The following is a 56,250-nucleotide window of genomic DNA, read 5'->3' on the forward strand; positions in this document are numbered from 1 at the left end:
GAGCCCGTTCCTCATCTCATCGACGCACCCGCGCCAAGAACCTCATGACCCACAACACCTAGGGTCAGCGGCGGATGAGGATCTTCTCCCCGGGGTAGATGAGGTCCGGATCCTCGATGACGTCGCGATTGTCCTCCCAGAGCTGCTGCCAGCCACCTTCGACGTCGTAGCGCTCGGCGATCTCGCTGAGGGTGTCACCGGAGACGATGACGTACTCATGGCCGGTCGGGGTCGGGAGGTCAGCGGGGTCGGCGAGGTTGTTGAACAGGCTCGGAACGAACGAGGACGGCGCGCTCGGCTGCGCGGGGACCGTCGCGGTGGCAGCGGGTGCCGGGTCGACGGGCTGAGCGGCAGGTGCCGGAGCGGCAGCCGGTGCGCTCTGCGGCATCACCTGCGTTGCCGGTGCCGGAGCGGCGGTTGCCGTCGGAGCGGCAACGGGGGCCGGGGTGGCGGCAGGTGCCGGTGCCGCGCCCGTTGCCGGAGCGGGGGCGGGAGCCGGTGCCGGCTGCGCGGCAACCGGCTGAGGCGCCGCTGCCGGTGCCGGGGCGGCAACGGGCGCGGGAGCGGCGGGCTGCTCGACTGCCGGCTGGGGTGCCGGTGCCGGAGAGGTGTCGACCGGCACGGAGGGCTGGGGAAGGGCCGGTGCCGGTTCAGCGGCGGGAACCTCGGGCTGTGCCGGCGGCGCGGTCGGCGTGGGTGCCGGCTGCTCCGCCGGGGCTTCCGGTTCCGGGGTGGGCGCGGGTGCCGGCTCCTCGGCGGGGGCTTCCGTTTCCGGTGCCGGCTGCTCGGCAGGGGTCTCGGGCTCGGCGGGCGTCTCCGGTTCCGGGGCGGGCTCGGGTGCCGGCTCCTTGGCGGGGGCTTCCGGCTCTTCGGTGCCGGGGTCGATCTGGCCGCCGTCGATCGGGTCGGAAGGGCCCGTCGTGGTGCCGGGATCGATCGGCAGGTCGATGGACTCGTCAGCGGTAGCGGGTGCGATCGTGGCGAGGCCGATGACGGGGGTGATCGTCAGGGCGGTCAGGACGGTGCGGATACGGGTGTTCATTTCTGGTCTCCTTCTGCGGTGGTGATGGTGGTGAGGATGAGCTGCTGGGATCCGAGCCGGATGATCTCGGATGGCTGCGCGGGAGAGGCCCGGGCGGCAGGCTGCGGAAGTCTGATCGGCTGCATGGTCACTGGTCCATTCAGTCGGAGGAATCCGGGGCGAACGCGGCCAGAGCGCCGCGATGATCGACGACGATGTCGCCGGGGTCTGCGAGGCCGAGGAGGTCTTCGGCGGAGGACGGTGCGGCAGTGGTGCTGCCGTCCGGGGAGATCAGCACCGAGGTTCCGTCGGTCTGTGTGGCGATCCAGCCGCCGGGGACCGCGATGATGGCGCGGTTGCTGGTGGAGAGGTTCCCGACGGGGGAGCCGATCTGAGCCATGTCGAGGTCGATCGGTGTGGTGCCGGCCAGCAGCTGCTGGCCGTCGGAGGAGGGCACGACCTGCATGCTGGAGCTGCTGCTCGTGAGGTCGTGGGTCTCGACGACCTGGCCGGACTCGGCATCGTGGATGGCGATGACGCCGGTAGAGCCCTCGGACCAGATCACGGCTGCGTGCTCGTTGGTGGCGCCGAGCCACTGCGAGATCGTGGCGTCATCGGAGGGGCCGATCAGCCGGGTCGTGGAGATCTCCTTGCCGCTGGCCTCGGCATGGATGAGGGAGCCGCCCTCAGCGCTGGACGCCCAGAGGTACCCGGCGTTGTGCGCGGGGCCGATCGGCGATGCCGACGACGACGGGGAGGTGTACTTCTTGAGCCCGTCGGTGGTCACGACCTGGATCTCGTCGGGACGGACGTCGTCGCGCTGGGGGACGGTGAACGCGGTGCCGCCGCGAACGATGAGCCGGTCGTCGTCGCTGATCTTGCTGTCGACGAGACCGTGGTCCTGGGACCAGGTCATCACGCGCCCCTCGGCGAGCAGCAGCAGCCCGCCCTGCGCGCCGTCGCGCAGTGGCCGGGGGGTGGAGTCCAGGGCAGCCGGGAGGGTGAGGGAATCGGTGATCTCCCCGTCCTCGGCGGCGACGATGTCGAGGGCCCGGTTCGAGATCGCGCCGATGTGCTCACCGTCCCAGGTCAGTCCGGAGCTCTGATCTGTCGCACCAACGACTTCCCACGTCGGGGTGCCAGAGAACCCGGCAGGGGCAATCGCCTGGTTCTGGATCGGGGCAGGCGTCGCCGGATCCTCCGTGCCCGCCTCCTCGGGGGCCTGCGTCTCAGGTGCGGGAGCGGCTGCCGGTTCGTCGTTCGTGAGCATGGCGTGGGTGCCGAGTCCGAGGCCGGCGAGCACGAGAACGGCTGCCGCGCTGCTGCCGAGAACGAGTCGCCGGCGCTTCTTGGTCTTGGCCTGGGCGGCGACGTCGTTGTCGTCAGAGAGGTCGTCCATGAGGTCGTCGTCATCAGCAGCGACGTCGTCGACCTCCTGCTGCGCGGTGATCTCGTCAGTCGGTGAGGGATCGATCGTCTCGGCAGCGTCCAGGTCGGTGCCGATGGTCTGGAGAACGATCTCGACCGCCCCGGCCCTGGCTGCTTCCTCGGCCTGGGCATGAGCGACAGCCAGGGTCGAGACCTCCCGGTGGTCGGGGCCGTTGTCCAGCGGGACGGCCATCGTCCACGGGGACAGCAGGAGCCGGAAGTCCGGTGCTTCGAGGGACTCGTGGTCGAGCAGCGCTTTGGACCCGTCGGGGCGCAGCTCCCAGACGCGCAGCGTTTCGGAGCCGTCCATCACGGCGATCGTCGCGGGCCGGTCGGTGGCCCGGGTGTGCTGCGCGATCGAGGACCAGACATCCTCGACGCGTTGCTGCGGCATCCGCCGGTCACCCACGCTGAGGGTCAGCGTGGGCGTGAGCGTGATGGTGGTCGGCACAGGATCCCCCCTGAAGCGAATGAGCGAGGACGTCTGCGCCCTCCCCATCCCATCGCTGGCAGGTGTGCGTCTGTAGTGCGCAGCTGTGATGGCGGGTTTCCGGAAGGGGGATGAGGCGGACTGCTTCGTTCAGTGCGGCGGCGTCAACCCCGACGTAGATCTGTGTGGTCGCGACCGAGGCATGGCCGAGCAGTTCCTGCACGGCGCGGAGATCGCGAGTGCTGTTGTAGGCGGCAGTCGCGAAGTGATGACGCAACGTGTGGCCCGTCCATCCGGGTCCGAGGAGGCGGGAGAGTCGCTTGCCGATGTAGTCGGGGTGGCAGTGGCCGCCGAACCGGCCGGGGAAAGCCCATCCGCCTCGTGCTCGCAGGCGATCGAGGAAGGGGGCAAGTACAGGATGGATTGGGAGGAAGCGCTGCCGCCCCCCTTTGCCAACTACGAAAAGGAGGTCGGCTTGGAGGTCGTCGGCATGCACGGCGGCGATTTCGGAACGCCGGAGCCCGCCGAAGGAAGCGAGCAGAAGCATAAGGCGTTCCCGGTCGTTTTCTGCCCGCTCAAGGGCTGCGTAGAGGACCATGGTGGGTGTGGGGCGTGGCCGGGCTGGAGGGATGCGGATTGTCAGCAGTAGGGCGGCAGGATCGTCAGGCCGACGTTGGGTGGCATGCGCCCATTGGTAGAACCGGCGGATCGTTGCACGGGCAGACTTGCGAGTGTTCGGTGACCAAGCTGGGTTTGAGATCCATTCTTGAAGCTCTTCAGGAGTGACTGCCCATGGGCTTCGCGGCGAGGTCTGCTCCGCAAGCTTGTTCAGTCCCCAGCGGCGTAGGCGTAGGGTTCCGGCGGACTGTCCGCCGGCGCGCAACCAGCTAGTGAAGTCGTCGATCGCGGTGGCCCATTCGAGTGCTGTATCAGACATGACAGCAGTCTTGCGGTCCCAGCGGCGGTTGCTGGCTTAATGGCATATGATCAACTAGCTCGCATGCAGTGGTGTACCGATTATCAAGGAGGCGCTATGTCTGAACAGAATCGAATTGGTAAAATTGAAGGGACTCCCGGGTGGGTTATCGGACTAGACCCTGAGGGAGGAAGGCTGGAGCTGATCGTGACGGTTGATGATCGCGCGGTAGTCTCAACGCCGATGAGGCGTCAGGATGCGATTGATCTCTCGGCCATGCTGAGCGAAGCAGTGTCTCGGTTTGACGCGGGGACGTTGCAGCCTTGGGAGGGCCAGCCGGAGTGAGCCGAGGCCCGGGCTAAAGCGAATGCTGCGATAAGTAGCCATCGACTGGTGCGCTGGTCAGCGCGCCGAAGACGGAGCCAATAATCGAAGGGTTACTGGTTCGAGTCCAGTCGGGGGAGCTTCTCAGACCCTGTGGCGACCCCGTCGCCGCGGGGTCTTCCGCATGCCCCGAGCACGGTCTCCCCAGACGCGGCGGGACGGGCGGGGACGGGACGGCGGATAGGGTCGAGGCAGAGACGGAGGAGACGGGGGCGGCGGACCACCAGGAGGCAACGATGACTGCAGCTGACCGGCAGCCGAGGATCGCCAGGCGCACCCTGCTGGGCGGGCTGGGGCTGGCCCCGCTCGCGCTGGCGGGGTGCTCGACGCCCGGCGGCACCGGACCGTCGGCCTCGGCGGCGGAGGACGTGCTGAGGGCCCGCGGCCTCGACGGCCTCGAGGGACGGGAGATCGTCGACAGGCTCGAGCGGCTCCCCCTGGCGGAGCGGCCTGCGGATCTCATGGCCATGGTCCATCCCGCAGAGCTGGTGCTGACCGGCTCGGACGAGCGGGAGGTCACCCGGCCTCTTCCGGAGGATCGGTTCTACCTCTCGGTCGCGCCCTTCATGGAGACGACGCACGAGTGCCACTTCCACAGCCTGACCACCTGCCTGGGCGAGCTGCGCGATCGGGACGTGACGATCCGTCTCACCGAGCAGGGGAGCGCAGAGCCCCTGAAGGACGAGACCGTCACGACCCAGCCGAACGGCTTCCTGGGTCTGTGGCTGCCCCGGGGCCCGGAGTACCGCCTGATCTGCCAGGTGGACGGCGCCCGGGGAGAGGCGATCATCGCGACTGCCGACGAGCAGGATCCGACCTGCCTCACCACCGTGCAGCTGACCTGATCCGGGCCGGACGGCAGGGGGGGGACGATCGGCCGTCGGCCCGCCCGGAGCCGACGGGAATGATCATGCAACCTGTGGTGCCCCTCACGGGGTGCCGATACCGTGGGGGGTCGACGCAGGCGGGCTGCGCGCCGAGGAGGAGTGCCCCACTATGAACGCACGACGGATCGGCATCACGGGAGCGACCGGGCACATCGGCGGGGGCGTCTCCCGCCAGCTCGAGGAGGAGGGTGTCGCCCACCGGCTCCTGGTGCGCTCCGCGTTCAAGGTCTCCGACCGCGTGCGGGGGGCCGGTCGTCTGCTCGGGGCCGCGCCGTGCGACTTCGCCCGGGTCGACGAGGCCGTCGAGGCGCTGCGGGAACTGGACACCGTGCTGTTCGTCTCGGCCCACGAGACCGAGGACCGCGCGCAGATCCAGGAGGGCTTCGTCGAGGCGCTGCAGCGCGCCGGCGTCCGCCACGTCGTCTACCTCTCCTTCATGGCCGCATCCCCCGAGGCCGCGTTCACCTACGCGCGCACCCACTGGAAGACGGAGCAGGCCATCCGCGACTCCGGCATGGACTTCACGTTCCTGCGGGACTGCTTCTACCTCGATGTCCTCGCACAGTTCACGGGGGAGTCGAACACCCTCCAGGGGCCCGCCGGCGACGGGAGGGTCGCCGGCGTCGCACGCGCCGACGTCGTCGACGCGGCCGTGCCGGTGCTGCTCGACCCGGACCGCCACCGCGGCGAGACCTACACGCTGACCGGCCCCGAGGCCCTGTCCTTGCACGACGTCGCCCGGATCCTCACGGAGACCACGGGCCGCACGCACACCTACGAGCCGGAGACGATCGAGCAGGCCCGCGCCTCCCGCGCCTCCTACGGCGCACCCGAGTGGATGCTCGAGGGGTGGATCTCGACGTACACCGCGATCGCCTCGGGGGAGCTGGCGGAGGTCACCGACGACGTCGCCCGCCTGACCGGGCACCCGCCGCGCTCGCTGGCCGACATCGCACGCTCGCTGTGAGCGCCGCGACCCGGCCGAGCCGCCGCTGCAGCCGCCTCATCGTCTGCCCGTTCCCCGTCCGCCCGGTGAGTCCATGGGCTTCCTGAGCGCTCCGAGCCTGCGCGGCCCCCTGGGATCCCTGGTGCCCCTGTCCCCGGACCATGCGCAGGAGCTGGCCGAGGCCTCGGCGGACGGCGACCTGCACCGGCTCTGGTACGCGAACGTGCCCGCACCGGAGGCCATGGACCAGGAGATCTCCTCCCGCCTGCGGCGGCGCGACGACGGGCAGCTCGTGCCCTGGACGATCCAGGACGCCCGGGGCCGTGCCGTGGGGATGACGACCTTCCTGCACCCGGTCCCCGAGCACCGCCGCGTGGAGATCGGCTCGACCTGGATCGCCGCGAGCGCGCAGGGGACCGGGCTCAACCCGCAGATCAAGCTGCTCCAGCTGCGCCACGCGTTCGAGACGCTGGAATGCATCGCCGTGGAGCTGCGCACGCACTGGCACAACCGGCAGTCCCGGGCCGCGATCGCCTCACTGGGGGCCAAGCAGGACGGCGTGCTGCGCAGCCACCAGATCATGCCCGACGGCTCCCTGCGGGACACCGTGGTCTTCTCGATCACCGCCGCCGAATGGCCGGCGGTGCGCCGTTCCCTGGCGGAGCGGCTGCGCTCGCGGTGGGGCGTGGACGATCCCTTCCGCGCCTGAGGGGGCAGAGCCGGGTAGTCAGGACCATCGCCCCAGGCCAGAGGCTTCATTTACTTCTCATCTGCCTCGTGTTCAATCCCACGCCATGTTCCGACGCCTCGTCCTCCTCGCCCTCATCGTGGCGGTCCCGGTGCTCACCGCGATCTCCACGCAGCGCCTCGCGGGCAGCATCGAGCCGCCGACGCTGCCCGCGGAGCCCGTCTCGGTCGCTGTCCAGGAGGGCGGCGAGCACCAGGGCCCGGCACCCGATCAGGAGCCCGAGGGCGGGGAGGCCGACTCGCCGGTCGAATCGCTGGACACGGATCTGGACGGCGCGCAGGACGACGGGCCCGAGTCGGGGAGCGTGTCGCGGTGAGCGCACCGCACAGCGCCTCGAGCGGGTCGGGCGCACCGGACCAGCAGGAGCGGGGCTCGCGGGTCTCGGCCCGATGGCGGATCGTCGGCTGGATCGTGCTGACCACGGCCATCGCGCTGATGGCCGTGATCGTGACCATGCGCTCGCTGCTGCTCGGGCAGGTCGCCCAGGGGGCCAACGACGGGATCGTCCAGGAGGTCGACGAGTTCCGGACCTTCGTCAGCGAGGGCGTGGACCCGCAGACCGCCGAGCCGTTCGTCTCGGAGTCGGCGCTCATGCAGCGCTACCTCTCCCGGCAGACCCCGGCCACGCACGAGGCGTTCGTGGCCGTCGCCGGGGACGAGGTCCTGTTCCTGGACAACGCGGCCGACGACGCGGGGGAGCGGCTGGCCGGCGACGCGCAGCAGCTGGAGGCCCTGCTGCAGGCCCCGGAGGCCTCGGGCGAGACGGAGACGGAGTACGGCACCGTGCGCTGGGGCCGGGTGGACACGACCGGCGGCTCGTCGTTCCTGGTCCTGCAGTTCACCGACCCCTCTCGCGCGGAGGTGGACCAGAACGTGCTCCTGCTCTTCGCCGTGGCCGGCGGCGGCGTGGCGCTCACCGCGCTGATCGCCTGGTTCGCGGCCGGGCAGATCCTCCAGCCCGTGCGCCGGATCGGCTCCGTGGCGGCCTCCGTGACCGGGCACGGGATCACCGAGCGCATCCCCATCGAGGGCCGCGACGACATCTCCCAGGCGGCCCAGTCGGTCAACGACATGCTGGATCGCCTCGAAGCCGCCTCGGATCGCCAGCACCACGTGGTGATCGAGGCGGGGCGGCATCTCACGCGGTCGATGGGCACCCTCCGGCGGGAGCTGGACGCGCTCGATCCGTCGGCGGCCAGGCCCCTGCGTCCGGCGCTGCGGGACATGCAGCGCACGGTCGAGGACGTCGAGCTGATCGGCGCGCACTCGAGCGGCCGGCTGGACATCGAGCGGGCCTCCGCGGCCCAGCTGCTCGTCCAGGTGCGCCAGAGCGCGGCACGCAGGGCCCCGGACCGGCAGTGGGTGCTCGACGACGTCCCCGGGGACGCGGCTCCCATGGACGTCGCGGCCGTGCGAGCCGCTCTGCTGCAGCTGGCCCGCAATGCGGTCGACCACACCTCGGCCGGCGACGAGATCCGCATCGTCAGCGCCGTCCTCGGCCGAGGCGGCGCGCAGCCGGGGCCCCTGCCGGATCCGGAGCAGGCGCCTTCGTCCCTGAGCGGCTCCGTGCTGCGCCTCGGGGTCTCCAACCCCGGGCGCCCGCTGAGCCCGGAGCAGGTCCGCGCCATGGTCGAGGAATACCGCTCGGCCGCCGCGCCCCTCCACGAGCGGGCGACCGCGGGGGACGAAGCCGGCGCCGCTCCGGAGGCCGGCCCGGAAACCGAGGGCATGGGCCTCGGGCTGGCCGTGGTGCGCGGCGTGGCCGATGCGCACGGCGGCAGCCTGTGGGTCGAGTCGGACGCCCAGGGCCGCACGACCGTGGGGCTCGACCTTCCGCTGGAGGACGTCTCCGACGACGAGCAGCTGCAGGACCGCATCGTGCGCGCCATGCGGGAGGACCGATGAGCCCGACGCAGCGCGCCGCCGAGCCGGCCGGCGCGGACCGCCCGACCCGCTGGGCCTCGACGCCGCCCCAGCCCGCGCTCAGGCCGCAGCGCGCCCGGCCCCGGCCCAGGACCGCCGCGCTCATCGCGGGGCTGGTCCTGGCCGTCCTGTCGGTCCTGGTGATCCGCGCGTCCGTGACGGGGGACAGCCTGCCGGCCGACGGCGCGCTGACCCTCGTGGTCTTCGCGATCGCCGTCTGGCTGTGGATCTTCTCCCCGCTGGATGACACCTACGTGGCCCTGGGAGCGGCCCTCGTGCTCGTGGCCACGGGCGTGGTCGCCGACGACGAGCTGTTCGCGTCCCTCGGCGAGGACACGATCTGGCTGCTGCTCACGGCCTTCGTCATCGCGGCGGGCGTCACCGCCTCCGGCCTGGCCACCCGGGTGGCGGGCTTCGTGGTGACCGGGGCGGGCTCCCTGCGCCAGGTCTTCCACCTGAGCACCGGCGTCCTGGTGGCCACCGCCTTCGCCATCCCCTCGACATCGGGCCGAGCCGCCCTGGCGCTGCCCGTCTTCGTGGCCCTGGCCGGGGTCCTGCGCGATCGGCGGCGCGCCGTGCTGGCGCTGTCGCTGCTGTTCCCCTCCGTCATCCTGCTCTCCGCGGTGGCCTCCTACCTGGGCGCCGGCGCCCATCTGATCACCGCGCAGATCCTGGATGCCGCGGGCCACCGCAGCTTCGGGGTGGGCAGCTGGCTGATCCTGGGCCTGCCGCTGGCCCTGCTGTCCTCGCACGTGTGCGCCGAGCTGATCCTGCGGCTGTTCACGCAGCGGGAGGACCGACGGGAGCCGCTGACGATCTCGCTGCAGGACCTGCAGGCTCGGACGTCGTCGCCCATCACGGGTCCGCTGACCGTGGCCCAGTCCCGCTCGGCGCTGCTGATCACGGGCGTCGTCGTGCTGTGGTGCTCGGAGCCGCTGCACGGGCTCCACCCGGCGATCGTGGGCCTGTTCGGCGCGCTGCTGGCGGCCAGTCCGCGCTGGGGCTCGGTCAAGCTGGGCACGGCGCTGAAGTCCGTGCCCTGGTCGCTGCTCGTGTTCATGGCCGCCACGCTGGCCCTGGGCACCGGGCTCGTCGACTCGGGCGCCGCCCAGTGGCTGGCCGACCAGGCGCTGCGTCCGGTGAGCACGGCGGGTGCGGCGGCCCCGGTGGTCTTCATCGTCCTGGTGGTCGTCGGCTCGACCGCGGCGCACCTGGTGATCCAGTCCCGCTCGGCCCGCTCCGCGGTGCTGATCCCGATCGTGGTCGCGCTGGCGCCGGGGCTGGGAGTCGATCCCACCGCCGCGGCCTTCGCCTCGACCGCCGCCGCGGGCTTCTGCCACACGCTCACCAGCTCGGCCAAGCCCGTGACGCTGTTCTCGGACGTGGAGGGGATCGAGACCTACCGCCCGGAGCACCTGCTGCGGCTGTCGGCCTGGCTCGCACCCATCAGCGCCGCCCTGGTGCTGCTCTTCTCCTTCCTCGTGTGGCCCCTGATGGGCATGCCCCTGTTCCTGTGAGCCGCCTCGGCTCCCGTCCCCCCGATCGGAGATCATCATGAGCACCGTCAGCTCGACCGCCTTCGTCCGCCGGGTCCTCGTGGCCCCCTCGGGCTTCAAGGAGTCCCTCGACGCCGAGCAGGTGGCCCGCGCGATCAGCGCGGGAGTCCGCCGGGCCGTGCCCGGCGTGCGCGTGCGCACCGTCCCGATCGCCGACGGCGGCGAGGGCACTGCCCGCACCCTGGCCTCCGCCACGGGCGGCACCGTGGTTCCCCGGACCGTGACGGGCCCGGTGGGGGAACCGGTCGAGTCGCACTGGGCGCGACTGGGCGGCGAGTCCGAGGGCACGGCCGTGGTCGAGATGGCGGCCGCAGCGGGCCTGCGGCTCGTGCCCCGGGACCGGCGGGATCCCACCCGCACGACCACCCGCGGGGTCGGGGAGCTGATCGCGGCGGCGCTGGACGACGGCGCGGAGACGGTGGTGGTCGGCTGCGGCGACTCCGGGACCTCCGACGGCGGTCTCGGGGCGATGCAGGCGCTCGGGGTGCGGGCCCTGGACGCCCAGGGCGAGGAGGTCGGACAGGGCGGGGCCGAGCTGGGCCGGGTCGAGCAGCTGGACCTCTCCGGGCTGCATCGCGGCCTGGCCCGCCGCGACGCCCAGCTCGTGCTGGCCCTCAACCCGCACAACGTGCTCACCGGCTCCCGCGGCGTGGCCCGGGTCTTCGGGCCCCAGAAGGGAGCGACGCCGGAGCAGGTGGCCCAGCTCGAGGCCGGCTTCGAGTCCTGGGCGCGGGTCCTGGCCCGGGACGGGCTGGAGACCGCCCGCGACACGGACTTCGCCGCCGGCCCCGGCACCGGCGCCTCGGGGGGCCTCGGCGCCGGGATGGCCGCCGTGGGCGCCCGGCTCGTCCCGCGGTTCGAGGCGCTCCTGGACTCGGGCCTGGCAGGCATCGACCTGGATCGGTCGATCCGCGGCGCGGACCTGGTCATCACGGCCGAGGGCGCGATCGACTTCCAGACCCCGCGCGGCAAGGTCCCGGCCGAGGTCGCCCGGCGCGCGGCCGATCAGGGCGTTCCGGTCATCGGCCTGGCGGGGACCCTGGGCCAGGGAGCGGATGCCGTCCACGGGATCGGGATCGACGCCGTGGCCTCGATCCTGCCGGTGCCCATGAGCCTCACGGACGCCGTGCGCGACGGGGAGGAGCTGCTGATCGCCGCGACCGAGCGGTTCATGCGCACGCTCATGCTCGGCGCGGCGATCGCCGAGGCCCGTCTGGTGGGCGACGACTGGTGAGGGCCGGTCCCTCCGGGGGCCGCCTCGGGGCCGCGGGAGTCAGCGCCCCATGCCGTCGGCGACGCGCCGGATGAGCCCCCGGATGTTGGCGAGGGTCCGCTCCGAGCGCTCCTGCTCCGAGAGCGTCTCCTCCATCTGGCGGACGCCGTCGGGCTTGCGACGTCCCAGCGTGTAGTCGGTGCACGCCAGATCGGAGCACAGGTGGGTCCCGATGCTGCTGTAGCGGTCCTTGGCGGACCGGGAGCAGCGGATCGACATCATCGACACGCCGCTGCCGGGATGGAGGGTCAGGCAGATCTGGCACATCCGGGCCCCGCCCCGTCCGGGCGTCGTCGACTTCTCCATGACGAGGCCGCGCAGGCCCTCGTCGGTCTCGGCCACGACGTACCCGACGCGCGGCGCCTTGGCGTCGATCCACCCCAGGAAGATCTCCCGCTCCCACTCGGGATGGAGGACCTCCTGGGGGATCGCGATGCGCTGGGCCGCGCCCTTGGAGCAGTTGAGGAAGCTCTTGCGGATCTCGGACTCGGTGCGGGGCTGCATGGTGAAGCCCTCAGGCCCGGTGGCCGGGGCCGAACTTCCGCTGGCCCGCGAGCTCGCGGAAGACCTCGGCGGCGCGCAGCGAGTCCACATTGCCGGTGACGGGGTTCGGCTGGTGGCTCTGCCGTGCCGCGTAGAGGGAGACGAGGTTCATGGTCACTGCTCGGCGGTTGCGCCCGCCCATGAGCTTCATGATGTGGATGCCCAGCCATGCGAACCAGCCGGCGGTGCCGGTGATCCTGACCCCGCCGGGGGCGATCACGATCGCGGCGCGACGCCCGATCGTGGCCGCCTCGCCGAGATCGCGGTAGCGGAACGGACTGCGCGGTCGTCCCTCGAGCTCGGCGCGGATCATCCGGGCCGCGTGGACGCCGGTCTGGATCGCGGGCTGGGCGAGCTGGGGCAGGGGGTCGTCGTGCCCGGCGATGTCGCCGGCCGCGTAGACGCCCGGCATCCCCTTGACCTGGAGGGTCTCGTCGACGGCGATCGCCCCGCGCTCGGTGAGCGGCAGCCCCCATGCGGAGACGCGCTCGTCGGGGGAGGTGCCCGCCGCCCAGATGGTGATGTCGGACTCGAGGACGGTGTCGTCGGCCAGCACGACGAAGTCGTAGCCGACATCCTTGACCCCCTGGCCGAGCACCAGCTGCACGCCGCGGTCCCGCAGCTCGTCGGCCGCGTAGTCGCGCAGCTGCTGATCGTCGATCTGCTTGAGGATGTCCTTGCCGCGCTGGAGGATGCGGATCTGCAGCACCCGCTCGTCGAGCTCGGGGTACATGACGCTCAGCTCGTCCCTGCGGAAGTCCGCCAGCGCTCCCGCGATCTCCACGCCGGTCGCACCGCCGCCGACGATCGAGACATGCAGGAAGTCGTCCGGATCGGAGCGGGTCGAGCGCTCCAGCTCGGCGAAGATCCGGTCGCGCACGGCCGTGGCGTCCTGCCGCCCGTACATGGGCATGGCGTGGGCCTCGGCGCCGGGCGTGCCGAAGTAGTTGGTCGTGATGCCGTTGGCCGCGATCAGGTGATCGAAGGCGATCTCCTGGGGCGCGCCGCCCTCTTCGACCGTGACGGTGCGCCGCTGCGGATCGATGCCCACGACATCGCCTTGGCGCACGCGGAGGTTGGGCGCGTGGCGCGACAGACCGCGCAGGACCATGGTCACGTCGCCCGGATTCAGCCCGCCGGTGGCGACCTGGTACAGCAGCGGCTGGAACGTCTTGTAGATGTTCCGGTCGATCAGCGTGACGCGCACGCGCGCGTCCTTGAGCTCGAGGGCCGCGTTGGCGCCGGCGAACCCTCCGCCGATGATGACCACATGGGGCCAGGACATCCCGTCGGGGGCGGGCACACGCGGGCGGGCGGCGAACAGGCGGGGCATGGCGCTCCTCCGGGAGGGGATGTGGTCGCTGCGCTCAGACGAAGACGCTGCAGGTGGCGGTCTGGGTGGAGTCGGTGCCGCGCTTCTCGATGACGGGCTCGCCGTCGAGCTTGATGGCGCAGGTCAGCTCGAGGTCGTCGGCCTCGGTGTCGCCGGTCACGACGAGGCGGGGCCAGCTGCCGGAGGGCACCTCGATCTCCTTCGTCCAGCTGTCCTGGAACTGCTCGGACTCGATCGTGCCGTCGATCTCCCACTCGACCTCGCCGCCCTCCGAGGAGGTGACCTCCAGGGTCACCGGCTGCATGGACTCGTCCGGCAGCTCCGTCTCCTCGGCGCCGGCCGCGGCGCCCGCTCCGCCGGCGGCCGCCGCGGTGGTGCTCGTGTCCTCCTGGTCCTGCGAGGCCGTGTTCACGGTGAAGGCGACCGGGATCATGATGGCCGCGACCACCAGCCCGATCGCGAGGGCGAAGCCGAGCGCCCAGCCGAGCGCTGCAGCGCTGCGCCGGGCCCAGGGGAGGCGAGGCTGCTCGTCGGCGGATCCGGCGGCGGAGTCTTGGGGCTGAGGCACAGTGATGGTTCCTGCGGGTCTAGGGGGCGCTGCGGCTGACCCGGACAGAATACGTCCCCGAGGGCCTCAGCGGGTCAGCCGCGGGGTGTCCGCAGGGCCTTCCGGGCAGGAATATCCGCTCCGACGCAGGACGCTGCGTCTGCTGGTGCGCGCAGCGCCGCGTCGGATGCGATGCCGACGGGCCGGCGCCCGCGACGAGGAGGAAGGTGCGCATGACCCGTTGGATCGTGCTGGTGGCGGCCGTGTGCTGCGAGGTGGCCGGGTCGCTGTCCCTGCGAGCGGCGATCGAGGACCCCCGGTGGTTCGCCCTGGTGGCGGTGGCCTACGTGGCCGCGTTCACCCTGCTGCGCGAGGCCATGCGGCGGGGGATGCCCCTGGGCGTGGCCTACGGGGTGTGGGGCGCGCTGGGCGTGGCCCTGACGGCGCTGATGTCCGCGGCCGTGTTCGGCGAGCAGCTGACCCCGATGATGCTGCTCGGCATGCTGCTCGTGATCGGCGGCGTGCTGTGCATCGAGCTGGGCTCGCACACGGCCCGGAGGGGTCGGCCGGATGAGGCGGGTCGTCGGCCCGGAGGGGAGGTGACGGCATGATCGCGTGGCTGTATCTCGCCGGCGCCATCGTGACCGAGGTCGCCGCGACCACCGCGCTGCGGATGTCCCTGGATCGCAGCCGGCTGTGGCTGCTGGGCGTCGCCGTCGGCTACCTGGTCTCGTTCGGCCTGCTGGCGCTCACCCTGGCGGAGGGCATGGGTCTCGGCGTCGCCTACGGCATCTGGTCCGCCCTGGGCGTGGTCGCGACCGCCGTGATCGGCAGGGTCGTCTTCGGCGATCCCCTCACGCCGCTGATGTCGGGGGGCATCGCGCTCGTGATGGGCGGCGTGCTGCTCATCGAGCTCGGGGCCGCCCACTGATCCCGGGCGGCCGGCGCCGCCGCGGGGGAGCGCCGACACGGCAGGGGCCGGATCCGCGGTGCGGATCCGGCCCCTGCCGTGGTGAGTCCGAGGGCTCGGGCGCCGATCGGCTCAGAGATAGGTGTAGAAGCCGTCGACCTTCATGGCGTCGACCGGGTGCACGAGCGTGCCCTGGTCCGGGTTCAGCGCCGAGATCATCAGGCCGTCGCCCAGGTAGATGCCGACGTGCGAGCCGTTGTTCTGGGACACGAGATCGCCGACCTGCGGGGTCGACGTCTTCTGCGCGGCGCCGAACTGCTGCCAGGTCACGCGGGGGATCGAGATGCCGTTCTGGGCGTAGACCCACTGCGTGAAGCCGGAGCAGTCCCAGTTCTTGAAGTCGGTGCCGCCCCAGACGTAGTTGCCGCCGAGGCCGCGCATGGAGGTCTCCACGATGGCCTTGCCGTCGGCCGTCGCGGCGCCGTCGGCCACGGACTGGACGTCGATGCCCATCGTGTCGGCCGAGCTCGCGGCCTGCTGCTGGGCCTGCGGCGAGGTGCTGTAGCCGGAGGCGGACCCCGGAGCCGAGCCGACGGAGGCGCCGGGGCCGGCCGTCGTGGAGGCCTGCGTCCCCCAGGGGGTCCTGTCGGTGTCGTCGGCGACCACGTCGGCGCCGACCGCGGCATTGAGGACGGAGACCGCCTCGGCGCGGGTGATGCCGTCGCCGACGCCGAGCCAGCCATCGACGTCGGGCAGCACGTCCTCCCGGTGCAGCCAGTCGATCTCGTCGTAGCCGGCCTCGGAGGAGGCCACGTCGCGGAACGGGCTGACGCTCGGCGCGGTGTGCGCCGGCTCCCCCGCGGAGCGATGCAGGATCACGGCCAGCGCGGTCGAGTCCAGGGCCTCGTCCGGGCGCAGGGTGCCGTCGGACCAGCCGTCGATCAGGCCCTCCTCGACGGCCCATGCCAGGGCGCGCTCCTGGTGGTGGCCTGCGCCGTCCGAGTACTCGTCGAGGACGCCGAGATCGGCCTCGGGCTGACCGGCGAGGCGATGGAGCATGGTCAGGAAGTCGGCGCGGGTCACGTCGGCCTCGGGGCGGTAGGTGCCGTCGTCGTGGCCCGTGATGACGCCGCTGGACGAGGCCCAGTCGACGTCGGCGGCAGCCCAGTAGGACGCGGTGACATCCCGGAAGTCGACGGGCCCGGTCGGACGGGGGCCGATGGACTGCGTGCTCACCGGGGCAGAGGTCGAGCCGGCTGCCGGCGACGGGCCCGCGGCCGCGGGATCTGCGGCCGACGATGCGCCGGCGGACGGGCCGGCGGCCATCGGGTTCGGGGCGGGCTCGGCGGCGCTGGAGAGCCCGAGGCGCGCGGAGCAGGCGGGCCAGGCGCCCCAGCCCTGCTCGGCGAGCACGTTCTCGGCCACCGCGATCTGCTGCTCGCGGGTGGCCTCGTGCGCCGCACCCTCGCCGCCGAAGGCCGCCCAGGTGGAGGGAGTGAACTGCAGGCCGCCGGAGAACCCGTTGCCCGTGTCGATGGCCCAGTTGCCGCTCGACTCGCACATGGCCAGCGCGTCCCAGTCGGATTCCGGAGCGGCCTGCGCGGGCACGGCGCCCAGGGTGACGACGGTGCCGCCGCTGACGGCGACGGTGGCGGCGACGCTGAGGACACGGGGGGATCTCATGGCGATGCTGTGACTTCCTGGACGGGGACGAGGAGCGATGTCGGGCGAGGCCCGCGATGACGCGGTCCGGCAGGACCTGGGGAAGCGGCTGCCGCAGCCCACCTCCCAGCCGGGGCCGAGCGATGAAGCCGCACGTCACAGCGTCCGCTGATCGGCCTCATGATCACGGTTGCGTAACGTCAGTCGACTCTAGGGCCCCGGTCAGGGGGCGGCAAGGCTCCGCGGTGGCCGTCACATGAACTCGGAGTGATCTCCACGGGGCTCGGGCGATGTATCGACTGGTCACCAGCTTATATCAAAATACATGTACCCACATGTGTGGGGTTCCGTCCGGAACGGGCGGCGCGCCGGATCCCGCCGCGCGGCGCGCCGGGCGAGTCGGTCAGCAGTGATACTTTGACCCGTGCACTGCGGTGTCCGCATGGTCACTGCCCAGAAACTTCGAAACCCCCACGGAGGCGGGAATGTCCCACGCGGCGGGCTCTGATCAGGGCCGTTCGGCCGAGACCGGTTCGGCACCCATCCAGGATGTCGTCAAGGTCTTCGGAAAGCTTCTCCCACGTCAGCTCCAGGACGAGCTGGCACTTCTCAAGCTCGAGCTCAAGGACAAGGGCATCAGCGTCGGCAAGGGCGCGGCCCTGCTGGCGGCGGCGCTGGTGTTCCTCCTGCTGCTCGTCATCGCCCTGGTGTGCGCGGCCATCGCCGGCCTCGGCACCGTCATGCCGCTGTGGCTCTCGGCGCTGATCGTGTCCGCGTTCTTCCTGCTGGTGCTGGCGATCCTGGCTCTGATCGGCTTCCTGCAGATCAAGAAGGCCATGCCGCTCACCCCGATCCAGTCCGTGCGCGGCCTCAAGTACGACCTCGGCGTCGTCAAGGAGGGCTCGGCCTACACCGAGGCCCGCGTCCGCCGCGAGGAGGCGGAGGCCAAGGAGCGCAAGGCCGAGGAGAAGCGCAAGAAGGCCGACGAGGCCGCCACCGCGCCCCCGGCCCCCACCGAGGCCCAGCTGCGTCAGCGCCTCAAGGTCCGTCGCGACCGGCTCAAGGAGCTGCGCGACGACGTCGAGGTCCGCAAGAACAAGGTGCAGTCCTCCACGCAGGGCTTCGTGGGCCGCACCAAGGCCAGCGCCTCGAGCGTCGACCTCAAGAAGGCCGCGACCGACGAGACCATCGTCCACCGCGTCGCGCCGCTGAGCGTCGCCGCCGCCGCCGGCACCGCGTTCCTGGTCTTCCTGGCCAAGCTCATCCGCCGCTGACATCGGCCGCGTCGTCCCGCTGCGGACGGCCCCGCCGAGGCCCGGCTCCCGAGAGGGGGCCGGGCCTCTTCCATGCCCGGGGAGGTCGTCGGCCGCCGCAGGAACCCGTGCATCCCCTGTGAGGCTTCTCATGCGTCCGTGAGTGCCCGGTGCGGATGCCGGACGCGGCTCGTCGCCCTCCTACACTGACGAGACCGAGCCGCCCTGGCCGTCATGGAGGGGCGGTGCCGGCCGGGCGGACCCGGCTGCTGCATGCATCCGTGGAGACGAAGGACGGAGGTCCCGCATGGTCTGGTGCGCCCTGGGCCTCGCCGTCCTCTCGGCGATCTTCATGGCCGTGGGAACGCACCTGCAGTCCATCGCGGTCGTCGCCGGGACGGACGGGCGGCTCACGGCCGCGGCCATGCTGCGGCTGCTGCGCTCGCCCCGCTGGGCCGGCGGCCTGGCCCTGCTGGGGGTCGGCACGGCGCTGAACGTCACGGCGCTGAGCCTGGCCCCGGTCAGCGTCATCCAGCCGGTCGGCGTGCTGGCCCTGGCGATCATCACCGTGCTGCACTGCCGGCACGTCGGCCTGCGGATCAACGCGCAGACCTGGCGGGCGCTGCTGCTGTGCGCGGGCGGCGCGGCGATGTTCGTGCTCACCGCGGTGCGCTACACAGATCCCGCGCTGCGGATCACCGAGCGCTCGGCCACGGTCGTGACGATGATCCTCGTCGCGGTCCTGACGGCCGTCGTGCTGGGCCTGGCGACCCTGCGGGGCCACGCGCGGGAGCTGCTCCTGCTCGTCTCGGCCGGTGCGCTGTACGGCTTCGTGGCGCTCGAGATGAAGATCATCACCGCGCAGGTCCAGATGATCGAGGGAGCCTGGTGGCACGGCATCGGCATCCTCAACGTCATCGGGCTCCTCCTGGCGGCGGCAGTGGGCGGGTGGCTGGTGCAGTCGGCCTATGCCTCCGGACCCCCGGAGCTCGTGATGGCCGGGCTGACCGTCGTCGACCCGATGATCGGCGTGATCATCGGCCTGTCCGTGCTGGGGGAGGCCGGACCGGACTTCGGCCTCGGGCCGGCGCTGCTGCTGATCCTGTGCGCGGCCGTCTCGGTCAGCGGGGTCCGCGTGATGGCGCGGCACCACCCCGAGGTCCTGGCCCGGCAGCCCGTCGCCGAGGCGCCGGATCAGCACCGGGCCGACCCGACCTGCCCCGATGCGACCCGCCCCGATCCGACCCGACCCGATCCCACCCGACGGAGGACCGAGACGCAGTGACCCCCTCCCAGCGCGAACCCCAGGACCCCGACGACCCCCGCGGGGTCCTCCGCGACGACTACCTGCTCCCCGAGCCCGCGCCCGAGGACAGGCCCGTCCGGGACCGCGATCGGCTGCGGATCCTGGTGGTCGCCGAGACCTACCCCCCGGACGTCAACGGGTCCTCGCAGTTCTCGCACCGCCTCGCCCAGGCCGTGGCTCGGCGCGGCCACGACGTGCACATCGCCGCCCCTCGTCCCGGGCGGGGCCCCACCGTCCGGCGCATGGACGGGCTGGTCACCGAGCACCGCTTCCGCTCGCACACCGCCTTCACCTACGACACCTTCAACTTCTGCTTCCCGTGGGAGATCCGCGGCGAGGTCGCGCGCCTGATGGACGAGCTGCAGCCGGATGTCGTGCACATCGAGTGCCACTACATCCTCGGGCGGTACTTCGCCAAGGAAGCGCAGTCGCGGGGCATCCGGCTGATCGGGACGAACCACTTCATCCCGGAGAACATCGAGCAGTACCTGCCGCTGCCGAACCCGATCCGCCGCCTCTACCGCCGGATCTCATGGCGGGACATGGCCGCCGTGTTCCGCCGCTGCGACGTCGTCACGGCACCCACGCCGCTGGCCGTCGAGTCCATGCGAGAGCACGGCTTCGACTTCCCGATGCACCCGCTGTCCAACGGCATCGACGCCGCGCAGTACGAGCCGCGGCCGGGGGAGGAGCTGCCCCGCAGGCAGCGGCCCACGGTCCTGTTCACCGGGCGGCTGGATCCGGAGAAGCACATCGACGTCCTCCTCCGTGCGGTCGCGAGCATCGCGGATCGCAGCGACGTCGGCGTCGAGGTCGTCGGGCAGGGCGGCGAGTTCGACCGGCTGCACGATCTGTCCCAGGAGCTGGGGATCGGCGAGCGCGTGGAGTTCCGCGGCTACATCACCGACGAGCAGCTGCGCGTGGCCTACCTGCGGGCGGACGTGTTCTGCCAGCCGGGCACGGCCGAGCTGCAGTCGCTCGTGACGCTCGAGGCGATGTCCGCCTCCACGCCCGTCCTGCTGGCCGATGCCCGCGCGCTTCCCCACCTGGTCGAGGAGGGCGTCAACGGGTGGCTGTTCCCCCCGGGGGACCACGCGGAGCTGGGGCGGCTGCTGCTGCGCATGCTCGAGCTGCCGGAGCAGCAGCGGCGGGCGATGGGAGCGGCCAGCCGGCGGATGGTCGAGCGCCACAGCTTCGCGGCCACGATCGACGCGTTCGAGCAGATGTACCTCGGAGCGGACCCCCGGCAGCTGCTGGCCGAGTGGCCGCGGCGGCCGCAGACCCCGCTCGAGTAGACTGCTGATCCGTCGTCGGGCCCGGTCCGGGCCGCGACGGCCCGGGGCGGTAGCTCAGCCGGTCAGAGCAGAGGACTCATAATCCTTGGGTCGTGGGTTCAAGCCCCACCCGCCCTACCGCGGATGTCCCAGGGCATCCGCAGCGCCCCGCGCCCTCCGGTCCGGGGCGCTCGTCGTTCCCCGGGGCGCATCCGGCGGCTGCGCCCCGCGCGGGCGGGGCGAACGAGGTCGTCACTCGGGGACGGGCAGCAGCACGGAGGGGCGCTGGGCGCCGACGAACGGCAGCGGGTGGACGTAGTCGTCGCCCAGGCGCACGCCCCAGTGCACGCAGGCCCGCACCGCGGCCAGGCAGTGGGTGCCCTCCGAGACCACCCCGATGACCTGGCCCTTGCGCACGCGGTCGCCCTTCTTCAGGTCGGAGGCGACCGGCTCGAAGCTCGAGCGCAGCCCGTCTCCGTGGTCGATCGTGATCGTGGCCCGGTCCACGACGGTGCCGACATGGCTGACCCGGCCGTCCTCGGGAGCCCGGACCTCGCCCGACAGGCCCACCGTGAGATCGACGCCGCGGTGCCCCGACTGCCAGCGCTCGGCGGGAGGGTCGAAGTCCTCGACCACCCGAGGAGCCGGCGCGACCGGCCAGCGCCACGTCCCGTGCTCCGCCGCCAGCAGCGCCTGCGCATCCGCGGGCAGGGAGCCGGCGGCGGGCAGCGGCAGGGCGGTGGTCAGCTCGACGGCCGCAGCCGGCGCCGCCGGCGAGGGCGATGTCCCGGCAGGGCCCGGCGCGAACAGGGCCGTCACCGCGAGACCGGTGAGAGCGAGAGCGCGCACCAGGCGGGGGCGCCGCATGGCGGCCGCGCCCGGAGCGGCGGACGGGTCTGCCGATGGCGCACGGCCGGCGGCGGGTGCATGGGAGGTCGCAGCGCGGTCCGCGGGGGTCTCGGGGTCGGTGCTCATGGTCCGAGACTGAGCCGAGCGGGGCCGCGCGTCCGGTCCGAGCGGGCACCGGGGGAGGGCCGAGCATGTCGAGGAGATCCCGGTGCGGCTGTGGAGCCGGATCCCCGCGGCCTCGGCGTTCGCGGCCTCGATCTGTAGTATCCTCGACTCCGCAGTGTCTGCAGCTGCGCCGTTCGCCTGCCCGCAGGGGCCGGGCGCGGCGCGCGGCACTGACTTCGCGCACATCGTCGTCGGGACCCGGGATCGCACCCGCAGGCCCGACTCGCCCGCCACGGTCCTCCGGCAGCACGGCCGCAGGCGGCGGGCGGAGGCTCGCATCGGCTCGGCCGATGCTCGACCCACGCGGTGTGCCAGGGACGATCCGCCGACCCGGGGGATCCGTCGACGAACCGCAGACCGCGCTCCGCATGCCCGGACCAGGGGTGCGCGAGCGCAGAACGAAGGAGCACGACATGTCTGTCGTCACCATGCGCCAGCTGCTCGACAACGGCGTCCACTTCGGCCACCAGACCCGCCGGTGGAACCCGAAGATGAAGCGCTTCATCCTCACCGAGCGCAACGGCATCTACATCATCGACCTCCAGGGCTCGCTGGCCTACATCGACCGCGCCTACGAGGCCGTCAAGTCCACCGTGGCCCACGGCGGCACGATCCTCTTCGTCGGCACCAAGAAGCAGGCGCAGGAGACCATCGCCGAGCAGGCGACCCGGGTGAACATGCCCTACGTGAACCACCGCTGGCTCGGCGGCATGCTCACCAACTTCGCCACGGTCTCCAAGCGGATCGACCGCATGAAGGAGCTCGAGCAGATCGACTTCGACGACGTCGCCGGCTCGCAGTACACCAAGAAGGAGCTGCTGCTCATGCGCCGCGAGCAGGACAAGCTCGAGCGCACCCTGGGCGGCATCCGGAACCTGTCCAAGACCCCGTCGATGGTCTGGGTCGTGGACACCAAGAAGGAGCACCTCGCGATCGACGAGGCGCAGAAGCTCGGCATCCCGGTCGTCGCGATCCTGGACACCAACTGCGATCCCGATGAGGTCACGTTCCCGATCCCGGGCAACGACGACGCGATCCGCTCCGTGAACCTGCTCACCCGCGTCGTCGCCGACGCCGTCGCCGAGGGCCTGCTGGCCCGCGGCGGCGCCAAGGGCGGCTCGGAGGCTCCCGAGGAGCCCATGGCCGAGTGGGAGCGCGAGCTGCTCGAGCAGCACAACGCCGCCGCCGAGGCCGAGAAGTCCTCCGAGTCGGCCGCCGAGGCCGCCAAGGTCGCGGCTGCGGCCGGCGAGCCGGCCGAGGCCCAGACGGCCGAGGCCCAGACCGCCGCGGCGCAGACCTCGGAGGCCCCGGCCTCCGACTCGGCCCAGAACTGATCCGAATCCCTCTCCCGGCCCGCCCGGCGGGCGCCGGGGGAGGGCCGGCGGGCGGGCCGCGCGCCCACCTGCCGTTCACCTGACATTCGCTCCGCTCCCGCATGATCGGGGACGGAGCACGCCCGGCGGGCCGCCGCTCGGACCCGAGCGGACCGCCCCGGGCGATGATCGATCAAGGAGCTCACATGGCGAACTACACCGCCAAGGACATCAAGGAACTGCGCGAGCGCACCGGCGCCGGCATGCTCGACGTCAAGAAGGCCCTCGACGAGGCCGACGGCGATCAGCAGAAGGCCCAGGAGATCATCCGCGTGAAGGGCCTCAAGGGCGTCTCCAAGCGCGAGGGCCGCGCGACCGCCGAGGGCATCGTCGTCGGCCGCGTCGAGGGCTCCAAGGGCTACCTCGTCGAGGTCAACTCCGAGACCGACTTCGTGGCCAAGGCCGAGCCCTTCGTGGCCTTCGGCGAGAAGGTCATGGACGCCGCCGTGGCCGCGGACGCCGCGGATCTGGACACGCTGCTGGCCGCCGAGGTCGACGGCCAGAAGGTGACCGACCTCGTGACCGAGACCGGCGCGCTGCTCGGCGAGAAGGTCGTCGTGCGCCGCATCGCCCGCGTCGAGGCCCCGATCGTCGAGCTGTACCTGCACCGCACCTCCAAGGACCTCCCGGCCCAGGTCGGCGTGCTGCTGGCCGTCGAGGGCCAGGGCGCCGAGGTCGAGACGGCCGCTCACGACGTCGCCGTGCACATCGCCGCGATGTCGCCGAGCTTCCTCACCCGCGAGGACGTCCCCTCGGAGACGGCCGACAACGAGCGCCGCGTCGCCGAGGAGACCGCCAAGGCCGAGGGCAAGCCGGAGAAGATCCTGCCGAAGATCGTCGAGGGCCGCCTCAACGGCTTCTACAAGGAGAACGTCCTGGTCGACCAGGACTTCGCCAAGGACGCCAAGCAGTCCGTGGGCGCGGTCCTGGAGTCCGCCGGCGCCTCGCCGAAGGCCTTCGTGCGCTTCCGCGTCGGCGCCTGATCACGGCTGACGCTCCCAGCGGCCCAGCGGCCCAGCGGCCCAGCGCCCCGTCGCCTCCCTCGAGGAGCCGGCGGGGCGCTGTGCTGTCCGCACGCCGGCGGCTCGACGGACCGCGCACCGCGCGTCGACCGGAGGATCCCCGCGGCGGGCGCGGCAGGGGCTCGGCGGCACCCGGAGGCCGGGGCGCGGACCGCTATGCTGGTCCGTGCCCTGTGCCGGGATCCGGCGCGGGGACCCGTGGCCTGCCCCGTCGCCGCGGTGCACGCGCAGAACCCGCCAGGAGGCACCATGCCGACCACCAGCCCCTCCGAGATCCGCGACGGCGCTCTGCGCGCAGGCCGCGGCGCCGAGCGATCGGAGCAGGGACCGGGCGAGCGCAGCGATCGCCGCCGCATCCTGCTGAAGCTCTCCGGCGAGGTCTTCGGCGGGGGACGGGTGGGGGTCGATACCGGCGTGGTCCGGAACATCGCCGAGCAGATCGCGGCGACGGTCGGGCAGGTCGAGACCTCGATCGTCGTCGGCGGCGGCAACTTCTTCCGCGGCGCGGAGCTCTCCCAGGCCGGGATGGACCGCTCCCGGGCCGACTACATGGGCATGCTCGGAACCGTGATGAACTGCCTGGCGCTGCAGGACTTCCTGGAGCAGTGCGGAGTCGACACCCGGGTCCAGTCGGCGATCTCCATGGAGCAGGTCGCCGAGGCCTACATCCCGCGGCGCGCGATCCGGCACATGGAGAAGGACCGCGTCGTGATCTTCGGCGCCGGCGCCGGGCTGCCGTACTTCTCGACGGACACCGTGGCGGCCCAGCGCGCGCTCGAGATCGAGGCCGACGAGGTCCTCATGGGCAAGAACGGCGTCGACGGGGTCTACACGGCCGATCCGAACGTCGATCCGGAGGCGGTGCGCCTCGAGTCGCTGACCTACGACGAGGCCATCACCCGCGACATCCGCGTGATGGACCAGACCGCCTTCGCCCTGTGCCGCGACAACAACGTGTCCATGCGCGTGTTCGGGATGCAGGGCGACGGCAGCGTCACCCGCGCCATCCTGGGCGAGGACATGGGCACGGTCATCACCGTCTGATCCCGCGCGGGACGAGGGCGCCGGCAGCCGTCGCTAGACTGGACGCCAGCTGCCCGACCCGCGCTTCCCACCGATCGGCCCGATCCTGCGCCGATCCCGCAGACCCCGCAAGGAGCTTGAAGTGATCGACGAGATCCAGACCGAAGCCAAGACCGGCATGGAGAAGGCCGTGGCGCACGCCATCGACGAGTTCGCCTCCATCCGCACCGGCCGCGCCAACCCGTCGCTGTTCTCGAACCTGCTGGTCGAGTACTACGGCACCCCGACGCCGCTGAACCAGCTCGCCTCGTTCCAGAACCCCGAGGCCCGCATGCTGCTCATCACGCCCTACGACCGCTCGGCCCTCGGCGACATCGAGAAGGCCCTGCGCAACTCCGACGTCGGGGCCAACCCGGCCAACGACGGCAATGTGATCCGCGTCGTCATGCCGGAGCTGACCGAGGAGCGCCGCAGGGACTACGTCAAGATCGTGCACTCGAAGGCCGAGGACGGCCGCATCTCGATCCGCAGCATCCGCCGCACGGCCAAGGAGGCGATCGAGAAGCTCGTCAAGGACGGCGAGATCGGCGAGGACGAGGGCAAGCGCGCCGAGAAGGACCTCGACGCGCAGACCAAGAAGGCCACCGACCAGGTCGACGCCGCCGCGAAGAACAAGGAAGCAGAGCTGCTGCAGGTCTGATGCCCACCGTCGTCGATGAGCCGTCGCCGGCTCCCGCCCAGAAGAGCTCCCGAGCGGGCCGGGACCTCCCGGCCGCCATCGGGGTGGGCGCGGGGCTCATCCTCGTGCTCCTCGTCGGGCTGTTCGCAGCCCCTCCGCTCGTGGCGCTGCTGGCGGCCGCGGCGGCGGGGCTCGGCGTCTGGGAGATCTGCGGATCCCTGGCCCACGGCGGCATCGAGGTGCCGCGCCTGCCCGCCGCCGTCGGCGCGGGCCTGCTGCCCCTGGCCACGTTCGTCGGCGGGTCCGAGGCCCTGATCATCTCGCTGGTCCTGGTGTGCACGGTCGTGATCCTGTGCCGCGTCTTCGGCCGCCCCGAGGGCATGGTCCTGTCCGTCATGTCCGCGCTGTTCGCGGTCACGTGGGCGGGTCTGCTCATGTCGCTCGCGGTGCTGCTCTTCCACACGCCCCAGGGCCCAGCGAAGGTGCTGCTGGTGATCCTCATGGCCGTCGGCAACGACACCTTCGGCTACATCACCGGCGTGCTGTGGGGCAAGCACCCCATGGCGCCCCGGATCAGCCCCAAGAAGACCTGGGAGGGCTTCGCCGGCTCCATGATCGGGTCGATGCTGCTGGGCTCCGCGCTCGGTGCGGCGCTGCTGGACTCGCCGTGGTGGCACAGCACGGTCCTGGCGGTGTTCCTGGTGATCGTCTCCGCCCTGGGGGACTTCGCCGAGTCCATGGTCAAGCGCGAGCTCGGCGTCAAGGACATGGGAAACCTCCTGCCCGGCCACGGCGGGGTCATGGACCGGATCGACTCCATCCTCTTCGCGATCCCCGTCGGCTACGTCGTCTTCGGCCTCCTCGAGGCGGCCGCCCGGATCGGCGCAGGAGCCTGATCGCCATGCCCCGCACCACCCCCGCCCCCCGCCCCGGTCCGCAGGGCGCCTCGACCCCCGGCGCCGAGCTGGGTCTCGGGCGCGTGGCCCCCCGCGAGTGGGGCTACAGCACCTCCGAGGTCGACGCCCTGCTCGGGCAGCACCTCGGAGCCGACGCCCGCGCCGCCGGCGAGGGCGCCGAGCAGGACGACCTGCCCGATCCCCGGCAGCTGCGCCGGGCCGTCTTCCGCCGGCAGCGCGGGGGCTACGCCCCGGCCGACGTCGATGCGGCGATCGACCGGCTCGAGGACGAGGCCGCGCAGGCCCGCACCCGCGGCTTCATCCGCGACCACGGCGAGCAGGCCTGGCACGATCGCGTCGACGAGCAGCTGGAGGTCGTCCTGGGCCGTCTGGTCCGCCCCGCCGGGCACCGCTTCCGCGCGCCGTCCTCGGCCGCCGCCCGCGGCTACAGCGCCGAGGAGGTCGACGAGCTGTGCGACCGCCTCCACGGGCAGCTGCTCGGCCACGATGCGCCCCGAGCCGCGGAGGTCCGCGCCGCGGTCTTCGCGCCGGCCTGGGGCGAGGCGGTCTACGAGGAGCACCAGGTCGACGCCTTCCTGGACGCCGTCGTGGACCTGCTGCACTGCCTCGACTGAGCCCAGCCCGACCCGCCGTCCCGACACGACGACCGGTTGCACGGCGAAGTGGTGAACCTTGGGGAAACCTGGATATGGTGTGGATCACTCCTATGAGTGAGACATCTCACATGCCAGCCCTCCGAGAGGACTCCCGTGACCGACCAGCCCCGCATCGCGGAGCCGACGGCAGAGGACTTCATGGCGGCTCAGGCCTCCCCTGAGTTCCAGTCCCTGCGCAGCACGCACCGCCGGTTCGTCTTCCCCATGACCGTGTTCTTCCTCGCGTGGTTCATGCTCTACGTCCTGCTGTCCATCTACGCCCCCTCCCTCATGGCTCGCGAGGTGATCGGCAACGTCAACCTCGGCGTGATCCTCGGACTGCTGCAGTTCGTGACCACCTTCGGCATCACGGCCCTGTACGTGCTCTTCGCCAACAAGAACCTCGACCGCCAGGCGCAGGCCATCCGCGCCGATCTCGAAGCCGGCGACTACGCGGCCCTCAGCCGCGGCGCAGGACAGGAGGGCTGAGCCCATGAACGTGCAGATCCCCCTGGCCGAGACCTCCGGAAGCACCGTCGGGTCGCCCTGGATCAACATGTCGATCTTCCTGGCGTTCGTGGCGGTCACGCTGGTCGTGGTCATCCGCGCCTCGAACTCCACGCAGAGCGCTGCGGACTACTTCGCCGGCGGACGCTCCTTCACCGGGACCCAGAACGGCCTGGCCATCGCGGGCGACTACCTCTCCGCGGCGTCGTTCCTGGGCATCGTGGGTGCGATCGCCGTGCAGGGCTACGACGGCTTCCTGTACTCGATCGGCTTCTTCGTCGCGTGGCTGGTGGCCCTGCTGCTGATCGCCGAGCCGCTGCGCAACACCGGCAAGTTCACGATGGCGGACGTGCTCTCCTTCCGCCTGCGCCAGACGCCGGTGCGGATGGCCGCCTCGGTCTCGACGCTGAGCGTGACGTTCTTCTACCTGCTGGCCCAGATGGCCGGCGCCGGCGCCCTGGTCTCGCTGCTGCTGGGCGTGACGTCGAGCACCGGGCAGTCGCTCGTCATCTTCGCGGTGGGTGCGCTGATGATCCTCTACGTGCTGATCGGCGGCATGAAGGGCACCACCTGGGTCCAGATCATCAAGGCGTGCCTGCTGGTCGCAGGCGTGGCCGTCATGACCGTGTGGGCCCTGGCCCTGTTCGGCTTCAGCTTCTCCGGGCTGCTCGGCGGCGCCGTGGAGACCTCGGGCGATCACGCCATCCTGGAGCCCGGGCTGCGCTACGGGCTCAGCGAGGTCACCAAGCTCGACTTCGTCTCCCTGGGCATGGCCCTGGTCCTCGGCGCGGCCGGCCTGCCGCACGTGCTGATGCGCTTCTACACGGTCCCCACGGCCAAGGAGGCCCGGAAGTCCGTGGTCTGGGCCATCGTCCTGATCGGGACCTTCTACCTCTTCACGCTCGTGCTCGGCTACGCCGCGGCGGCCCTGATCGGAGCCGACCGCATCGCCGAGGCCCCGGGCGGCGTGAACTCGGCGGCGCCGCTGCTGGCCTACGAGCTCGGCGGATCGCTGCTGCTCGGGTTCATCGCCGCCGTCGCCTTCGCCACGATCCTGGCCGTGGTGGCCGGCCTGGCGATCACCGCCTCTGCCTCGTTCGCCCACGACGTCTACGGCAACGTCATCAAGAAGGGCAAGGCCACGGGCATGGAGGAGCTGCGCGTCGGCAAGATCACGGTGGTCGTCATCGGCATCGTGGCGATCCTGGGCGGCATCGGCGCCCAGGGCCAGAACGTCGCGTTCCTGGTGGCCCTGGCCTTCGCCGTCGCGGCCTCGGCGAACCTGCCCACGATCCTCTTCTCGCTCTACTGGAAGCGCTTCACGACCCGCGGCGCCGTGTGGTCGATGTACGGCGGCCTGCTCAGCGCCGTCGTGCTGATCATCTTCTCCCCGGTCATGTCCGGGGCGGAGACCTCCATGATCGCCGGCGCGGACTTCGCCTGGTTCCCGCTGACCAACCCGGGCATCGTCTCGATCCCCGTGGGCTTCCTGCTCGGCGTCATCGGCTCGCTCACGGAGCGCCGCCGCGAGAACCGGGAGAAGCAGGCGGAGATGGAGGTCCGCTCCATGACGGGCGTCGGCGCGGAGCCCCCGGTCGAGCACTGAGCCCCGCAGCATGCAGATCGACGTGAGAGCGGAGTGAGAGCCATGTGAGCAACGCCGCACGCCCAGGCGCGCCGAATCGATGCGCGCGACAGCATCTGAGATACCCTCCCTGCAGGTGCTCAGCAGACTGAGCACGTCCCCCAGCACTGGGCCTCCGCGCGGACGGCCCGAATCAGGAGAAACACCATGCTCTGGACCATCATCGCCTGGATCATCCTCGGCATCATCGCCGGCGCCATCGCAAAGCTCATCATGCCCGGCAAGCAGGGCGGCGGCATCGTCATGACCATGATCCTCGGCATCATCGGCGCCTTCGTCGGCGGCCTGATCGCCATGGTCATCCCCGGTCTGCACGAGGCCAGCAGCCCCCTGTCCATCGGCTCGATCGTGCTCGCCATCATCGGCGCGCTCGTCGTGCTGTTCATCTACGGCGCCCTGACCAAGGGCAGCCGCGGCGGCGCCGCCCGCGGCGGCCGCGTCGAGCGCTGATCCGGCCCCCACGCCGAACCGCAGCGCCCCGTCCCTCGTCCGAGGGGCGGGGCGCTGTCGTGTGCGGCGCGGCCGATGCCCGATGGGCATACTGGAGCCCATGTCCGACACCTCCTCCGCCCGCCGCCCCGCCCCCGACGCCCCGCTGTGGTCCCGGCCCCAGCGCAGGATCTCGATCCTCGGCTCGACCGGGTCGATCGGCACCCAGGCCCTCGACGTCGTGCGCAGCGCCGCCGCGGCGGCCCGCGGCGACGAGGCGCCCTTCCGCGTCGTCGCCCTGGCCGCCGGGCACTCGAACCTCGAGCTGCTCTCCGAGCAGGCCGTCGAGACCCGGGCCGGGCTCGTGGCCACGAGCGGGGACGTCGACGACGGCGATCTCCTCGCCCGGCTGATCGCCTCGCGCATGGAGACCCTCGACGGCGAGTACGCGCCCCTGATCCGCACCGGCCCCGATGCCGCGGCGGAGGCCGCGCGGGCCGAGGAGGCCGACCTGGTCCTCAACGGCATCACCGGCTCGATCGGTCTGGCGCCCACCCTGGCGGCGCTCGAGGCGGGCAAGCTGCTCGCACTGGCCAACAAGGAGTCCCTGATCGCCGGAGGCGAGCTCGTGCGCCGCGCGGCAGCTGCATCCCCGCACGAGGACCCGCTCATCCCGGTGGACTCGGAGCACTCTGCCCTCGCCCAGGCGCTGCGCTCGGGGGCCGGCGACGAGGTGGAGCGGCTGATCCTCACGGCCTCGGGCGGCCCGTTCCGCGGCCGGAGCCGGGAGGAGCTGCGCGGCGTCCGCCCGCAGGACGCGCTGGCCCACCCCACGTGGGACATGGGTCTGATGGTCACCACCAACTCCTCGACCATGGTCAACAAGGCGCTCGAGGTCCTCGAGGCGCACCTGCTCTTCGACATCCCGCTGGATCGCATCGACGTGGTGGTGCACCCGCAGTCGGTCGTGCACTCGATGGTGCAGTTCGTCGACGGCTCCACGCTGGCCCAGGCCTCGCCGCCGGACATGCGCCTGCCGATCGCCCTGGGGCTGGGCTGGCCGGACCGGGTGCCCGGGGCCGCCTCGGCCTGCGACTGGACCCGGGCCGCGTCGTGGACCTTCGAGCCCCTCGACGAGGACGCGTTCCCGGCCGTGCGCCTGCTCAAGGAGGCCGCCGCGGCAGGTCCCACCGGTCCCGCCGTCTTCAATGCCGCGAACGAGCAGGCCGTCCTGGCCTTCCACGCCGGGCGGGTCGGCTTCCTGGACATCGTCGAGACCGTGGCTCGGGTGGTGGACGAGCACGAGCCGGCGGGGGAGGCCGAGCTCACCGTCGGATCGGTGCTGGCCGCCGAGGACTGGGCCCGCGCGCGGGCCGACGAGCTGGTCTCCTCCCGCCGCCGCTGAACGACCCGCGGAAGGCCCGTCCGAGATCCCGGACGGGCGGGTCGGCGGCGTTCGCCGACGGCGGGGACCGATGCTAGGCTCTGCGGCCAGGATGACGAGATCCGGCGCGAAGCTCTGGCTGGCCGGACGGCAACCCTCTCACCGTGGTGGGGTGCCCCAGATGACCATCCGGCTCCGGTCCCGCACCGCGGCAAGCACGGGAAGTCGACGGCACAGCATCGCTGGGCACGCCTGATCTCACGCGCCGCCGGTCACCCCGATGGGACCGGGCGGCTCGCTGAACGAAAGGCAATCCCTCCCATGCGCGCATACCGTCTCCCGGCCGTGGCACTGACCACCGTCCTCGGCCTCACCCTCGCCGGCTGCGGCGGCTCCGGCTCCGGCGGCTCCGGCGATGCCCCGTACGACGACGGCGTGATCCAGATCGGCGTCGTCGGCACCACTCCCGTGAACGAGGCCCTCGTGGAGAAGGCCGAGGAGGAGGGCATCACCGTCGAGCTGGTCGAGCTCTCCGAGTACAGCCAGGTCAACCCGGCCACCAAGTCCGGCGACGTGGACATGAACTGGTTCCAGCACGCGGCCTACCTCGCGGACTACAACAACAGCTCCGGCGACTCGATCACCCCGATCGCCTCGACCTCGATCTACCCGCTGGGCCTGTACTCGAACAGCTACGACTCGCTCGAGGAGATCCAGGACGGCGACGAGATCGCCATCCCGAACGACTCGATCAACCAGTCGCGCGCTCTGCTGCTGCTCGAGGCCAACGGCCTGGTGGAGTTCACCTCGGAGACCACCGCGCCGACCGAGAGCGACGTCGACACCGAGAGCTCGAAGGTCACCGTGACCCCGGTCTCCGCCGAGCAGACCGTCCTGTCCCTGGACTCGGTCGCCGGCTCCGTGATCAACAACGACTTCCTGGCCCGCGGCGACATCGACCCGGACTCCGCCCTGGCCACCGACGGCGCCGAGAACGAGAACGCCCGCCCGTACGTCAACCTGTTCGCCACGACCGAGGCCAACAAGGACGACGAGACCCTGCATCAGGTGGCCGACCTGTTCCACACCCCGGAGGTCGAGGAGGCCGAGAAGGAGGACTCCAAGGGCACCGCCGTGACCATGGACCTCTCGCAGGAGGAGCTCGAGCAGATCCTCAGCGACTACCAGCAGGATCTCCAGCAGTGACCTCGACCGAGGAGTTCCACCCGCACAGCGAGCCCGTGGCCGACGCCGCCGAGACCGGGCGGCGTCGGCCCGGCGCCGAGGTCGAGCCCATCGTGCGCTTCGAGGGCGTCTCCAAGACGTTCGTCACCGGCAAGGGCCGGCAGCAGCGCGAGGTCACCGCGGTCGACGACGTCACCCTGGAGATCCGCCGCGGCGAGATCTTCGGCGTGATCGGCTACTCGGGTGCCGGCAAGTCCACGCTCGTGCGGCTGATCAACGGCCTCGAGCCCGTGACATCGGGCGTCGTCGAGGTCGACGGCCGGCGCGTCGACGGGCGCACCGAGGCCCAGCTGGCTCCGATCCGCCATGACATCGGCATGATCTTCCAGCAGTTCAACCTCTTCACGTCGCGCTCGGTCGCGGGCAACGTCGAGTACCCGCTCAAGCAGGCGGGATGGCCCGCGGACCGGCGCCGGGAGCGCGTGAAGGAGCTGCTGGCCTTCGTCGGGCTCAGCGAGCGCGCGGGCAACTACCCGGAGCAGCTCTCGGGCGGGCAGAAGCAGCGCGTCGGCATCGCTCGCGCACTGGCGGCCAACCCCAAGATCCTGCTGGCCGACGAGTCGACGTCGGCGCTGGACCCCGAGACCACGCAGGAGGTGCTCGCGCTGCTGCGCCGGGCCAACCGCGAGTTCGGGATCACGGTCGTGCTCATCACCCACGAGATGGACGTCGTGCGCGCCATCGCCGACCGGGTGGCCGTCATGGACAGCGGCCGCGTGGTCGAGCTGGGCCCCACGGTCCAGATCTTCTCGGCCCCCGAGTCGCCGACCACCCGCCGCTTCGTCTCGACCGTCGTCCACGCCGAGCCCGACACCGAGGAGCTGGCCCACCTGCGCGCGCGCCATCGCGGCCGACTGCTGGTGCTCGACATCCGCGAGGGCGTCGACGTCGGCTCGATCCTCAGCCGCGCGGCCGCCGGCCGCGGCGTGAGCTTCCGGATCGTGTTCGGGGGCGTGTCCGTGCTGCAGGAGCAGTCCTACGGCTCGCTGACGGTCGAGCTCACCGGCGACGACCGGGCCGTCGAGGACACGATCGCCGAGCTGGCGCAGACCACGAGTGTGAAGGAGGTGTCGGCATGACCGACTGGTCCGTCCTGGGTCCCGAGCTGCTGACCTCCATCGGGCAGACGCTCTACATGGTCGTCGTGACCATGATCATCGCCGGAGTGCTGGGGCTGGCCTTCGGCGTCGCGCTCTACGTGACGCGCCCCGGGGGCATCTACGCGAACCGGCCGCTGAACACCGCGGTCAACCTGATCGTGAACTTCGTGCGCCCCATCCCCTTCATCATCCTGCTGGCGGCCCTCGGCCCGCTCACGGAGGCCGTGATCGGGTCGCGGCTGGGGCAGAACGCGGCGATCTTCGCCATGACGATCGCCGCGCTGTTCGCGGTCGCGCGCATCGTCGAGCAGAATCTGATGTCCGTGGACCCCGGCGTGATCGAGGCCGCGCGCTCGATGGGCGTGTCCCGGTTCCGGATCATCACGACGGTGATCCTGCCCGAGGCCCTGGGTCCGCTGGTCCTGGGCTACACGTTCCTGGTCATCGGCGTGACCGACATGTCGGCCATGGCCGGGGCGATCGGCGCCGGCGGCCTCGGCGACTTCGCCCTGCGCCTGGGCTACCAGCGCTTCAACGACGAGGTCACCTGGGCCGCGGTCGCGGTGATCATCGTGATCGTGCAGACCGTCCAGTTCGTCGGCAACGCGATGGCGCGGCGGATCATGCGCCGCTGATCCGGGAGCTTCCGCCCAGCGGGTCCCCGACGGGCGCGGGCCCGGTTCCTCCTCGAGAGGGACCGGGCCCGCGCCCGTCGTCGTGGCGCGGCCGCCGGAGGCCCGTCCACGGTCCGGCTCCGCACGGCGGCTGCGTGTGGTGGGATGTCCTGCGTGAGCGTCCTGATCTTCGCCCTCGGGGTCCTGCTGGCCGCGCTGGCCCTCATCGCCTCGATCGCCTTGCACGAGGTGGGCCACCTGGTCCCGGCCAAGATCTTCGGCGTGCGCGTGCTGCAGTACATGGTCGGCTTCGGGCCCACAATCGTCTCCCGGGTGCGCGGGGAGACGGAGTACGGGATCAAGGCGGTGCCCATGGGCGGTTACGTGGCCATGGTCGGCATGTACCCCCCGGCAGCGGGCCGCCCCGCCGGGGTGGACTCCACCGGGGTCCTGCAGCAGATGGCCGCCGAGACCCGCTCGATCGCCCGGGCGCACGAGCTGCCCGAGGACGACCGGCGGGCGTTCTACCGGCTCCCGGTGTGGAAGCGCATCGTCATCATGCTCGGCGGCCCGCTCATGAACCTGCTGATCGCCGTCGTGTGCATCACGGTGCTGGTGACCGGCTTCGGCAGCCAGCAGCCCACCACGACCCTGTCGTCCGTGAGCCGCTGCGTGCAGACCGTGGACCCCGCCTCGGCCGCGCAGGAGCCCGACGCGGCGGAGGGGCAGTGCCCGCCGGACGCGCCCGCGGCGCCCGCCCATGCCGCGGGCCTGGAACCGGGGGACAGGGTCGTCTCCCTGGATGGGTCGCAGGTGGAGTCGTGGGATGCGCTCACGGAGATCGTCCGCGAGGGCGCCGGCGAGCCGCTCGAGATCGTGTACCTGCGCGGGGGCCGGGAGCGCACCGCCTCGATCACCCCGGTCGAGACGGCGCGGCCCGTCGTCGACGACACCGGGGCCCCCGTCATCGACGACGGCCGCCACGTCATGCAGGACGTCGGCTTCATCGGCGCCTCATCGCAGCTCGAGCTCGTGCCGCGGCCGCCGAGCGCGGTCCCGGGCGAGGTCCTCGACAGCCTCGAGCGCGTCGTGGGCGGGCTGATCCGCCTGCCGGCCAACGTGTGGGGCATCGCCGTCTCCACGTTCACGGACGCGCCCCGGGACCCCGAGGGGCCCATGTCCGTCGTGGGGGTGGGCCGGATCTCCGGCGAGGTCGCCAGCACGGACCTCCTGGAGCTCGAGGAGAAGGCCGCGGCCCTCGTGAGCCTGGTGGGCTCGGTCAACCTGGCGCTGTTCGCCTTCAACCTGATCCCGCTGCTGCCCCTGGACGGCGGGCACATCGCCGGCGCCCTGTGGGAGCGGATCCGCCGCAGCATCGCGCAGCTGACCCGTCGCGGCGATCCCGGCCCCTTCGACCCGCTGCGGCTGCTGCCCCTGACCTACGCCGTCTCGCTGCTCATGCTCGGGATGACCCTGCTGCTGGTGCTCGCCGACCTGATCGAGCCGGTCCGGGTGCTCTGAGCCCGGCACGTCCGGCCCCTGCGGCGACCGCGCCGGTGCGGCGCGTCCTGCGGGGCCCGTGCCGCCCGCCTCCGGGGCGCCGTCGGAGTGCGCGGTGGCTCACGCCGGGCGGTCGGCGGGTTGACCGCTGGGGCACAATGGAGCAGATCCATCCTCGATGCACCAGGAGACTTCCGTGAGTCCGGTCAGCCTCGGCATGCCTGCCGCCCCCCTCCCCGTTCTGTCGCCGCGTCGCAAGACCCGGCAGATCCGCGTGGGCTCCGTGGGGGTGGGCTCCGATTCGCCGGTCAGCGTCCAGTCCATGACCACCACGGCGACCACCGACATCAACGGGACCCTCCAGCAGATCGCCGAGCTCAACGCCGCGGGCTGCGACATCGTCCGGGTCGCCTGCCCGTCGCAGGACGACGCCGACGCCCTGCCGATCATCGCCAGGAAGTCGCCGATCCCGGTCATCGCGGACATCCACTTCCAGCCCAAGTACGTCTTCGCCGCGATCGACGCGGGCTGCGCCGGCGTGCGCGTGAACCCGGGCAACATCCGGAAGTTCGACGACCAGATCGCGGAGATCAGCCGGGCCGCCGAGGATGCCGGGGTCTCCATCCGCATCGGCGTCAACGCGGGCTCGCTCGACAAGCGGATCATGGACAAGCACGGCAAGGCCACGCCCGAGGCGCTGGCCGAGTCCGCGCAGTGGGAGGCCTCGCTGTTCGAGGAGCACGGCTTCCACGACTTCAAGATCTCGGTCAAGCACAACGACCCCGTGACCATGGTCCGGGCCTACCAGCTGCTCGCCGAGCGCGGGGACTGGCCCCTGCACCTGGGCGTCACGGAGGCCGGGCCCGCCTTCCAGGGGACCATCAAGTCCGCGACCGCCTTCGGCGCGCTGCTGTCCCAGGGCATCGGCGACACGATCCGCGTCTCGCTGTCGGCCCCTCCGGTCGAGGAGGTCAAGGTCGGCGCCCAGATCCTGCAGTCCCTCGGCCTGCGGCCCAAGAAGCTGGAGATCGTCTCCTGCCCGTCCTGCGGACGCGCTCAGGTGGACGTCTACAAGCTCGCCGACGACGTGACCGAGGGCCTCAAGGACCTCACGGTGCCGCTGCGCGTGGCCGTCATGGGCTGCGTCGTCAACGGCCCCGGCGAGGCCCGTGAGGCCGATCTCGGCGTGGCCTCCGGCAACGGCAAGGGCCAGATCTTCGTCAAGGGCGAGGTCATCCGCACGGTGCCCGAGGACCAGATCGTGGAGACGCTGATCACCGAGGCGAACCGCATCGCGGAGGAGATGGGCCTCGAGGACGACGACGAGGAGGCGGCCTCGCCCACCGTGACCGTCGGGTGAGGATCTTCGCCTCGTCGGAGACGCGCATCGTCCCCTCCCACGCCGTCCCCCGGGGCGAGCTCGATCGGCTCCTCGCCGAGGACCCGGTCGCCTCGGTCTTCGTCGCCGAGCACGTCGAGGGCCTGCGCGCCGCGCGCACGCGGGCGCCGATGCCGGTCGTGGGGCTCGCGCACGGCCGACGCCCCCTGCCCGGGGGCCGAGGACGGCAGCTCGAGCTCTCGGGGCTGTGCTGGGTCGGATCGAACGTCGTCCCGGTGCGCCTGGGGGAGGGCGGCGCCCAGGCCGTCGGAGCGCATCTGATCGGGCTGCGCCAGGCGCGCGCGTCGTTCTTCGGACCCCGCGAGGACGTCCTGGCCCTGTGGGCCGCGGTGCAGGACCGCTGGCGCGAGCCGTTCGCCGTCCGCTCGCGGCAGCCGCTGATGACGATCGACGCGCCGCCGCCTCTCGAGGCGCACCCGGAGGTGCGCCTGGCCCGCCCCGACGAGATCGATGCGGTGCTGCCCGCGAGCGCCGCCATGTTCGAGGAGGAGGTCGGCTTCTCCCCGTACGTCGAGGGCCGGGACTCCTACGTCCGCCGGGTGCAGGGCCTGCTGGCCCGCCGGCGGACCTTCGTGCTGATGCGGGACCGGCGGGTTGTCTTCAAGGCGGACATCGGGGCCGCCTCGGAGACGGTGTGCCAGATCCAGGGGGTCTGGGTGCACCCGGAGCACCGCGGGCAGGGTCTCGCCGCCCCGTGCATGGCGGCGGTCGTGACGCTGGCCCTGGCCCGCTACGACGTCGTGAGCCTCTACGTGAACGACTACAACGCGGCCGCCGTGCGCACCTACGACCGGGCCGGCTTCCGGCGGCGCGGGGAGTTCGCGACCGTCCTCTTCTGAGTCCGCCCCGGCCGCTCCGGGCCGCCTGCGGCCGACGACCGGGTGCGACAGCCGATGCATCCTTCTGCCGTCATGCATCGCCTTCTGCGTTTGCAATGGTTACCCTTCCTCCAGGGCGACGGTGATCCGCGTCACGGATCCCGACGATCCGTCCGCCCCCAGAGCTCCCGCCCGAGCCGCGGGTTCCACGAAAGGCAGGCACACCATGGCAGCGCAGACCCGATTCCGCACCCTCCTGGCAGGCACCGCGATCGCGGCCCTGGCCCTGACCGGCTGCGCTCAGGGCGGCGGCGACGGAGGCGGCGGCTCCGAGCCGTCGCCGACGCCCACCCCCGAGGCCCCGACGGACTACACGACGGAGCAGGTCGTCGACACCCTCGGCGCCTCGAGCGTCGACGGGCAGCCGCTGTCGGACGTCTCGAGCACGGAGGACGCCCTGGGCTCGGACATGTCGGAGGACGGCATCTCGATGATGGAGACCATCGTCGACGAGGCCGAGATCGAGCCGGCGGAGTGCGAGGAGCCGCTGCTGGGATCGCTGACCGGCGGGATGCTCACGGATGTCGTCGAGGACTCCGCCATGGGCACGACCGAGGACGGGGTCAGCGTCACGGCGTTCCCCATGGAATCGAAGGAGGCGGCCGATCAGCACGTCACCGACGTGCGCGACGCCTACGCGCAGTGCGGCGAGGTGACCATGACGCTCATGGGCGAGGAGATGTCGATCGCCACGACCACCGAGGAGCCCGGGATCGAGGGCGCGGGCGCGGCCATCTCCCAGAAGGCCGAGGTCGAGATGCAGGGCGAGACCTCCAGGACCTCGACCGCCATGATGAGCGTCGGCAATGTCGTGATCTCGATCTCCGATCCGAACGCCGGCATGGGCGGGCAGACCGGCTCCGAGGAGGCGCCCGACTACACCCCGATGCTCGAGGAGATCGCCCCGACCTTCGTCGAGGGCCCGGCCGAGCCCTCCGAGGGGGCCTCGGGCGGCGCATCGGAGGAGGCCTCCGACTCCTCGTCCTGAGCTCGCCGGCCGCACCGGCTCGCACTCGCCGGGGTGCGCAACATTCCGGCGGATGCGAGCCGGTGTGACAGCCTGGCGAATGTGAGGTGCATCACTGGCCGTCCGCCGCCGTCGGCGGCTCGACGCCCCCCCCCAGCACCACCGGCCCCCCGCCTTTCAGGACGGGACGACGAAAGGCCCCGCACCATGGCACCGCAGCTGCGCTACCGCACCCTCTTCGCCGGCACGGCCCTGGCCGCGCTGGCCCTGAGCGGATGCGTCCAGGATCCCGACGGCGGCGAGGGCGGCTCCGAGCCCTCGGAGGGGGCCTCGCAGGCGAGCCCCGCCCCCGAATCCGGCGGCGCCGAGCCGTCGGCCGAGGAGGCCTCGTCCGCAGAGTCCTCGGAACCGGCCGCTGAGCCGTCCGGGGGCTCCTCGGCCTCCTCCGAGGCCTCGGCATCCGATGCGGCCTCCGGCCCTGCGGCCGGGGGCGAGGCCCCCGAGGACATCTCCGAAGGGGATCTGACCACGCTGCTGTCGACCGAGGTCGACGGGACGCAGCTGATCGCCGTGACCCCGTCCCAGCTCGAGGCCTCCGGAATGGACCTCGAGGCGGAGATGGCGGCCGAGTTCGGCGAGGGCTTCGAGGTCTCCCCGGCCACCTGCGAGGGGCCGTTCATGAATGCCCTGCTCGGCGGCATGCACGACAGCGGCGACGCGGTCATCGCAGTCGACGACGAGGGCTCGCTGCTGATCACGGCGCGGACCTTCGACGACGCTCAGGGCGCGGAGGAGGCGCTGGACGAGCAGCGCGGCGCCGTGGACGAGTGCGGCGAGGTCGAGGTCACCGTCGAGGGGCAGTCCAGCGACTCCGAGATGACCACGGAGGACCTCGCCGTCGACGGCGCGTCCGCGGCCTACGAGACCACGCTCGAGATCGAGGGCGACTCCGTCGCCAACCCGAGCATGGCCTACGGCAACACCCTGATCAGCATGGTCGAGACCTCGCAGTTCGAGGGCGGCCCCGCGCCCGACAACGAGGCGCTGCTCGAGGAGGTCGCCGGAGCGCTCTCGGAGTCCTGAGCGCGGCCCGGGGGCATCCCGCAGCGGGCCGCCGGGCCGGGGATAGGATGGAGCGCATCGGATCCGGGCCCCGGCGACGGCGGCCCCCGGCACCCGCGCCTCGCTCCCGAGGCGCCAGACGCGACGACCCCCTCGAAACGGAGCGCCCGTGGCACTGCGCCTCTCCTCCCTGTTCCTGCGCACCCTGCGTGAAGACCCCGTCGACGCCGAGGTCGCCAGCCACCGGCTGCTCGTGCGCGCGGGCTGCATCCGCCGCGCGGCGCCCGGCATCTACACCTGGCTTCCGCTCGGCCTGAGCGTGCTGCGGAAGATCGAGGAGATCGTGCGGGAGGAGATGGCCGCGATCGGGGCCCAGGAGGTGCATTTCCCCGCGCTGCTGCCGCGCGAGCCCTACGAGGCCTCCGGCCGGTGGGAGGACTACGGCGACAACCTCTTCCGCCTCAAGGACCGCAAGGAGGCCGACTACCTCCTGGCGCCCACGCACGAGGAGCTGTTCACGCTGCTGGTCAAGGATCTGTACTCCTCGTACAAGGACCTGCCGGTCACGCTCTACCAGATCCAGACCAAGTACCGCGACGAGGCGCGTCCGCGCGCGGGGCTCATCCGCTCGCGCGAGTTCGTCATGAAGGACTCGTACTCCTTCGACATCGACGACGCCGGCCTCGAGGAGTCCTACCGCCGTCACCGCGAGGTCTACGTGCGGATCTTCGAGCGCCTGGGCCTCGAGGTCGTGGCCGTGGCGGCCGACTCCGGTGCCATGGGCGGGTCCCGCTCGGAGGAGTTCCTGCACCCCACGCCGATCGGCGAGGACACCTTCGTGCGCTCGCCGGGCGGATACGCGGCCAATGTCGAGGCCGTGACCACCGTCGTCCCGGACCCGGTGCCCTTCGAGGGCCAGCCGGAGGCCCATGTCGAGGACACCCCGGACTCCGCCACGATCGAGACCCTGGTCGAGCGCTCCGAGCAACTGCACCCCAAGGACGACGGTCCCTGGACCGGGGCGGACACCCTCAAGAACGTCGTGCTCGCCGTCACGACGCCCGAGGGCGAGCGCCGCCTGGTGGCCGTGGGCCTGCCCGGCGACCGCAATGTCGACCTCAAGCGGGTCGAGGTCGGCATCGGGGAGCTGATCGGGGTCGGCGGCGAGCTCGAGGTCGAGCAGGCCACCGACGCCGATCTGGCCAAGCACCCCCAGATCGTCAAGGGCTACCTGGGCCCGGGCCTCACCCTCGATGCGGCGCTGCTGGGGGAGGATTCCCTGACCGGCCTGCCGTACTTCGTGGATCCCCGCGTGGTCCCGGGCACGCGCTGGCTGACCGGCGCCAACGCTGCCGGCCAGCACGTCTACGACCTGGTGGCCGGACGGGACTTCGCCTGGGACGGAACGATCGAGTGCGCCCAGGTCCTTCCCGGGGACCCCGCTCCGGACGGCTCCGGGCCGCTCGAGGCCGCGCGCGGCATCGAGATGGGCCACGTGTTCCAGCTCGGGCGCAAGTACGCCGAGGTCCTGGGTCTGAAGGTGCTGGATCAGAACGGCAAGCAGGTCGTCGTGACCATGGGCTCCTACGGCTTCGGCGTCACCCGCGCGGTGGCGGCGCTGGTCGAGTCGAACCACGACGACAAGGGCATCATCTGGCCGCGGCACCTGGCCCCGGCGGACATCCACGTGGTCCCCACGGGCAAGGGCGAGGAGGCGGCGCGGGCCGCCGAGCAGATCGTCGACCAGCTCGAGGAGGCCGGTGTCAGGGTGCTGTTCGACGACCGGAAGAAGGTCTCCCCGGGCGTGCGCTTCGGCGACTTCGAGCTGCTCGGGGTGCCGACCATGCTCGTGATCGGCCGCGGCCTGGCCGACGGCGTCCTGGAGCTCAAGGACCGCGCCACGGGGGAGTCCCGCGAGATCCGCCGCGACGACGTCGCCCGGGAGGTCCTCGCGGAGATCGGCCGCTGAGCGGCCCCGCCCCCGGCTGAGCGGCCCCGCCCCCGGCAGAGGCCCGGTGCACACCGGGCCGTGCCGAGCGCTCCGGGGCCCGATGCGGTCCGGGAGGCAGCGCACCGCAGCGGCCGGGCGGCTCAGTCCTCGAGGCCGGGCAGCGCGTCCACGGGGCGCTGCGCCGCGGCATCGGCCACGGACAGCCGGATCAGCACGGACTGCCCGGGCTCGGGCCCTGCCGAGGCCGGGGCCTCCCGATCCTCCGGCGCGGAGGCGGCGATCTGCGCGAGCGCGGTCTGCCGGAGCCCGGCCACGAGGTCGTCGCGGGCGGCGTCGGGAGCGGAGCGGAAGCCCTCCGGCATGCCGGGGGAGCCGTCGATCACGGACGGGTGGCGCTGCTCGAGGGCGCTCAGCCACTGGCTGTCCTGGACCGGCTCGAGAGCGCGGGCCCAGGCGTCCGAGCTCGGGCGCTGGTCCTCGGGCAGCGCGGACCAGGTCTGCGCCGAGCTGCGCGCCTGTCCGAGCTGCCGGGCCAGCGCCAGCTCGGGATGCGCCTGCTCGCCGGTCGCGTGCGGTGCGTCCTCGCCCTGCGGGGCGGCCGCCAGGGCGTCGTCGGCGCTCGGCACGGGGGCGGCGCGGTCGACCTTCGCGGGATCGGCGCCGAGCTCGAGGGCGGTGGCCGCGCGGTGGGCGGCGATCGAGCTGAGCACCGCCCGGTCCTCGGCGGTCTCCGGCGGTGTCATCCGAAGCGATCGCGCGCTGGTCAGGAACCCTCCCGGCAGGCCGGGCACGTGATCCGCCTGGCTCATGCCGACCGGCGGCGGCTGCTCCTCGGCGGCCTCGAGCGCGCGCTCCGAGGGGCGGCCGATGGCCTCGAGCTGGCTCTCGAGCTCGCCGCGCAGCTCATCCCGCTTGGGCGCCGGGAGCTCCTCCAGCCGGTCCGAGTCCCTCAGCTGCTCGGTGGACCGGTAGGCGTGCGCCATCGCGATCTCCCCGTCGCTCACGGGACGCCCCGGTCCCAGGCGCCACACCAGGACGGCGCCGAGCACCACGACCAGCGCCGCGGCAGCGATCAGCGCGGCTCTGCTCCGGGAGCTCAGGTCCATGCGGCGTCCTCTCGTCCTCGTCTGGTCGTCATCGCGTCGGCGTCCGGCAGGGGCGACGGCGGGCGGCCGGACGCCCGCCGCGCGGCTGCGCCCATCGTAGGACCCGGAACGGGCCGCGCTGGATCCCGGACCGCACGAGCGAGGCGTCATGGGGCGGGCAGCGCGGACGGGGCACGTGATGTCGCGGCCGTCCGATAGCCTCGGCCCCGGGCGGGCGCACGCTGCCTCGCCCTGATGCGCCCCCTGCTGTCCCGCACCACCCGATGGAGGATCCGTGAGCGAGAACCGAGCACAGGACCCGCAGGCCGCCGATCTGCAGGAGCTGCTGGCCCCGGTCGTCGAGGCCGAGGGCCTGTTCCTGGAGGACGTGACCCTCTCCGGCACGGGCCCCCAGCGCGTCCTGCAGGTGCTCGTGGATCTGCCCGAGGACCGCACCGACGGCGTGGACCTGGACGACGTCGCCCGCGCGGCCCGGGCCGTCTCCGACGAGCTCGACCGCGCCGATCCCGTGGGCGGGCCCGGCTACGAGCTCGAGGTCTCCTCGCCCGGGGCCTCGCGCACCCTGGAGAAGCCGCGGCACTGGCGCCGCTCGATCGGCCGCCTCGTCGACGTCCACCCCGTGGATCGCACGTCGCACGGGCGCTCGTTCGAGGCCCGGCTGCTCGAGGTCCAGGACGACCGGGTGACGCTGCAGCGCAGCACCCAGGTCAAGAAGGGCATGCCCGTCAAGCTCCTGGACCCGGAGACCTGGGCCATGGCCGACATCCGGCAGGCCCGTGTGAGGGTCGAGGACTGATCTCCCCCGGTCCCGGGGAGCCGGAGAGGCCGGAAGCCGGGCAGTGTAGACTGGCTGGCCGACACCGGCGGAGCCGGGGGCCGCGCCGCACGCAGGCCGCCTGCACCGCCGTCATAGACCCGCGAACAGCGTTCCGTCCCATCCCGACGGTGCGCTGTCGTCGCATCCGGAGCCGGTCCGCGGACCACCTGCCTGCACCGGCTCCGAGCGGCCCGATCCGGAAAGGCCCTCGATGGACATCGATATGAGCGCCCTGCGCATGCTGGAGCGCGAGAGCGACCTCCCGCTCGATCTGCTGATCCCCACGATCGAGCAGGCCCTCGTGCTCGCCTACCATCGCTCGCCCGGGGCCATCAAGGACGCCCGCGCCGAGCTGGACACCCAGACCGGCCGCGTGACGATCTGGGCGGCCGAGACGGATGAGGACGGGACCAAGGTCGGGGAGTTCGACGACACCCCGTCCGGGTTCGGGCGCATCGCCGCCTCGACGGCCCGCAGCGTGATCGTGCAGAAGCTGCGCGACGTGGAGGACGACACGGTCCTGGGCCACTTCAAGGGCCGGGAGGGCGAGGTCGTCTCGGGGCAGATCCAGCAGGGCCGCAATCCGCAGATGGTCCAGATCGACCTGGGCACCGTCGAGGGCGTCCTCCCGCCGCACGAGCAGGTCCCCGGGGAGAAGTACCGCCACGGCAGCCGCATCCGCACGTACGTGGTGGAGGCCCGGCGCGGCCCCAAGGGCCCGTCGATCACGCTGTCGCGCTCGCACCCCGACCTGGTGCGCCGGCTCTTCGAGTTCGAGGTCCCGGAGATCGCCGACGGCGACGTCGAGATCATGGCGATCGCGCGCGAAGCCGGTCACCGGACCAAGATCGCGGTGACCGCCAGCACCCAGGGCATCAACGCCAAGGGGTCCTGCATCGGCGAGATGGGCACCCGCGTGCGGGCCGTGATGAACGAGCTCGGCGGGGAGAACATCGACATCGTGGACTGGTCGGGGGATCCCGCCCGCTTCATCGCGGCCGCGCTGTCGCCGGCCTCGGTGCTGCGCGTCGACATCCTCGACGAGCGCGGCAAGTCGGCCCGCGCGGTGGTGCCGGACGGCAAGCTCTCGCTGGCGATCGGCAAGGAGGGGCAGAACGCCCGCCTGGCCGCCAAGCTCACGGGCTGGCGGATCGACATCCTCTCGGAGTCGGACGACGCCCGGCGCCGCGGCGCCTGAGCGGCCCGGGTCGGGACGGGCCTGGCGCGGTGCGATCCACGGCGGGCTTCCGCGCGCGGCGATTCGGCGCCCGATCCCGGGCGGGAGTAGAATGATCGTCGGCCCAGCCGCAGCCGTCTCCCGCCGCAGGCGGAGGGCGGCATCGGACAGCGCGGAATCGGAGAGGGTGCAGCCACGTGGGACATGCTCCGCAGCGCACCTGCATCGGATGCCGCGAGGTCGCCGGCCCGGACCGACTCGTGCGCCTGAGCCTCGTCGCCGGTGATCAGGGACCCGCGGTGGTCCCCGATCCTCGTCGTCGGCTCGGCGGACGCGGCGCTTGGCTTCATCCCACGCGCGAATGCGCGGACACGGCTCTGCGTCGGCGGGCCCTCGACCGGGCCTTCCGGCGACGCGTGCCGGTCCGGGACGAGGCGCTGCTGATCGAGCAGATCCTCGCCGCGGGAGACCGCGGCGCAGGCTGAGCGTCGGGAGCACCACCACGACGGCCGTGGTCCGCGCCGCTGCCGTCGGAACCGTCCCCCGCACCGTGCGGGGAGGCGACACAGGATGCACTTGATGGGGAAGCGAGCAAGAAGCTGATGGACATCCGATGAGTGCCGAACGATGAGTGCCCCAGCGCACTCGGCAAGGGATGCCCTCCTGCGGTCCGACCGTCGAGGAGGGTCTCCGACAGACCGTTAGTCGGTCCGCCTCCTGTCACGGGCGCGGGCCGGGACAGGAGAGAAGTGGCTAAGCAGAGAGTGCACGAGCTCGCCAAGGAGCTCGGGATGACGTCCAAGGAGGCGATCTCGACCCTGCAGGAGCTGGGCGAGTTCGTCCGTGGCGCATCCTCGACCGTGGAGCCCCCGGTCGCCAAGAAGCTGAAGGACTCGCCGCAGGCCAAGGCCTCGCTGGCGAAGAAGAACGACAAGGACGGCGGCGCCGAGGAGAAGCCCTCCTCGAAGAAGACCGCCCAGCAGACCCCCGAGCCGGGCTCGACCGGCCCCAAGCCGGGCGGCGCGGCCAAGCCCGCGCCGAAGCCGGGCCAGTCCGCTCCGGCCGCCCCGGCCGAGCCGAAGCCCGCCGAGTCCGAGCCCGCGGCGTCGGCCCCGGCCGCCGCCCAGAGCACCCCGGAGGAGCCGAGGGAGCAGGCGGCTCCCGAGCAGGCCCCGCAGGAGGCGAAGGCCCCCGAGCAGAAGCCCGCGCAGCCGAAGCCCGAGGCCTCCGAGTCCCCGGCTCCGACGCCGAGCCGCCCCGCGCCCAAGCCGGGCAGCGCCGCGCCGAAGCCGGGCGGTCCCCGCCCCGGCAACAACCCGTTCACGCCCAAGCAGGCCGGCGGCTCGCAGCGCCCCGCGCGTCCGCAGGGCGGCCCCCGCCCCGGCAACAACCCGTTCGCCTCGCAGCAGGGCATGGGCACCCAGCGCCCGGCGCCCTCCGGTCAGGGCGGTCCCCGTCCCGGCGGGCCCCGTCCGGGTCAGCCCGGTCAGGGCGGTCCCCGCCCCGGTGCCCCGCGCCCGGGCGCGCCGCGTCCCGGACAGGCGGCCGGCGCCGGCGGCCCGCGTCCCGGCGGCCCCCGCCCCAGCCCGAACATGATGCCGGGCCACACGAGCAATGTGGCCCCCGTCGGCAGCCGTCCCTCCCGCGGCGGTCCCGGCGGCGGCGGCGGTCGCCGCGGCGGCCCGGGCGGCGGTCCCGGCGGCGGCTTCCGTCCCGGCGGCGGCCCCGGCCGCGGCGGGCGCGGCGCCACGCAGGGCGCCTTCGGCCGCGGCGGCCCCTCGCGCAAGGGGCGCAAGTCCAAGCGCGCGAAGCGCCAGGAGATGATGGAGCAGATGAACGCGCCGAAGGTCGGCGGCGTCACTGTTCCGCACGGCGACGGCAGCACCGAGGTGCGCCTGCGCCGCGGCGCGTCGCTGATGGACTTCGCCGAGAAGATCGACGCGAACCCGGCGTCGCTGGTGACGGTGCTGATCCACCTCGGCGAGATGGCCACGCAGACGCAGTCGCTCGACGAGGGCACGTTCGAGGCCCTGGGCGCCGAGCTCGGCTACGTCATCCGGATCGTCTCCCCGGAGGACGAGGAGCGAGAGCTCTTCGAGTCCTTCGACATCGACCTCGAGGCCGAGCAGGCAGCCGAGGGCGAGGAGGACCTGGAGAAGCGCCCGGCCGTCGTGACCGTCATGGGCCACGTCGACCACGGCAAGACCCGTCTGCTGGACGCCATCCGGAACACCCGCGTGATCGAGGGCGAGGCCGGCGGCATCACCCAGCACATCGGCGCGTACCAGGTGACTCCGGAGGTCGACGGCGAGGACCGCGCGCTGACCTTCATCGACACCCCGGGCCACGAGGCGTTCACCGCCATGCGCGCCCGCGGTGCGCAGGTCACGGACATCGCGCTGCTCGTGGTGGCCGCCGACGACGGCGTCATGCCCCAGACCGTCGAGGCGCTGAACCACGCCCAGGCGGCGGAGGTGCCGATCGTGGTCGCGGTCAACAAGATCGACAAGCCCGAGGCGAACCCGGAGAAGATCCGCGGTCAGCTCGCGGAGTACGGCCTGGTGCCGGAGGAGTACGGCGGCGACACGATGTTCGTCGACGTCTCCGCCCGCCAGGGCCAGAACATCGACGAGCTGCTCGAGTCCATCGTCCTCACGGCCGACGGCGCCCTGGAGCTGCAGGCGAACCCGAACAAGGCGGCTCGCGGCGTGGCCATCGAGGCCAACCTGGACAAGGGCCGCGGTGCTGTGTGCACCGTCCTGGTCCAGTCCGGCACGCTGCGCGTCGGCGACTCGATCGTCGCCGGCGGGGCCCACGGCCGCGTCCGCGCGATGTTCGACGAGACCGGCGCGGCCGTGGAGGAGGCGGCCCCGTCGCGTCCCGTCCAGGTGCTGGGCCTGTCGACCGTCCCGCGCGCCGGCGACACCTTCATCGCGACCGATGAGGAGCGCACCGCTCGTCAGATCGCGGAGAAGCGCCAGGCCGCGGACCGCAACGCCCTGCTGGCCAAGCGCCGCAAGCGCGTGACGCTCGAGTCCTTCGACCAGGTCGTGGCCGAGGGCAAGATCGACACGCTCAACCTCATCATCAAGGGCGACGTCTCCGGTGCCGTCGAGGCGCTCGAGGACTCGCTGCTCAAGATCGAGGTGGCCCCGGACGAGGTCCAGCTGCGCGTCATCCACCGCGGCGTCGGCGCGATCACGCAGAACGACGTCAACCTGGCCACGGTGGACAACGCCGTGATCATCGGCTTCAACGTCCGACCGGCCGAGCGCGTCACCGAGCTCGCCGACCGCGAAGGCGTCGAGATGAAGTTCTACTCGGTGATCTACAACGCGATCGACGACGTCGAGGCGGCCCTGAAGGGCATGCTCAAGCCGGAGTACGAGGAGGTGGAGCTCGGCAAGGCCGAGGTCCGCGAGGTGTTCAAGTCCTCCAAGTGGGGCTCGATCGCCGGCTCGTACGTGACCGAGGGCCTCATCCGCCGCAATGCCAAGGCCCGCCTGGTCCGCGACGGCACCGTGGTCAAGGAGGGGCTCACCATCGAGTCCCTGCGCCGCTTCAAGGACGACGCAACCGAGGTCCGCGACGGCTACGAGTGCGGCATCGGCCTGGGATCGTTCAACGACATCAAGGAGGGCGACGTCATCGAGACGTGGGAGATGCAGGAGAAGCCCCGCGCCTGATCGGCGTCCCATGCCGTGCGGCCCGCATCGGGGCCCGTCGTCGCGCACGCCGCGCGACGGGCCCCGGTGCGGGCCGCCGCCTGCGTGCGGCGCGCATCCGCCGCGAGCCCCGGACCCGGTCCTAGGCTCTGAGGGCGGCGGCGCGCCGTGCGCCCGGCACCCGATCGGTGCCGCCCCGACACAGCACCGCCGGGCCGTGCAGGCCCGCGCGCGAGAACTGGAGAGATCATGGCCGATGCACAGCGGGCCTCCCGCATGGCAGACCGCATCAAGGTGATCGTGGCGAAGGCCCTCGAGCGCCGGGTCAAGGACCCGCGCCTGGGCTTCGTGACCGTCACCGACGCCCGCGTGACGAACGACCTGCAGCACGCGACCGTCTACTACACCGTCTACGGCACATCCGAGGAGAAGGCGGACACCGCCCGCGCCCTCGAATCCGCCAAGGGCATCCTGCGCGCGGAGGTCGGCCGGAACATCACCGCCCGGCTCACGCCCACGCTCGAGTTCGTGGCCGACGAGATCCCCGAGGCCGCCTCGCACCTCGAGGACGTCCTGCGCCGGGCCAGGGAGAAGGATGCGTCCGTGGCCGCCGCGGCGGCCGGGGCCTCCTACGCCAGCGACGCGAATCCCTACCGCACCGCGCCCGATGAGGACGCGCAGGCCGACGACGCCGACGACGAGGCCTCCCGGGAGACCCGTGAGCGCTGAGTCCGACGGCGGCCCGGTGTCCGAGGCCGCTCGGCAGCGGCGCCGGGAGACGCCCCGGCCGGATCCCTCGCTGCCCGTGCCCGAGGGGCTCGCGGTGGTCGACAAGCCGCAGGGCTGGACCAGCCACGACGTCGTCGGGCGCATGCGCCGCCTGTGCGGGACCCGCAAGGTCGGCCACGCCGGCACGCTGGATCCCATGGCCACCGGCGTCCTGATCGTGGGGGTGGGCCGCGGCACCAAGCTGCTGACCCATCTCGTCGGCGCCGACAAGACCTACGAGGCCACGTTCCGGCTGGGCGCCTCGACCGTGACGGAGGACGCAGAGGGCGAGATCACCGCGACGGCCGAGCCCGCCGCCGTGGCGGCCGTGACCGAGCAGCGGATCCGGACCGCCGTCGCGGAGCTGACCGGGCCCCTGCAGCAGGTGCCCTCGGCCGTCTCCGCGATCAAGGTCGACGGCAGGCGCTCCTACGCCCGCGTGCGCGACGGCGAGGACGTCGAGCTGCCGCCCCGGCCCGTCACGGTCTCGCGGTTCGAGGTGACCGGCATCCGCCGCGAGGACGCCGCCGTCGAGGTCGACGCCGTCCTGGACGTCTCCTCGGGCACGTACATCCGCGCGATCGCCCGCGACCTCGGTGAGGCTCTCGGCATCGGCGGCCACCTCAGCGCCCTGCGGCGCACGCGGGTGGGGGCCCTGGGGCTCGAGCGCGCCCAGGACCTGGAGGCCCTGAGCGGGATCGTCGCCGGGGGAGGGGCGGTGCCCGTCACCTCGCTCGACGACGCCGCGCGCGCCATGTTCCCGGTGCGCGAGCTCACGGAGCAGGAGTCGCTCGAGGTGGGCCAGGGCAAGCGCATCGCCGCCTCGGGCACCGGCCCCGAGGAGCTGCGCGCCGGCTTCGATCCGCACGGCCGCGTCGTGGCGCTGCTCGAGGACCGCGGCCGGCCCGGCGAGCGCAGCGCCAAGTCCGTCCTGGTCTTCCGGGCCCAGGGCTGAAGCAGACCGGGCCGCGCGGCGGCCGCACGAGAGGAAGCAGGGAGCGCACGGATGCTGTGGGGATACGACGGGTGGTTCTGGGCCGCGGTGGTCCTGGGCTCGCTCTCGACGCTGATCTGCGCGGTCCAGGCCCTGCGGGGCAGGCCGCCGGGGGACGCGACGCAGGGCTCGGTGCTCGTGCTCGAGGCCTTCCTGATCGTCTATCTGCTCGGCTCGATCGCGCTGGGCCTGTTCGGCCCCGCCGCCTCCGGGTCCGTGCTCGAGTACTGGGGATACCTGCTCACCGCCCTGGTGATCCCCGCGGGCACGTTCATCTGGTCGCTCGTCGAGCGCTCGAGCTGGTCCAACTGGATCCTCGCCGCGACCGGCCCCACGATCATCGTGATGGTCTACCGGATGAACTTCATCTGGTACTACCAGTGATCAGGAGGGACACCATGCAGCACAGCACCGATCAGCGCAGCCCCGGACGCCTGCAGTCGAGGTTCGGCCCCCGCGAGGGGGCCGCGCGCACCGATGCGAAGTCCAGCGGCTTCGGGCGGGTCATCATCGTCGTCTACGGCATCTTCTCGCTCTCGGCGGGCGTGCGGGCGCTCTACCAGATCCTCACCCAGTTCGAGGTCGCGCCCCTGGCCTACCTCCTCTCGCTGTTCTCCGCGGCCGTGTACGTGCTGGCCGCCGTGGCCCTGACCCGGACCGGGCCCCGCTGGCACAGGGTGGCCACGATCGCCGTGCTGATCGAGCTGATCGGCGTGGTGGGGATCGGGGCCTGGACCTACGCGGCGCCGGAGCTGTTCGCCGACGAGACCGTGTGGTCGCACTTCGGCCAGGGCTACGGCTACATCCCGCTGCTGCTGCCCATCGTGGGCCTGATCTGGCTGCACCGCACGCGGCCGCGCACCGACCGTTCCGACGCACGAGCAGGAGACCGCGCATGAGCACCGAGGACACGACCGGCACGCAGAGCGCCGGCACACAGAGCGCCGACGCCGAGACGGCGGCCGCCGGGGCCGCCGCAGGCTCCGGCGACGGGGGCCTGAGCGTCCCGACCCTGGGCGACGGCGCCCTCACCCTCCGGGAGCTGCGCGCCGCCGACGCGGAGGCGCTGACCGCCAACTGCCAGGATCCCGAGGCGGTCCGCTGGACCACGGTGCCCGAGCCCTACGGCGTCGAATCGGCCCTGTGGTACATCCAGCAGCACGTCCCCGGCGCACTCCGGGCCGGCGAGGCCGTGAACTGGGCCGTCGAGGACCCGCAGGGCCGCTTCCTGGGCACGATCGAGCTGTGCCGCCTGCGCGCGGGGGCCGCGGACATCGGGCTGAACTTCGGCCCGCACGCCCGCGGCACGGGAGCCGCCGAGGGCGCATGCCGCCTGGTCATCGACCACGCCTTCGGGCCGATGGGCCTGACCCACCTGCACTGGCAGGCCTTCGACGGCAACTGGGCCTCGCGGAAGCTGGCCTGGAAGCTCGGCTTCTCCGATCCCGTCCTGGTCCGCGGCTTCATGGAGCAGCGCGGGCAGCTGCGCGACACCTGGATCGCGACCCTGGCCGCCGATGCGCCGCGCAGCCCGTCGCAGCCCTGGACCGGACCGGGCGCCGACGGCGGCGGCGCCCCCGCCTGAGCCGACGCGGGCAGTCCGAGCGAGGGACTACCCTGGGACGAGCGCACGGAGGGCCCCGGCCCTCGCCCGCCGGGCGCCCCGGCTCCGTCCCCCGGAAGGCCACACAGCCCGGCCGCCCGCCCGCCCACGACCCAGCGGCGGAGGCGGTCCCCGGACCGCCCCGCACCCCACGAGGAGACCCGTTGCATCGCTTGCACGACCTGTCCGAGGTGCCCGAGGATCTCGGCACCAGCGTGGTCACCGTCGGCAACTTCGACGGCGTCCACCGCGGGCACCAGGAGGTCCTGGGCATGGTCGTGGATCGGGCGCGGCAGGAGGGCGCCCACTCCGTCGTGCTGACCTTCGATCCGCATCCGGCGCTCGTGCACCGGCCCGATCAGTACCGCGGCCAGATCATGGGCACCTCGGACAAGCTCGACGCCATGGAGGAGCTCGGCCTCGATGCGGTCCTGGTCCAGCACTACGACCTCTCCTTCGCCGCCCAGGACCCGATCGAGTTCATGACCCGCTACCTCCTGGAGGGGCTGCGGGCCGTGTGCGTGGTCGTCGGCGCCGATGCCCGGTTCGGGCGCGGCAACGAGGGCGACGTGAACGCCCTGCGGCGCTTCGGGGACGCCCACGGCTTCGAGGTCGTCGTCGTGGACGACCTCGAGTGCCGCGGGACCGTCCCGGCGCAGATCCGCACCGAGAGCCTGCCGCTGGTCGGCGTGGACGGGCCCGTCGGGGAGGCCGAGGACGCGCAGCACGACCCCGAGGACCGGCGCATCTCCTCGACCTGGATCCGCGAGCGCCTGATCGAGGGCGACGTCGAGGACGCCGCGCGCCTGCTGGGCAGGGCCCACCGCATGCGCGGGACCGTGGTGCACGGCGCGGCCCGCGGCCGGCAGCTCGGGTTCCCGACCGCCAATCTGGCCCCGGACGCCGACGGCTACATCCCGGCCGACGGCGTCTACGCCGGCTGGCTGACGGATGCGGCGGGGCAGCGCTGGCCCGTGGCCGTCTCGGTGGGCTCGAATCCCACGTTCGAGGGCGTCTCCCGGGTCGTGGAGGCGCACGTGATCGACCGGCCCGAGGAGCGGATCGAGGACTTCGACCTGTACGGCCAGGAGATCATGGTCGAGTTCATCGCCCGGCTGCGCGGCATGGTCGCCTACGAAGGGGTCGAGAAGCTCGTCGAGCAGATGACCCGCGACGTGGACCAGACCCGCAGCATCCTCGCGCAGCACCCGGACGGCATGGCCGACGTCGCCCGCTGAAGGCCCGCCCTCGGCGGCCCGGGGCGGCCGCATGCCGACGGCGCCCCGCACGACGGGGGGGCCCCCCCCCCCGGGGGGGGGGGGGGGGGGGGGCCCGCCGTCGTCGTGGCCGGGTCTCGGCCCGGGGCCGCGATCACATCTCCTCGTGCTCGTCCGGATCGAAGCCGGAGCCGGAGAGGCCGGTGTGCAGCAGGCGGATGCGCTCCATCTGCCGGTCGTCGAGCTCCCAGCTGAACACGTCGAGGTTCTCCGCCATGCGCTTGGGGTTCGCGGACTTGGGGATCGGCAGGACGCCCGACTGGATCTCCCAGCGCAGGACGACCTGGGCCGGGGTCCGGTTGACCTGACCGGCGATCTCCGCGAGCCACTCGTGGTCCAGGATGTCGGTCTTGCGCCCCAGCGGGGACCACGCCTCGACCAGGATCCGCTTGTCGTGGTGGTGGGCCCGCAGCGGTTCCTGCTGGTACTGGGGGTGCAGCTCGACCTGGTTGACGGCCGGGGTCTCCCCGGTCTCCGCGATGAGGCGATCGACGTGCGCCGGGGTGAAGTTCGAGACGCCCACGGAGCGCACGATGCCCTCCTCGCGCAGTTTGAGCATCGTGCGGAAGGTCTCGACGTAGCGGTCGCGCCGGGGGTTCGGCCAGTGGATCAGCAGCAGATCCAGGCGGTCCAGGCCCAGGCGATGCAGGGAGCCCTCGACGGAGCGGCGCACGAGCGCCTCGCCGCCCTGGCTGCGGCCGGGGATCTTGGTGGTCACGAAGATCTGGTCGCGCGGCAGGCCGGCCAGCGCGATGCCGCGGCCGACGCCCGTCTCGTTGCCGTAGTTCACCGCGGTGTCGATGAGCCGGAACCCGCGGCTGATGCCCTCGTAGACGGCCACCTCCGCGTCGGCGTCGTCCAGCGGGTGGGTGCCCATCCCGATCTGGGGCAGCTCGTGACCGTCGTTGAGGGTGTGCCGGCGCTCGGACACGCCCACCTGATCGGCCAGCGACGGGTCGACCTCCGTGGCCTCGGACTCGCTGCTGTGTGCGGACTCGCTCACGGTCCACTCCTTTCCGTGGGGCTTGCGGGGGCATCCGGGGCCCGCCCCGCGACGACGGCCCCGGATGTTCCATTCGGGTCCAGTCTTGCACTGTCGGGGCAGTGCCGCGGCCGTCGGGGGCCCGCGGCGGGCACCTGCTATGATATTCGGCGGTCCGCCTGCAGTCCGTGGCGGACGGACCCCCGAGCCCTGCCGCATCGCCGGCCGGTCTCCTGCCCCGGTGCGCGCACCCGCGTCTTCCGGGCCGCACGGCACTGGACCCCGAAGGAGTTCACACATGGCACTCGATCCCGCTGTCAAGCAGTCGATCATCGAGGAGTACGCGACGCACGAGGGCGACACCGGCTCGCCGGAGGTGCAGGTCGCCGTCCTGACCCACCGCATCTCGGGTCTGACGGAGCACCTGAAGTCGCACAAGCACGATCACCACACCCGCCGCGGCCTCATGGCCATGGTCGGCCGTCGTCGCCGCATGCTGACGTACCTGCAGAAGACGGACATCGAGCGCTACCGCTCGCTGATCCAGCGTCTCGGCCTCCGCCGCTGACCCTCCGTCCTCACCGAGGCGGGGCCGCACCGCAGCCCGCGGCGGCCCCGCCTTCGCGCATCCCGGGCCCCTGGACCGGCACCTGAGCCGGGCAGGGTCGCCCGATCCGCCGCGTCCGGAGCCCTCCGGAGCCGCGGCGCCACACCATCGCAGCCCCGCCAATGCTGGTCCGCACAGTCCGGACCTGTCAGGCTGGTGCCGCATGACCGCCTGCCGCGCTCCGCTCAGGAGCCGGCGAGCGACCACCGCGGGAGGCGGCGCACCGCCGCCCCTGCAGGCCGAAGCCGAGCGCCTCCTTCCGCGCCCCGGTCCTCGACAGTGGTCCACGGACTCCGCAGCCCCCGGCTGCGCCGTGGACTTCGATCGAAGACCGAGCGCGAGGCGAGCGGCGGCGGCCGGAACCGAACCAGCCGGCCATCGACATGGCCGCGACGAAAGGAAGGTGGCCCTTGGAGGGTCCCGAGATCCAGTCCGCCGAAGCCGTCATCGACAACGGCCGCTACGGCCAGCGCGTCGTGCGCTTCGAGACGGGCCTGCTCGCCCAGCAGGCAGCCGGCTCCACCCTGGTGTCGATCGACGACGACACCACGCTGCTGTCCACGACCGCCGTGGGCAAGAAGCCCCGCGAGGGCTTCGACTTCTTCCCGCTCACGGTCGACGTGGAGGAGCGGATGTATGCCGACGGGCGCATCCCCGGCTCGTTCTTCCGCCGCGAGGGCCGCCCCTCGACGGACGCCGTCCTGGCCTGCCGCCTGATCGACCGCCCGCTGCGCCCCGCCTTCCGCAAGGGCATCCGCAACGAGGTCCAGGTCGTCGTGACCGTCCTGGCGATCGACCCGGACGAGATCTACAACACGGTGGCGATCAATGCCGCGTCGATGTCGACCACGCTCTCCGGCCTGCCGTTCACCGGCCCGGTCGGCGGCGTGCGCCTGGCGCTGATGGCCGAGGCCGACGGCTCCCACCAGTGGGTCTGCTTCCCCAAGCACTCCCAGCTGGAGAACGCGGTGTTCGACATGGCCGTCGCCGGCCGCGTCGTGACCCGCGAGGACGGCACCGAGGACGTCGCGATCATGATGGTCGAGGCCGAGGCCACCGACAGCTCGTGGAACCTCATCAAGGGCTCCGGGGCCGTCGCGCCCACCGAGGAGGTCGTGGCCGAGGGCCTCGACGCCGCCAAGCCGTTCATCCGGGCGCTGTGCCAGGCCCAGTCGGACCTCAAGGCCCGCGCGGGCAAGCCCGAGATGGAGCTGCCGACCTTCGGCGGCCACGGCGAGGACGTCGCCCGGGCCGTCGAGGAGGCCGCCGGCTCCAAGCTGACCGAGGCCTACTCGATCGCCGGCAAGCAGGAGCGCGAGGACGCGACCGACGCCCTGCACCACTCCGTGCTCGAGGAGCTCACGGCAGAGGGCAAGCCCTTCGCCGAGCGCGCCGACGAGGTCAACGACGCCTACCAGGCCCTGACCAAGCACACCGTGCGCCAGCGCGTGCTCTCCGAGAACGTGCGCATCGACGGCCGCGGCCCCCGCGACATCCGCGAGCTGACCGCGATGGTCGAGATCCTGCCGCGCGTGCACGGCTCGGCGATCTTCCAGCGCGGCGAGACCCA

The 56,250-nt window shown here is 72.4% G+C and carries 55 protein-coding genes, 1 tRNA gene and 1 riboswitch (1 of these 57 only partly in view); of the genes, 45 read left to right on the forward strand and 11 right to left on the reverse strand.

Going from position 1 to position 56,250, the window contains the following annotated elements; all coding sequences use genetic code 11:
- Positions 1 to 64: 64 nt before the first annotated feature.
- Genes FSY66_RS12610 through FSY66_RS13120 form a run of 4 tightly spaced genes read right to left on the reverse strand, consistent with a single transcriptional unit; the run spans position 65 to position 3,816 of the window.
- Positions 65 to 1,042 carry a LysM peptidoglycan-binding domain-containing protein gene (locus FSY66_RS12610; RefSeq protein ID WP_053447636.1) on the reverse strand — a complete coding sequence of 326 codons (978 nt, stop codon included), beginning with the start codon at positions 1,040 to 1,042 and terminating at the stop codon, positions 65 to 67.
- On the reverse strand, positions 1,039 to 1,173 hold the full coding sequence (locus FSY66_RS12895; RefSeq protein ID WP_260853612.1) for a hypothetical protein: 135 nt from the start codon (positions 1,171 to 1,173) through the stop codon (positions 1,039 to 1,041). Before FSY66_RS12895 ends, FSY66_RS12610 begins: the two co-directional genes overlap by 4 nt.
- Positions 1,174 to 1,181: 8 nt before the next feature.
- Positions 1,182 to 2,900: a hypothetical protein gene (locus tag FSY66_RS09070; RefSeq protein WP_053447635.1), complete on the reverse strand. Its 1,719-nt coding sequence runs from the start codon at positions 2,898 to 2,900 to the stop codon at positions 1,182 to 1,184.
- Entirely contained in the window at positions 2,851 to 3,816 is a 966-nt protein-coding gene (locus FSY66_RS13120; RefSeq protein ID WP_144793990.1) for a tyrosine-type recombinase/integrase, read from the reverse strand. Before FSY66_RS13120 ends, FSY66_RS09070 begins: the two co-directional genes overlap by 50 nt.
- Positions 3,817 to 3,912: 96 nt before the next feature.
- Between FSY66_RS13120 and FSY66_RS09080 the strand changes: the two genes are divergently transcribed.
- The 8 genes from FSY66_RS09080 to FSY66_RS09115 all read left to right on the forward strand — a co-directional run bounded on the left by FSY66_RS09080 (position 3,913) and on the right by FSY66_RS09115 (position 11,473).
- Positions 3,913 to 4,140 carry a hypothetical protein gene (locus FSY66_RS09080; protein WP_144793993.1) on the forward strand — a complete coding sequence of 76 codons (228 nt, stop codon included), beginning with the start codon at positions 3,913 to 3,915 and terminating at the stop codon, positions 4,138 to 4,140.
- A gap of 275 nt (positions 4,141 to 4,415) precedes the next feature.
- Positions 4,416 to 5,024, forward strand: coding sequence for a CueP family metal-binding protein (locus tag FSY66_RS09085; protein ID WP_144793996.1), 609 nt, complete (start codon positions 4,416 to 4,418; stop codon positions 5,022 to 5,024).
- A 151-nt stretch (positions 5,025 to 5,175) separates the two neighbouring features.
- Positions 5,176 to 6,033: an SDR family oxidoreductase gene (locus tag FSY66_RS09090; protein ID WP_144793999.1), complete on the forward strand. Its 858-nt coding sequence runs from the start codon at positions 5,176 to 5,178 to the stop codon at positions 6,031 to 6,033.
- A 73-nt stretch (positions 6,034 to 6,106) separates the two neighbouring features.
- A complete protein-coding gene (locus tag FSY66_RS09095; protein WP_144794003.1) occupies positions 6,107 to 6,721 on the forward strand; it encodes a GNAT family N-acetyltransferase in 615 nt (204 codons plus the stop codon).
- A gap of 85 nt (positions 6,722 to 6,806) precedes the next feature.
- Positions 6,807 to 7,076: a hypothetical protein gene (locus FSY66_RS09100; protein WP_144794006.1), complete on the forward strand. Its 270-nt coding sequence runs from the start codon at positions 6,807 to 6,809 to the stop codon at positions 7,074 to 7,076.
- A complete protein-coding gene (locus tag FSY66_RS09105) occupies positions 7,073 to 8,665 on the forward strand; it encodes an ATP-binding protein (protein WP_144794009.1) in 1,593 nt (530 codons plus the stop codon). Before FSY66_RS09100 ends, FSY66_RS09105 begins: the two co-directional genes overlap by 4 nt.
- The gene (locus tag FSY66_RS09110; protein ID WP_144794012.1) at positions 8,662 to 10,200 is read left to right on the forward strand and encodes an SLC13 family permease; all 1,539 of its coding nucleotides are present in this window, start codon (positions 8,662 to 8,664) and stop codon (positions 10,198 to 10,200) included. The genes FSY66_RS09105 and FSY66_RS09110 overlap by 4 nt, the downstream gene beginning before the upstream one ends.
- 37 nt (positions 10,201 to 10,237) lie before the next feature.
- Positions 10,238 to 11,473 (forward strand): glycerate kinase family protein, encoded by a 1,236-nt coding sequence (locus FSY66_RS09115; RefSeq protein WP_144794015.1) that lies wholly within the window; start codon positions 10,238 to 10,240, stop codon positions 11,471 to 11,473.
- Between the two features lie 39 nt (positions 11,474 to 11,512).
- Here FSY66_RS09115 and FSY66_RS09120 read toward each other — a convergent pair whose 3' ends face one another.
- Genes FSY66_RS09120 through FSY66_RS09130 form a run of 3 tightly spaced genes read right to left on the reverse strand, consistent with a single transcriptional unit; the run spans position 11,513 to position 13,956 of the window.
- Positions 11,513 to 12,016: an FBP domain-containing protein gene (locus FSY66_RS09120; RefSeq protein ID WP_144794019.1), complete on the reverse strand. Its 504-nt coding sequence runs from the start codon at positions 12,014 to 12,016 to the stop codon at positions 11,513 to 11,515.
- A gap of 10 nt (positions 12,017 to 12,026) precedes the next feature.
- Positions 12,027 to 13,388, reverse strand: a complete 1,362-nt coding sequence (locus tag FSY66_RS09125; protein WP_144794023.1) for an NAD(P)/FAD-dependent oxidoreductase — start codon at positions 13,386 to 13,388, stop codon at positions 12,027 to 12,029.
- A gap of 34 nt (positions 13,389 to 13,422) precedes the next feature.
- Positions 13,423 to 13,956, reverse strand: coding sequence for a hypothetical protein (locus FSY66_RS09130; protein ID WP_144794026.1), 534 nt, complete (start codon positions 13,954 to 13,956; stop codon positions 13,423 to 13,425).
- A 212-nt stretch (positions 13,957 to 14,168) separates the two neighbouring features.
- On the opposite strand from FSY66_RS09130, the gene FSY66_RS09135 reads away from it, so the two are divergent.
- On the forward strand, positions 14,169 to 14,546 hold the full coding sequence (locus tag FSY66_RS09135) for a DMT family transporter (RefSeq protein WP_144794030.1): 378 nt from the start codon (positions 14,169 to 14,171) through the stop codon (positions 14,544 to 14,546).
- Positions 14,546 to 14,866: a DMT family transporter gene (locus tag FSY66_RS09140; RefSeq protein ID WP_144794251.1), complete on the forward strand. Its 321-nt coding sequence runs from the start codon at positions 14,546 to 14,548 to the stop codon at positions 14,864 to 14,866. Before FSY66_RS09135 ends, FSY66_RS09140 begins: the two co-directional genes overlap by 1 nt.
- 111 nt (positions 14,867 to 14,977) lie before the next feature.
- Here FSY66_RS09140 and FSY66_RS13125 read toward each other — a convergent pair whose 3' ends face one another.
- A complete protein-coding gene (locus FSY66_RS13125) occupies positions 14,978 to 16,528 on the reverse strand; it encodes a transglycosylase family protein (RefSeq protein ID WP_396350894.1) in 1,551 nt (516 codons plus the stop codon).
- Between the two features lie 464 nt (positions 16,529 to 16,992).
- Here FSY66_RS13125 and FSY66_RS09165 point away from each other — a divergent pair, with 464 nt between their 5' ends.
- The 4 genes from FSY66_RS09165 to FSY66_RS09180 all read left to right on the forward strand — a co-directional run bounded on the left by FSY66_RS09165 (position 16,993) and on the right by FSY66_RS09180 (position 20,478).
- Positions 16,993 to 17,781, forward strand: a complete 789-nt coding sequence (locus tag FSY66_RS09165; RefSeq protein WP_144794033.1) for a phage holin family protein — start codon at positions 16,993 to 16,995, stop codon at positions 17,779 to 17,781.
- 286 nt (positions 17,782 to 18,067) lie between these two features.
- Positions 18,068 to 19,045: a DMT family transporter gene (locus FSY66_RS09170; protein WP_144794036.1), complete on the forward strand. Its 978-nt coding sequence runs from the start codon at positions 18,068 to 18,070 to the stop codon at positions 19,043 to 19,045.
- Between the two features lie 62 nt (positions 19,046 to 19,107).
- A complete protein-coding gene (locus tag FSY66_RS09175) occupies positions 19,108 to 20,361 on the forward strand; it encodes a glycosyltransferase (protein ID WP_144794258.1) in 1,254 nt (417 codons plus the stop codon).
- Positions 20,362 to 20,404: 43 nt separating this feature from the next.
- Positions 20,405 to 20,478, forward strand: a tRNA-Ile gene (locus tag FSY66_RS09180).
- A 114-nt stretch (positions 20,479 to 20,592) separates the two neighbouring features.
- On the opposite strand, the gene FSY66_RS09185 is transcribed toward FSY66_RS09180, so the two are convergent.
- Positions 20,593 to 21,315, reverse strand: a complete 723-nt coding sequence (locus FSY66_RS09185; protein WP_313955546.1) for a M23 family metallopeptidase — start codon at positions 21,313 to 21,315, stop codon at positions 20,593 to 20,595.
- A 452-nt stretch (positions 21,316 to 21,767) separates the two neighbouring features.
- On the opposite strand from FSY66_RS09185, the gene rpsB reads away from it, so the two are divergent.
- From rpsB to FSY66_RS09280, 19 genes are all read left to right on the forward strand, one after another.
- Entirely contained in the window at positions 21,768 to 22,688 is a 921-nt protein-coding gene (gene rpsB / locus FSY66_RS09190) for a 30S ribosomal protein S2 (RefSeq protein ID WP_144794039.1), read from the forward strand.
- A gap of 185 nt (positions 22,689 to 22,873) precedes the next feature.
- Positions 22,874 to 23,710 (forward strand): translation elongation factor Ts, encoded by an 837-nt coding sequence (gene tsf, locus FSY66_RS09195; protein WP_144794042.1) that lies wholly within the window; start codon positions 22,874 to 22,876, stop codon positions 23,708 to 23,710.
- Positions 23,711 to 23,998: 288 nt separating this feature from the next.
- Positions 23,999 to 24,793: a UMP kinase gene (pyrH, locus tag FSY66_RS09200; protein WP_260853613.1), complete on the forward strand. Its 795-nt coding sequence runs from the start codon at positions 23,999 to 24,001 to the stop codon at positions 24,791 to 24,793.
- Between the two features lie 121 nt (positions 24,794 to 24,914).
- Positions 24,915 to 25,472 carry a ribosome recycling factor gene (gene frr, locus FSY66_RS09205; RefSeq protein WP_144794046.1) on the forward strand — a complete coding sequence of 186 codons (558 nt, stop codon included), beginning with the start codon at positions 24,915 to 24,917 and terminating at the stop codon, positions 25,470 to 25,472.
- On the forward strand, positions 25,472 to 26,347 hold the full coding sequence (locus tag FSY66_RS09210; RefSeq protein ID WP_144794050.1) for a phosphatidate cytidylyltransferase: 876 nt from the start codon (positions 25,472 to 25,474) through the stop codon (positions 26,345 to 26,347). The genes frr and FSY66_RS09210 overlap by 1 nt, the downstream gene beginning before the upstream one ends.
- Before the next feature lie 5 nt (positions 26,348 to 26,352).
- Positions 26,353 to 26,982, forward strand: a complete 630-nt coding sequence (locus FSY66_RS09215; protein WP_144794054.1) for a DivIVA domain-containing protein — start codon at positions 26,353 to 26,355, stop codon at positions 26,980 to 26,982.
- Between the two features lie 180 nt (positions 26,983 to 27,162).
- Positions 27,163 to 27,492: a DUF485 domain-containing protein gene (locus FSY66_RS09220; protein ID WP_144794267.1), complete on the forward strand. Its 330-nt coding sequence runs from the start codon at positions 27,163 to 27,165 to the stop codon at positions 27,490 to 27,492.
- 4 nt (positions 27,493 to 27,496) lie between these two features.
- Entirely contained in the window at positions 27,497 to 29,116 is a 1,620-nt protein-coding gene (locus FSY66_RS09225) for a solute symporter family protein (RefSeq protein WP_144794058.1), read from the forward strand.
- Positions 29,117 to 29,302: 186 nt separating this feature from the next.
- Positions 29,303 to 29,605 carry a GlsB/YeaQ/YmgE family stress response membrane protein gene (locus FSY66_RS09230; protein WP_144794061.1) on the forward strand — a complete coding sequence of 101 codons (303 nt, stop codon included), beginning with the start codon at positions 29,303 to 29,305 and terminating at the stop codon, positions 29,603 to 29,605.
- A gap of 100 nt (positions 29,606 to 29,705) precedes the next feature.
- Complete coding sequence (gene dxr, locus FSY66_RS09235; RefSeq protein WP_144794063.1) at positions 29,706 to 30,989, forward strand: 1-deoxy-D-xylulose-5-phosphate reductoisomerase; 1,284 nt, start codon at positions 29,706 to 29,708, stop codon at positions 30,987 to 30,989.
- Positions 30,990 to 31,079: 90 nt separating this feature from the next.
- Positions 31,080 to 31,192: riboswitch (SAM riboswitch) on the forward strand.
- 121 nt (positions 31,193 to 31,313) lie between these two features.
- Positions 31,314 to 32,174 carry a MetQ/NlpA family ABC transporter substrate-binding protein gene (locus FSY66_RS09240; RefSeq protein WP_313955547.1) on the forward strand — a complete coding sequence of 287 codons (861 nt, stop codon included), beginning with the start codon at positions 31,314 to 31,316 and terminating at the stop codon, positions 32,172 to 32,174.
- Positions 32,175 to 32,209: 35 nt separating this feature from the next.
- Positions 32,210 to 33,292, forward strand: coding sequence for a methionine ABC transporter ATP-binding protein (locus tag FSY66_RS09245; RefSeq protein WP_260853622.1), 1,083 nt, complete (start codon positions 32,210 to 32,212; stop codon positions 33,290 to 33,292).
- Entirely contained in the window at positions 33,289 to 33,948 is a 660-nt protein-coding gene (locus tag FSY66_RS09250) for a methionine ABC transporter permease (RefSeq protein WP_144794072.1), read from the forward strand. Before FSY66_RS09245 ends, FSY66_RS09250 begins: the two co-directional genes overlap by 4 nt.
- A gap of 144 nt (positions 33,949 to 34,092) precedes the next feature.
- The gene (locus FSY66_RS09255) at positions 34,093 to 35,448 is read left to right on the forward strand and encodes a M50 family metallopeptidase (protein WP_144794075.1); all 1,356 of its coding nucleotides are present in this window, start codon (positions 34,093 to 34,095) and stop codon (positions 35,446 to 35,448) included.
- A gap of 175 nt (positions 35,449 to 35,623) precedes the next feature.
- A complete protein-coding gene (gene ispG, locus FSY66_RS09260; protein WP_186304528.1) occupies positions 35,624 to 36,787 on the forward strand; it encodes a flavodoxin-dependent (E)-4-hydroxy-3-methylbut-2-enyl-diphosphate synthase in 1,164 nt (387 codons plus the stop codon).
- Positions 36,784 to 37,665, forward strand: coding sequence for a GNAT family N-acetyltransferase (locus tag FSY66_RS09265; protein ID WP_260853615.1), 882 nt, complete (start codon positions 36,784 to 36,786; stop codon positions 37,663 to 37,665). The genes ispG and FSY66_RS09265 overlap by 4 nt, the downstream gene beginning before the upstream one ends.
- 205 nt (positions 37,666 to 37,870) lie before the next feature.
- On the forward strand, positions 37,871 to 38,692 hold the full coding sequence (locus tag FSY66_RS09270) for a 4-hydroxythreonine-4-phosphate dehydrogenase PdxA (protein WP_144794081.1): 822 nt from the start codon (positions 37,871 to 37,873) through the stop codon (positions 38,690 to 38,692).
- Between the two features lie 186 nt (positions 38,693 to 38,878).
- Positions 38,879 to 39,754, forward strand: coding sequence for a hypothetical protein (locus FSY66_RS09275; RefSeq protein ID WP_144794083.1), 876 nt, complete (start codon positions 38,879 to 38,881; stop codon positions 39,752 to 39,754).
- Between the two features lie 148 nt (positions 39,755 to 39,902).
- On the forward strand, positions 39,903 to 41,702 hold the full coding sequence (locus FSY66_RS09280; RefSeq protein ID WP_144794087.1) for a proline--tRNA ligase: 1,800 nt from the start codon (positions 39,903 to 39,905) through the stop codon (positions 41,700 to 41,702).
- A 122-nt stretch (positions 41,703 to 41,824) separates the two neighbouring features.
- Here the strand turns inward: FSY66_RS09280 and FSY66_RS09285 are convergent, their stop codons facing one another.
- The gene (locus tag FSY66_RS09285; RefSeq protein ID WP_144794091.1) at positions 41,825 to 42,790 is read right to left on the reverse strand and encodes a serine/threonine-protein kinase; all 966 of its coding nucleotides are present in this window, start codon (positions 42,788 to 42,790) and stop codon (positions 41,825 to 41,827) included.
- A 274-nt stretch (positions 42,791 to 43,064) separates the two neighbouring features.
- Here FSY66_RS09285 and FSY66_RS09290 point away from each other — a divergent pair, with 274 nt between their 5' ends.
- The 10 genes from FSY66_RS09290 to FSY66_RS09335 all read left to right on the forward strand — a co-directional run bounded on the left by FSY66_RS09290 (position 43,065) and on the right by FSY66_RS09335 (position 53,052).
- Entirely contained in the window at positions 43,065 to 43,586 is a 522-nt protein-coding gene (locus FSY66_RS09290; protein ID WP_144794094.1) for a ribosome maturation factor RimP, read from the forward strand.
- A gap of 232 nt (positions 43,587 to 43,818) precedes the next feature.
- Positions 43,819 to 44,805 carry a transcription termination factor NusA gene (gene nusA, locus FSY66_RS09295; RefSeq protein WP_144794097.1) on the forward strand — a complete coding sequence of 329 codons (987 nt, stop codon included), beginning with the start codon at positions 43,819 to 43,821 and terminating at the stop codon, positions 44,803 to 44,805.
- A 176-nt stretch (positions 44,806 to 44,981) separates the two neighbouring features.
- Positions 44,982 to 45,269, forward strand: a complete 288-nt coding sequence (locus FSY66_RS09300; RefSeq protein ID WP_144794102.1) for a YlxR family protein — start codon at positions 44,982 to 44,984, stop codon at positions 45,267 to 45,269.
- Between the two features lie 264 nt (positions 45,270 to 45,533).
- Positions 45,534 to 48,470, forward strand: coding sequence for a translation initiation factor IF-2 (gene infB, locus FSY66_RS09305; RefSeq protein ID WP_144794107.1), 2,937 nt, complete (start codon positions 45,534 to 45,536; stop codon positions 48,468 to 48,470).
- A gap of 228 nt (positions 48,471 to 48,698) precedes the next feature.
- A complete protein-coding gene (gene rbfA, locus FSY66_RS09310; protein ID WP_144794110.1) occupies positions 48,699 to 49,178 on the forward strand; it encodes a 30S ribosome-binding factor RbfA in 480 nt (159 codons plus the stop codon).
- Between the two features lie 76 nt (positions 49,179 to 49,254).
- Positions 49,255 to 50,172 carry a tRNA pseudouridine(55) synthase TruB gene (truB, locus tag FSY66_RS09315; protein WP_260853623.1) on the forward strand — a complete coding sequence of 306 codons (918 nt, stop codon included), beginning with the start codon at positions 49,255 to 49,257 and terminating at the stop codon, positions 50,170 to 50,172.
- Between the two features lie 51 nt (positions 50,173 to 50,223).
- Positions 50,224 to 50,595, forward strand: a complete 372-nt coding sequence (locus tag FSY66_RS09320) for a hypothetical protein (RefSeq protein WP_144794116.1) — start codon at positions 50,224 to 50,226, stop codon at positions 50,593 to 50,595.
- A gap of 14 nt (positions 50,596 to 50,609) precedes the next feature.
- Complete coding sequence (locus tag FSY66_RS09325; RefSeq protein ID WP_186304529.1) at positions 50,610 to 51,110, forward strand: hypothetical protein; 501 nt, start codon at positions 50,610 to 50,612, stop codon at positions 51,108 to 51,110.
- Complete coding sequence (locus FSY66_RS09330; RefSeq protein WP_144794119.1) at positions 51,107 to 51,796, forward strand: GNAT family N-acetyltransferase; 690 nt, start codon at positions 51,107 to 51,109, stop codon at positions 51,794 to 51,796. Before FSY66_RS09325 ends, FSY66_RS09330 begins: the two co-directional genes overlap by 4 nt.
- A gap of 182 nt (positions 51,797 to 51,978) precedes the next feature.
- Positions 51,979 to 53,052: a bifunctional riboflavin kinase/FAD synthetase gene (locus FSY66_RS09335; RefSeq protein ID WP_260853616.1), complete on the forward strand. Its 1,074-nt coding sequence runs from the start codon at positions 51,979 to 51,981 to the stop codon at positions 53,050 to 53,052.
- A gap of 133 nt (positions 53,053 to 53,185) precedes the next feature.
- Here the strand turns inward: FSY66_RS09335 and FSY66_RS09340 are convergent, their stop codons facing one another.
- Positions 53,186 to 54,094: an aldo/keto reductase gene (locus tag FSY66_RS09340; RefSeq protein ID WP_222115526.1), complete on the reverse strand. Its 909-nt coding sequence runs from the start codon at positions 54,092 to 54,094 to the stop codon at positions 53,186 to 53,188.
- A gap of 277 nt (positions 54,095 to 54,371) precedes the next feature.
- Between FSY66_RS09340 and rpsO the strand changes: the two genes are divergently transcribed.
- Together rpsO and FSY66_RS09350 are read left to right on the forward strand one after the other, a co-directional pair.
- Positions 54,372 to 54,641 (forward strand): 30S ribosomal protein S15, encoded by a 270-nt coding sequence (rpsO, locus tag FSY66_RS09345; protein WP_144794125.1) that lies wholly within the window; start codon positions 54,372 to 54,374, stop codon positions 54,639 to 54,641.
- A 449-nt stretch (positions 54,642 to 55,090) separates the two neighbouring features.
- Positions 55,091 to 56,250, forward strand: partial view of a polyribonucleotide nucleotidyltransferase gene (locus FSY66_RS09350; protein WP_144794128.1) — the 5' portion only. 1,105 nt of this gene lie beyond the right edge of the window; 1,160 of the gene's 2,265 nt are visible here — the first part of the coding sequence; it begins with the start codon at positions 55,091 to 55,093; the stop codon falls past the right edge of the window.

This window comes from Kocuria palustris (genome assembly GCF_007666205.1).
Lineage (GTDB): Bacteria > Actinomycetota > Actinomycetes > Actinomycetales > Micrococcaceae > Kocuria > Kocuria palustris_A.

Coding starts and splice junctions, on each gene's coding strand:
- FSY66_RS12610 (WP_053447636.1), bottom strand. CDS start 1,042: ATGAACACCCGTATCCGCACCGTCCTGACCGCCCTGACGATCACCCCC.
- FSY66_RS13120 (WP_144793990.1), bottom strand. CDS start 3,816: ATGTCTGATACAGCACTCGAATGGGCCACCGCGATCGACGACTTCACT.
- FSY66_RS09080 (WP_144793993.1), top strand. CDS start 3,913: ATGTCTGAACAGAATCGAATTGGTAAAATTGAAGGGACTCCCGGGTGG.
- FSY66_RS09085 (WP_144793996.1), top strand. CDS start 4,416: ATGACTGCAGCTGACCGGCAGCCGAGGATCGCCAGGCGCACCCTGCTG.
- FSY66_RS09090 (WP_144793999.1), top strand. CDS start 5,176: ATGAACGCACGACGGATCGGCATCACGGGAGCGACCGGGCACATCGGC.
- FSY66_RS09095 (WP_144794003.1), top strand. CDS start 6,107: ATGGGCTTCCTGAGCGCTCCGAGCCTGCGCGGCCCCCTGGGATCCCTG.
- FSY66_RS09100 (WP_144794006.1), top strand. CDS start 6,807: ATGTTCCGACGCCTCGTCCTCCTCGCCCTCATCGTGGCGGTCCCGGTG.
- FSY66_RS09110 (WP_144794012.1), top strand. CDS start 8,662: ATGAGCCCGACGCAGCGCGCCGCCGAGCCGGCCGGCGCGGACCGCCCG.
- FSY66_RS09115 (WP_144794015.1), top strand. CDS start 10,238: ATGAGCACCGTCAGCTCGACCGCCTTCGTCCGCCGGGTCCTCGTGGCC.
- FSY66_RS09120 (WP_144794019.1), bottom strand. CDS start 12,016: ATGCAGCCCCGCACCGAGTCCGAGATCCGCAAGAGCTTCCTCAACTGC.
- FSY66_RS09125 (WP_144794023.1), bottom strand. CDS start 13,388: ATGCCCCGCCTGTTCGCCGCCCGCCCGCGTGTGCCCGCCCCCGACGGG.
- FSY66_RS09135 (WP_144794030.1), top strand. CDS start 14,169: ATGACCCGTTGGATCGTGCTGGTGGCGGCCGTGTGCTGCGAGGTGGCC.
- FSY66_RS13125 (WP_396350894.1), bottom strand. CDS start 16,528: ATGAGATCCCCCCGTGTCCTCAGCGTCGCCGCCACCGTCGCCGTCAGC.
- FSY66_RS09165 (WP_144794033.1), top strand. CDS start 16,993: ATGTCCCACGCGGCGGGCTCTGATCAGGGCCGTTCGGCCGAGACCGGT.
- FSY66_RS09170 (WP_144794036.1), top strand. CDS start 18,068: ATGGTCTGGTGCGCCCTGGGCCTCGCCGTCCTCTCGGCGATCTTCATG.
- FSY66_RS09185 (WP_313955546.1), bottom strand. CDS start 21,315: ATGAGCACCGACCCCGAGACCCCCGCGGACCGCGCTGCGACCTCCCAT.
- rpsB (WP_144794039.1), top strand. CDS start 21,768: ATGTCTGTCGTCACCATGCGCCAGCTGCTCGACAACGGCGTCCACTTC.
- tsf (WP_144794042.1), top strand. CDS start 22,874: ATGGCGAACTACACCGCCAAGGACATCAAGGAACTGCGCGAGCGCACC.
- pyrH (WP_260853613.1), top strand. CDS start 23,999: ATGCCGACCACCAGCCCCTCCGAGATCCGCGACGGCGCTCTGCGCGCA.
- FSY66_RS09210 (WP_144794050.1), top strand. CDS start 25,472: ATGCCCACCGTCGTCGATGAGCCGTCGCCGGCTCCCGCCCAGAAGAGC.
- FSY66_RS09215 (WP_144794054.1), top strand. CDS start 26,353: ATGCCCCGCACCACCCCCGCCCCCCGCCCCGGTCCGCAGGGCGCCTCG.
- FSY66_RS09220 (WP_144794267.1), top strand. CDS start 27,163: ATGGCGGCTCAGGCCTCCCCTGAGTTCCAGTCCCTGCGCAGCACGCAC.
- FSY66_RS09225 (WP_144794058.1), top strand. CDS start 27,497: ATGAACGTGCAGATCCCCCTGGCCGAGACCTCCGGAAGCACCGTCGGG.
- FSY66_RS09230 (WP_144794061.1), top strand. CDS start 29,303: ATGCTCTGGACCATCATCGCCTGGATCATCCTCGGCATCATCGCCGGC.
- dxr (WP_144794063.1), top strand. CDS start 29,706: ATGTCCGACACCTCCTCCGCCCGCCGCCCCGCCCCCGACGCCCCGCTG.
- FSY66_RS09250 (WP_144794072.1), top strand. CDS start 33,289: ATGACCGACTGGTCCGTCCTGGGTCCCGAGCTGCTGACCTCCATCGGG.
- FSY66_RS09255 (WP_144794075.1), top strand. CDS start 34,093: ATGTCCTGCGTGAGCGTCCTGATCTTCGCCCTCGGGGTCCTGCTGGCC.
- FSY66_RS09270 (WP_144794081.1), top strand. CDS start 37,871: ATGGCAGCGCAGACCCGATTCCGCACCCTCCTGGCAGGCACCGCGATC.
- FSY66_RS09275 (WP_144794083.1), top strand. CDS start 38,879: ATGGCACCGCAGCTGCGCTACCGCACCCTCTTCGCCGGCACGGCCCTG.
- FSY66_RS09285 (WP_144794091.1), bottom strand. CDS start 42,790: ATGGACCTGAGCTCCCGGAGCAGAGCCGCGCTGATCGCTGCCGCGGCG.
- nusA (WP_144794097.1), top strand. CDS start 43,819: ATGGACATCGATATGAGCGCCCTGCGCATGCTGGAGCGCGAGAGCGAC.
- rbfA (WP_144794110.1), top strand. CDS start 48,699: ATGGCCGATGCACAGCGGGCCTCCCGCATGGCAGACCGCATCAAGGTG.
- FSY66_RS09320 (WP_144794116.1), top strand. CDS start 50,224: ATGCTGTGGGGATACGACGGGTGGTTCTGGGCCGCGGTGGTCCTGGGC.
- FSY66_RS09325 (WP_186304529.1), top strand. CDS start 50,610: ATGCAGCACAGCACCGATCAGCGCAGCCCCGGACGCCTGCAGTCGAGG.
- FSY66_RS09330 (WP_144794119.1), top strand. CDS start 51,107: ATGAGCACCGAGGACACGACCGGCACGCAGAGCGCCGGCACACAGAGC.
- rpsO (WP_144794125.1), top strand. CDS start 54,372: ATGGCACTCGATCCCGCTGTCAAGCAGTCGATCATCGAGGAGTACGCG.